Annotated in this window: 51 protein-coding genes and 7 pseudogenes (2 of these 58 cut by a window edge); 24 read left to right on the top strand and 34 right to left on the bottom strand. The window is 60.0% G+C overall.

Annotated features, from left to right (window positions below; genetic code table 11):
* Nucleotides 1-478 carry the 3' portion of an RES family NAD+ phosphorylase gene (locus NKI58_RS12570; RefSeq protein WP_352592907.1) on the top strand. It extends 41 nt beyond the left edge of the window, so 478 of the gene's 519 nt are visible here — the last part of the coding sequence; the start codon falls outside the window, past its left edge; it ends in the stop codon at nt 476-478.
* 36 nt (nt 479-514) lie between these two features.
* Here the strand turns inward: NKI58_RS12570 and NKI58_RS12565 are convergent.
* From NKI58_RS12565 to NKI58_RS12555, 3 genes and pseudogenes are all read right to left on the bottom strand, one after another.
* Nucleotides 515-1,608 (bottom strand): annotated as a pseudogene (locus NKI58_RS12565) (tyrosine-type recombinase/integrase).
* The gene (locus tag NKI58_RS12560) at nt 1,598-2,017 is read right to left on the bottom strand and encodes a type II toxin-antitoxin system VapC family toxin (RefSeq protein WP_502896993.1); all 420 of its coding nucleotides are present in this window, start codon (nt 2,015-2,017) and stop codon (nt 1,598-1,600) included. The pseudogene NKI58_RS12565 and the gene NKI58_RS12560 overlap by 11 nt, the downstream one beginning before the upstream one ends.
* Nucleotides 2,014-2,256 carry a type II toxin-antitoxin system Phd/YefM family antitoxin gene (locus NKI58_RS12555; RefSeq protein ID WP_352846441.1) on the bottom strand — a complete coding sequence of 81 codons (243 nt, stop codon included), beginning with the start codon at nt 2,254-2,256 and terminating at the stop codon, nt 2,014-2,016. Before NKI58_RS12555 ends, NKI58_RS12560 begins: the two co-directional genes overlap by 4 nt.
* A gap of 478 nt (nt 2,257-2,734) precedes the next feature.
* Between NKI58_RS12555 and NKI58_RS12550 the strand changes: the two genes are divergently transcribed.
* From NKI58_RS12550 to NKI58_RS12540, 3 genes are all read left to right on the top strand, one after another.
* On the top strand, nt 2,735-2,968 hold the full coding sequence (locus NKI58_RS12550) for an AbrB/MazE/SpoVT family DNA-binding domain-containing protein (protein WP_352786557.1): 234 nt from the start codon (nt 2,735-2,737) through the stop codon (nt 2,966-2,968).
* Nucleotides 2,965-3,366, top strand: a complete 402-nt coding sequence (locus NKI58_RS12545) for a type II toxin-antitoxin system VapC family toxin (RefSeq protein ID WP_352624043.1) — start codon at nt 2,965-2,967, stop codon at nt 3,364-3,366. Before NKI58_RS12550 ends, NKI58_RS12545 begins: the two co-directional genes overlap by 4 nt.
* A 733-nt stretch (nt 3,367-4,099) precedes the next feature.
* Nucleotides 4,100-4,369: a nucleotidyl transferase AbiEii/AbiGii toxin family protein gene (locus tag NKI58_RS12540; RefSeq protein ID WP_352592972.1), complete on the top strand. Its 270-nt coding sequence runs from the start codon at nt 4,100-4,102 to the stop codon at nt 4,367-4,369.
* Between the two features lie 3 nt (nt 4,370-4,372).
* Here the strand turns inward: NKI58_RS12540 and NKI58_RS12535 are convergent, their stop codons facing one another.
* The 8 genes from NKI58_RS12535 to NKI58_RS12500 form a co-directional block, all read right to left on the bottom strand.
* On the bottom strand, nt 4,373-4,525 hold the full coding sequence (locus NKI58_RS12535; RefSeq protein ID WP_352786555.1) for an XRE family transcriptional regulator: 153 nt from the start codon (nt 4,523-4,525) through the stop codon (nt 4,373-4,375).
* An 838-nt stretch (nt 4,526-5,363) separates the two neighbouring features.
* Nucleotides 5,364-5,792: a type II toxin-antitoxin system VapC family toxin gene (locus NKI58_RS12530; protein ID WP_352592890.1), complete on the bottom strand. Its 429-nt coding sequence runs from the start codon at nt 5,790-5,792 to the stop codon at nt 5,364-5,366.
* Nucleotides 5,792-6,037: a type II toxin-antitoxin system VapB family antitoxin gene (locus tag NKI58_RS12525; protein ID WP_352592888.1), complete on the bottom strand. Its 246-nt coding sequence runs from the start codon at nt 6,035-6,037 to the stop codon at nt 5,792-5,794. Before NKI58_RS12525 ends, NKI58_RS12530 begins: the two co-directional genes overlap by 1 nt.
* A 468-nt stretch (nt 6,038-6,505) precedes the next feature.
* Complete coding sequence (locus NKI58_RS12520) at nt 6,506-6,694, bottom strand: ATP-binding protein (protein ID WP_352853313.1); 189 nt, start codon at nt 6,692-6,694, stop codon at nt 6,506-6,508.
* A 107-nt stretch (nt 6,695-6,801) separates the two neighbouring features.
* A complete protein-coding gene (locus NKI58_RS12515) occupies nt 6,802-7,008 on the bottom strand; it encodes an SDR family oxidoreductase (RefSeq protein ID WP_352786611.1) in 207 nt (68 codons plus the stop codon).
* 175 nt (nt 7,009-7,183) lie between these two features.
* A complete protein-coding gene (locus NKI58_RS12510) occupies nt 7,184-7,354 on the bottom strand; it encodes a porin family protein (RefSeq protein ID WP_352592882.1) in 171 nt (56 codons plus the stop codon).
* A gap of 365 nt (nt 7,355-7,719) precedes the next feature.
* Complete coding sequence (locus tag NKI58_RS12505) at nt 7,720-8,118, bottom strand: type II toxin-antitoxin system VapC family toxin (protein WP_352786554.1); 399 nt, start codon at nt 8,116-8,118, stop codon at nt 7,720-7,722.
* Nucleotides 8,115-8,381, bottom strand: a complete 267-nt coding sequence (locus NKI58_RS12500) for an AbrB/MazE/SpoVT family DNA-binding domain-containing protein (protein ID WP_059186960.1) — start codon at nt 8,379-8,381, stop codon at nt 8,115-8,117. The genes NKI58_RS12505 and NKI58_RS12500 overlap by 4 nt, the downstream gene beginning before the upstream one ends.
* A gap of 296 nt (nt 8,382-8,677) precedes the next feature.
* Here NKI58_RS12500 and NKI58_RS12495 point away from each other — a divergent pair, with 296 nt between their 5' ends.
* From NKI58_RS12495 to NKI58_RS12480, 4 genes are all read left to right on the top strand, one after another.
* Nucleotides 8,678-9,913 carry a pilus assembly protein TadG-related protein gene (locus tag NKI58_RS12495; protein WP_352853244.1) on the top strand — a complete coding sequence of 412 codons (1,236 nt, stop codon included), beginning with the start codon at nt 8,678-8,680 and terminating at the stop codon, nt 9,911-9,913.
* Between the two features lie 26 nt (nt 9,914-9,939).
* On the top strand, nt 9,940-10,359 hold the full coding sequence (locus NKI58_RS12490) for a TadE/TadG family type IV pilus assembly protein (RefSeq protein ID WP_352592874.1): 420 nt from the start codon (nt 9,940-9,942) through the stop codon (nt 10,357-10,359).
* A complete protein-coding gene (locus NKI58_RS12485; protein WP_352592871.1) occupies nt 10,349-10,753 on the top strand; it encodes a TadE/TadG family type IV pilus assembly protein in 405 nt (134 codons plus the stop codon). Before NKI58_RS12490 ends, NKI58_RS12485 begins: the two co-directional genes overlap by 11 nt.
* A gap of 1,112 nt (nt 10,754-11,865) precedes the next feature.
* On the top strand, nt 11,866-12,018 hold the full coding sequence (locus NKI58_RS12480) for a hypothetical protein (protein ID WP_352784490.1): 153 nt from the start codon (nt 11,866-11,868) through the stop codon (nt 12,016-12,018).
* 147 nt (nt 12,019-12,165) lie between these two features.
* Here the strand turns inward: NKI58_RS12480 and NKI58_RS12475 are convergent, their stop codons facing one another.
* The 3 genes and pseudogenes from NKI58_RS12475 to NKI58_RS12465 form a co-directional block, all read right to left on the bottom strand.
* A complete protein-coding gene (locus NKI58_RS12475) occupies nt 12,166-12,408 on the bottom strand; it encodes a hypothetical protein (protein ID WP_352784501.1) in 243 nt (80 codons plus the stop codon).
* 143 nt (nt 12,409-12,551) lie between these two features.
* Nucleotides 12,552-12,847, bottom strand: a pseudogene (locus tag NKI58_RS12470) (ISNCY family transposase); the annotation flags it as partial.
* 72 nt (nt 12,848-12,919) lie between these two features.
* A complete protein-coding gene (locus tag NKI58_RS12465; RefSeq protein ID WP_352592865.1) occupies nt 12,920-13,024 on the bottom strand; it encodes a DUF982 domain-containing protein in 105 nt (34 codons plus the stop codon).
* Between the two features lie 296 nt (nt 13,025-13,320).
* Here NKI58_RS12465 and ligD point away from each other — a divergent pair, with 296 nt between their 5' ends.
* Nucleotides 13,321-15,099: a DNA ligase D gene (gene ligD, locus NKI58_RS12460; RefSeq protein WP_352784491.1), complete on the top strand. Its 1,779-nt coding sequence runs from the start codon at nt 13,321-13,323 to the stop codon at nt 15,097-15,099.
* 35 nt (nt 15,100-15,134) lie between these two features.
* Here ligD and xth read toward each other — a convergent pair whose 3' ends face one another.
* Nucleotides 15,135-15,926: an exodeoxyribonuclease III gene (xth, locus tag NKI58_RS12455; RefSeq protein ID WP_352624050.1), complete on the bottom strand. Its 792-nt coding sequence runs from the start codon at nt 15,924-15,926 to the stop codon at nt 15,135-15,137.
* 459 nt (nt 15,927-16,385) lie between these two features.
* On the opposite strand from xth, the pseudogene NKI58_RS35535 reads away from it, so the two are divergent.
* Both NKI58_RS35535 and NKI58_RS12450 read left to right on the top strand, forming a co-directional pair.
* Nucleotides 16,386-17,251 (top strand): annotated as a pseudogene (locus tag NKI58_RS35535) (hypothetical protein).
* A 262-nt stretch (nt 17,252-17,513) separates the two neighbouring features.
* A pseudogene (locus NKI58_RS12450) lies at nt 17,514-18,013 on the top strand (exodeoxyribonuclease III); the annotation flags it as partial.
* Between the two features lie 152 nt (nt 18,014-18,165).
* Here NKI58_RS12450 and NKI58_RS12445 read toward each other — a convergent pair.
* The gene (locus tag NKI58_RS12445) at nt 18,166-18,348 is read right to left on the bottom strand and encodes a hypothetical protein (protein WP_352625720.1); all 183 of its coding nucleotides are present in this window, start codon (nt 18,346-18,348) and stop codon (nt 18,166-18,168) included.
* A 373-nt stretch (nt 18,349-18,721) separates the two neighbouring features.
* Nucleotides 18,722-19,024: pseudogene (locus NKI58_RS12440) on the bottom strand (PilZ domain-containing protein).
* Between the two features lie 1,072 nt (nt 19,025-20,096).
* On the opposite strand from NKI58_RS12440, the gene NKI58_RS12435 reads away from it, so the two are divergent.
* The 3 genes and pseudogenes from NKI58_RS12435 to NKI58_RS12425 all read left to right on the top strand — a co-directional run bounded on the left by NKI58_RS12435 (nt 20,097) and on the right by NKI58_RS12425 (nt 22,400).
* Entirely contained in the window at nt 20,097-20,450 is a 354-nt protein-coding gene (locus NKI58_RS12435) for a hypothetical protein (RefSeq protein WP_352813081.1), read from the top strand.
* A 129-nt stretch (nt 20,451-20,579) separates the two neighbouring features.
* Nucleotides 20,580-20,763, top strand: a pseudogene (locus tag NKI58_RS12430) (IS256 family transposase); the annotation flags it as partial.
* Nucleotides 20,764-21,974: 1,211 nt separating this feature from the next.
* On the top strand, nt 21,975-22,400 hold the full coding sequence (locus NKI58_RS12425) for a YidB family protein (RefSeq protein WP_352592850.1): 426 nt from the start codon (nt 21,975-21,977) through the stop codon (nt 22,398-22,400).
* A gap of 751 nt (nt 22,401-23,151) precedes the next feature.
* Here NKI58_RS12425 and NKI58_RS12415 read toward each other — a convergent pair.
* The 3 genes from NKI58_RS12415 to eglC all read right to left on the bottom strand — a co-directional run bounded on the left by NKI58_RS12415 (nt 23,152) and on the right by eglC (nt 27,702).
* Nucleotides 23,152-24,462 (bottom strand): HlyD family type I secretion periplasmic adaptor subunit, encoded by a 1,311-nt coding sequence (locus tag NKI58_RS12415; RefSeq protein WP_352625385.1) that lies wholly within the window; start codon nt 24,460-24,462, stop codon nt 23,152-23,154.
* Nucleotides 24,462-26,207, bottom strand: coding sequence for a type I secretion system permease/ATPase (locus NKI58_RS12410; RefSeq protein ID WP_352592844.1), 1,746 nt, complete (start codon nt 26,205-26,207; stop codon nt 24,462-24,464). Before NKI58_RS12410 ends, NKI58_RS12415 begins: the two co-directional genes overlap by 1 nt.
* Before the next feature lie 103 nt (nt 26,208-26,310).
* Nucleotides 26,311-27,702: an endo-1,3-1,4-beta-glycanase EglC gene (eglC, locus tag NKI58_RS12405; RefSeq protein WP_352592841.1), complete on the bottom strand. Its 1,392-nt coding sequence runs from the start codon at nt 27,700-27,702 to the stop codon at nt 26,311-26,313.
* A 337-nt stretch (nt 27,703-28,039) separates the two neighbouring features.
* Here eglC and NKI58_RS12400 point away from each other — a divergent pair, with 337 nt between their 5' ends.
* The 3 genes from NKI58_RS12400 (at nt 28,040) to NKI58_RS12390 (ending at nt 31,945) form a co-directional block, all read left to right on the top strand.
* Nucleotides 28,040-29,122, top strand: coding sequence for a histidine kinase dimerization/phosphoacceptor domain -containing protein (locus NKI58_RS12400; RefSeq protein ID WP_352592838.1), 1,083 nt, complete (start codon nt 28,040-28,042; stop codon nt 29,120-29,122).
* A 449-nt stretch (nt 29,123-29,571) separates the two neighbouring features.
* Nucleotides 29,572-30,681: an OmpA family protein gene (locus NKI58_RS12395; RefSeq protein ID WP_352592835.1), complete on the top strand. Its 1,110-nt coding sequence runs from the start codon at nt 29,572-29,574 to the stop codon at nt 30,679-30,681.
* 10 nt (nt 30,682-30,691) lie between these two features.
* Nucleotides 30,692-31,945, top strand: coding sequence for a caspase family protein (locus NKI58_RS12390; RefSeq protein WP_352592832.1), 1,254 nt, complete (start codon nt 30,692-30,694; stop codon nt 31,943-31,945).
* A gap of 73 nt (nt 31,946-32,018) precedes the next feature.
* On the opposite strand, the gene NKI58_RS12385 is transcribed toward NKI58_RS12390, so the two are convergent.
* Entirely contained in the window at nt 32,019-32,543 is a 525-nt protein-coding gene (locus NKI58_RS12385) for a DUF6931 family protein (RefSeq protein WP_023678616.1), read from the bottom strand.
* 255 nt (nt 32,544-32,798) lie between these two features.
* Here NKI58_RS12385 and NKI58_RS12380 point away from each other — a divergent pair, with 255 nt between their 5' ends.
* Nucleotides 32,799-33,335 (top strand): OmpA family protein, encoded by a 537-nt coding sequence (locus NKI58_RS12380; RefSeq protein WP_352592829.1) that lies wholly within the window; start codon nt 32,799-32,801, stop codon nt 33,333-33,335.
* Between the two features lie 94 nt (nt 33,336-33,429).
* Here NKI58_RS12380 and NKI58_RS35530 read toward each other — a convergent pair whose 3' ends face one another.
* The gene (locus tag NKI58_RS35530) at nt 33,430-33,837 is read right to left on the bottom strand and encodes a hypothetical protein (protein ID WP_352904511.1); all 408 of its coding nucleotides are present in this window, start codon (nt 33,835-33,837) and stop codon (nt 33,430-33,432) included.
* Here NKI58_RS35530 and NKI58_RS35525 point away from each other — a divergent pair.
* The 3 genes from NKI58_RS35525 to NKI58_RS12355 are packed head-to-tail and all read left to right on the top strand — an operon-like array spanning nt 33,721 to nt 35,039.
* Nucleotides 33,721-34,317, top strand: a complete 597-nt coding sequence (locus NKI58_RS35525) for a cytochrome c biogenesis CcdA family protein (protein WP_502898058.1) — start codon at nt 33,721-33,723, stop codon at nt 34,315-34,317. The genes NKI58_RS35530 and NKI58_RS35525 overlap by 117 nt on opposite strands.
* Nucleotides 34,318-34,377: 60 nt before the next feature.
* A complete protein-coding gene (locus NKI58_RS12360; RefSeq protein WP_352458399.1) occupies nt 34,378-34,605 on the top strand; it encodes a CopG family transcriptional regulator in 228 nt (75 codons plus the stop codon).
* Nucleotides 34,602-35,039, top strand: coding sequence for a TA system VapC family ribonuclease toxin (locus NKI58_RS12355; protein ID WP_352592825.1), 438 nt, complete (start codon nt 34,602-34,604; stop codon nt 35,037-35,039). The genes NKI58_RS12360 and NKI58_RS12355 overlap by 4 nt, the downstream gene beginning before the upstream one ends.
* Nucleotides 35,040-35,080: 41 nt before the next feature.
* Here the strand turns inward: NKI58_RS12355 and NKI58_RS12350 are convergent.
* The 8 genes and pseudogenes from NKI58_RS12350 to tagH form a co-directional block, all read right to left on the bottom strand.
* Nucleotides 35,081-35,251: pseudogene (locus tag NKI58_RS12350) on the bottom strand (HU family DNA-binding protein); the annotation flags it as partial.
* Between the two features lie 221 nt (nt 35,252-35,472).
* Nucleotides 35,473-37,806, bottom strand: coding sequence for a M23 family metallopeptidase (locus tag NKI58_RS12345; RefSeq protein WP_352826999.1), 2,334 nt, complete (start codon nt 37,804-37,806; stop codon nt 35,473-35,475).
* The gene (locus NKI58_RS12340) at nt 37,803-38,213 is read right to left on the bottom strand and encodes a DUF1036 domain-containing protein (RefSeq protein ID WP_352786548.1); all 411 of its coding nucleotides are present in this window, start codon (nt 38,211-38,213) and stop codon (nt 37,803-37,805) included. The genes NKI58_RS12345 and NKI58_RS12340 overlap by 4 nt, the downstream gene beginning before the upstream one ends.
* A gap of 107 nt (nt 38,214-38,320) precedes the next feature.
* On the bottom strand, nt 38,321-41,008 hold the full coding sequence (locus NKI58_RS12335; RefSeq protein ID WP_352853242.1) for a serine/threonine-protein kinase: 2,688 nt from the start codon (nt 41,006-41,008) through the stop codon (nt 38,321-38,323).
* Nucleotides 41,009-41,013: 5 nt separating this feature from the next.
* Complete coding sequence (locus NKI58_RS12330; protein WP_352452799.1) at nt 41,014-41,787, bottom strand: PP2C family protein-serine/threonine phosphatase; 774 nt, start codon at nt 41,785-41,787, stop codon at nt 41,014-41,016.
* Nucleotides 41,788-41,959: 172 nt separating this feature from the next.
* Nucleotides 41,960-45,523 (bottom strand): type VI secretion system membrane subunit TssM, encoded by a 3,564-nt coding sequence (tssM, locus tag NKI58_RS12325; RefSeq protein WP_352827002.1) that lies wholly within the window; start codon nt 45,521-45,523, stop codon nt 41,960-41,962.
* A 22-nt stretch (nt 45,524-45,545) separates the two neighbouring features.
* Nucleotides 45,546-46,886 carry a type VI secretion system protein TssL, long form gene (gene tssL, locus NKI58_RS12320; protein ID WP_352786609.1) on the bottom strand — a complete coding sequence of 447 codons (1,341 nt, stop codon included), beginning with the start codon at nt 46,884-46,886 and terminating at the stop codon, nt 45,546-45,548.
* Nucleotides 46,887-47,341: 455 nt separating this feature from the next.
* The gene (gene tagH / locus NKI58_RS12315) at nt 47,342-48,385 is read right to left on the bottom strand and encodes a type VI secretion system-associated FHA domain protein TagH (protein WP_352592806.1); all 1,044 of its coding nucleotides are present in this window, start codon (nt 48,383-48,385) and stop codon (nt 47,342-47,344) included.
* A 272-nt stretch (nt 48,386-48,657) separates the two neighbouring features.
* On the opposite strand from tagH, the gene NKI58_RS12310 reads away from it, so the two are divergent.
* Genes NKI58_RS12310 through NKI58_RS12300 form a run of 3 tightly spaced genes read left to right on the top strand, consistent with a single transcriptional unit; the run spans nt 48,658 to nt 52,519 of the window.
* Nucleotides 48,658-50,988, top strand: coding sequence for a type VI secretion system Vgr family protein (locus NKI58_RS12310; RefSeq protein WP_352592803.1), 2,331 nt, complete (start codon nt 48,658-48,660; stop codon nt 50,986-50,988).
* An 8-nt stretch (nt 50,989-50,996) separates the two neighbouring features.
* Complete coding sequence (locus NKI58_RS12305) at nt 50,997-51,425, top strand: DUF6484 domain-containing protein (protein WP_352592800.1); 429 nt, start codon at nt 50,997-50,999, stop codon at nt 51,423-51,425.
* A complete protein-coding gene (locus NKI58_RS12300; RefSeq protein WP_352592797.1) occupies nt 51,425-52,519 on the top strand; it encodes a HEAT repeat domain-containing protein in 1,095 nt (364 codons plus the stop codon). The genes NKI58_RS12305 and NKI58_RS12300 overlap by 1 nt, the downstream gene beginning before the upstream one ends.
* Nucleotides 52,520-52,527: 8 nt before the next feature.
* Here NKI58_RS12300 and NKI58_RS12295 read toward each other — a convergent pair whose 3' ends face one another.
* The 4 genes in view from NKI58_RS12295 to NKI58_RS12280 are tightly spaced (at most 11 nt apart) and all read right to left on the bottom strand, a layout consistent with a single transcriptional unit that may run on beyond the window.
* Nucleotides 52,528-53,268: a hypothetical protein gene (locus NKI58_RS12295; protein ID WP_352592794.1), complete on the bottom strand. Its 741-nt coding sequence runs from the start codon at nt 53,266-53,268 to the stop codon at nt 52,528-52,530.
* An 11-nt stretch (nt 53,269-53,279) separates the two neighbouring features.
* A complete protein-coding gene (locus NKI58_RS12290; protein WP_352592791.1) occupies nt 53,280-54,200 on the bottom strand; it encodes a type VI immunity family protein in 921 nt (306 codons plus the stop codon).
* 9 nt (nt 54,201-54,209) lie between these two features.
* A complete protein-coding gene (locus NKI58_RS12285; RefSeq protein ID WP_352827006.1) occupies nt 54,210-55,199 on the bottom strand; it encodes a DUF4150 domain-containing protein in 990 nt (329 codons plus the stop codon).
* A protein-coding gene (locus NKI58_RS12280) for a beta-ketoacyl synthase N-terminal-like domain-containing protein (protein WP_352783750.1) crosses the window boundary here: on the bottom strand, nt 55,199-56,117 show its 3' portion. Its footprint extends 137 nt past the window's final position; 919 of the gene's 1,056 nt are visible here — the last part of the coding sequence; its start codon lies beyond the right edge, outside the window; it ends in the stop codon at nt 55,199-55,201. Before NKI58_RS12280 ends, NKI58_RS12285 begins: the two co-directional genes overlap by 1 nt.

Below are 56,117 nucleotides of genomic sequence, written 5' to 3'. Positions count from 1 at the left end.
TTGGTCGTTCCAGCCGATCTCAGGCGACGGAGCGGCTATTCGGGGTGCCAGATTCAACCCGAAAGGTGTGCGTACGCTTTATCTGGCGCTCGACGTCATGACGGCCGTGAAGGAGGCCAATCAGGGTTTTGCACATCGCATTGATCCCTGCGTGCTCTGCTCATACGAGATCGATTGCGATGACATTGTCGATCTGAGGACGGCGCAAGGCCAGGCCGACGCCGGGATCCGGTTCGAAGATATGGCTTGTGCATGGATGGATTTTCTTGCCGATGGCAAACGGCCGCCGTCATGGAGCATCCATGACCGCTTCGTTGCTGAAGGCAAGTTCGGCATTCTCGTGCCCAGCTTCGCGCCAGGTGCCGGCACATCCGATCAGAACCTCGTGCTATGGAGCTGGGGCGAGGTGCTCCCGCACCAGGTCAGGGTGATCGATCCGGGAGGCCGGCTGCCTCGGAACCAATTGTCCTGGAGCTAACGCCGCAAGGGTCGGATCGAATTGCGACTCAGGCGATTATCCGCCCGCCCGCCCGAGTGTGCGTTCCGCGTCATTGTAGTAGTTCGAGGCGCTGCACGGAGCGATGCTGCGACTGCTGGATGGCTTCGGGCAGCGGAATGGCGCGGCGTGCGGTTTCGGTGAGATAGCCGGAGCGCAAGCCATGGGCGGAGAAGGCTTGCGGATCGAGCCCGGCCTCGGCGGTGCGCCGCTTCAGGATCAGATTGACGGCCTGCGGCGTCAGGGCGCGCTTCGAGATTGCCCCAGCGGTCGAGGCCGCCAAACACGGCGCCGTCGCTGATCCCGGCGCGCGCCAGCCAGTCCTTCAAAACCAGCACAGGCCGGCCGACGAGCAGCACGAAAGCGTCGCTGTCGGCTTGCGTCGTCTCTTTGCGGCCGAGCCGTATCGACAGGCATGGCAATTTATCGCCGTCGGAAGCGTTGGGATCGGCCGGAACCGGGTCTTCGTCGACCAGCTGTTCGACGCGAAGAGCAGAAATTTCGCTGCGACGCCGGCCGCCGGAGGCGAAGGCGCTGATGAGAATCGCGCGATCCCTGACGTCGACGAGACGGTTGCCGGCGCATGTTTTCAGGGGGGCGGCCAGAATATCGGCGGTCTTGATCGCGCTCTGCAGCCCGGCGCATTGAATTTTCCGACAAGTTCCGCCCCATTTGGTCAAGATTGACCAGCTCGACAGCCGCCGGCGCACGGTGGACGACGCGTGCGGTTTTTTGTCATCCGTAACAGGCCCTGGGCTACCCACCGACGCCGCTACGTCAGCCGGCATGCCCTGCGCCGGGTCGGCCTCGCGTTTCGAAAAATCCCAAACGTAGTGAGCGACGAATTTGAGGAGCAGGGATTCCGGCGCCGGCCAAGGCAGAGGCTGTCCGGTGGCGGCCAGCGACTAGGCGTCGAGATAGCCGAGGTCGGGCGAGCGCGCGGAGGGAGTTTTTGCCGATGCCTTCCTGGGCCAGATGGCGCAGCATCGCGACGTCGTCGTCGGTCAAAAGTTCGCGGCGGTCGAAGGGCAACACCGAATCCAATGCGAGTCGAGCGCCTCGGCGCGTCGAACACCATTGCCCGATGGCCGACCGACGCGGTCAGTTGCCATTCGCGAGCGGTCCGAGAATTCGGATTCCCTGGCCGCGCGCGGCAACTGCGAGCTTGCGATCGAGGGTGGCCAGCGGCAACGCGGTTTCGATTGCCAGCGCAAGGTAGGCGGCGTCATAGGCGCTAAGACCGTGCGCGATGGCAAGCTCGATGATGGCGCCGTCACGCCCTGCGCCCGCATCCTCAAGCGGCAGCCGGCGAAGTCGCGCCATTGCGGAGATCGATTCGCCGGGAACGATCCGCCCGCGCCGTTCGGCCGTCAGGACAATGCTGCGCGCCTCGTGCCAGAACAAGGAAGGGACTGGAGATTGGCCTCTCAGTCCCGCGATTGTTGTTTCGGCCGCCTCACTGTGCTGCTCCGGCAAGAGCCAGGCAGCGGCAAAGGAGGCGTCGAGGACCAAGATCATCAGTAGCGATGCCCTTCGTGACGCCAGGCCAGGATCTCTTCAGTGGCCACGGGCTTCGCCTTGGCGCGCGCGGCGCGAACCTCGTCGATCAAGGCGTCCAGCCGGTTATCCTTGTGGATTCGGGAGAGTTTTGCGATCGGATCGTTGCCACGCGAAATAATCACCTCCTCGCCGGCCTCGACTTTCGCCAGCAGTTCGGAGAGATGGGTCTTGGCCTCGCCGACCTTCACTGTGATGGTCATTTTTCCGTCCTCGTGTGGCGTTGTACGCTGTGGCCTCCTTGTTCCGCCACGGCCACTCTCGTCGCGCTGAGCGCAGCCTTGCACGACAAAGTTTGCGCGACCATAGCGTCGATTCCGTCGGTTGGTCAAGGCTTGGTCAAGTCACCGATAAGAGGTCATTATCAATAGTGTTCTTTGGCCTCACATCATCCTCGGTGACTGTGGCTTTCACTTCCCGATTTCAATTAAAGCCCTAAGCTGAAAAGTCAGACGATGGTTTTTGCCTTCTCGCTTCAATCGAAGGCGAGCGACGGGCCTTTTCGGAGGCTGTTGGCCCCAGTCCAGATGAACTCAAGAGGGTCGCGGCGGTGCCGAGTTCCGAAGGTCAGCGGCAAAGGATCTGCGGACATCGCGGCTAACGGCTCAGGGCAACTCCCGATACTTGAATCCATCGCGCGGAGGTAATACCATATTTCAAGGTGTCCTTACCGAGGCTGCAATGACAACGACCGTAACCGCAAAAGGTCAAGTGACCATTCCCAAGCCCGTGCGCGATCTCTTGGGCATCGCACCGGGCAGCCACGTGGATTTTCGCCGCGCCGCCGACGGCAGCGTGGTGTTGGTTCGTGCGGACGAAAAACGGCCGGCAAGCCGCTTTGCCAAGCTGCGCGGCCATGCCGGCAAGGGGCTGAGCACCGAGGCGATCATGACCTTGACGCGCGACGAAGCGTGACGCTGGTCGACACCAACGTTCTGCTCGACCTCGTCACCGACGATCAGGACTGGGCGGAGTGGTCGATCGAACAGTTGGAGGCCGCCTCGCTGCGCGGACCGTTGCTGATCAACGACGTCGTCTATGCAGAGCTCTCGGTCCGCTACAGCCGGATCGAGGATCTCGACGCCTTTCTTGACGCGGCCGGCCTCGAGATCGTGACGATGCCGCGGCCGGTGCTATTCCTGGCCGGAAAGGTGTTCACCCAGTATCGCAAATCGGGCGGATCGCGCACCGGGGTGCTGCCGGATTTCTTCATCGGCGCCCACGCGGCGGTCGGTAAGCTGCCGCTGCTCACCCGCGACGTCGGCCGTTATCGCACCTATTTTCCATCGCTGATGTTGATCACCCCAGCCTGAGCGCGCCTGGCGAGGCCTCGAACCGCGCCGGCAGGGGAGGGTGCTTTTTAGAGCCCGACGCTTTGGTCAGGTTGACTCGGTAACGATCGCGGCCGCGTTGGTATTTGCGGGTGTCGGTTTTATTTCCCGATTTCAATTGAAGTCGTAAGCTGAAATGCGGAACCGCCGTTTACACCTTACGGCTAGCGCGAGGAGGGGACCGTCAGAGCCTTTGGTGAGGTCGACGCGGAACCGTCGCGCGCGGCAGCTCGTAAGGGCGGGACGTGCCGGAGTCATGCTCCGAAGTCAGTTCGCAGCCGGCCGAATGCTGCTCGACCCGCGCGCTTCTGTAGCTCGTCCGTCTACGCGCGCACGACCGCTCAGGCGTCACTGTGGTCGACGGAAGGACGATTGTGAGCCTCGCGAGCCATTTGCAGTGCCCGAGTCTCGCAGCTTGTGCCCATCCACGAATTGACTATTTTGCATGACTATGAGCGAGCATCTGGCCTTGGTTCTGACGACAGTTAACGGCCCTACAGCGAACAGCTCGACGGGGTGGCGCTGGCTCATTGTCTTTCGGATCTAGATCTGGCGAAGCAGTTTATCCTGGGCAGGTCAGTGCCTTCCTTGCAGAAGTGCCGGTCGAGCAGCAGATGGAGTTCGCCGCCGCGCACCAGATAGCGGTCGATAATCCGAAGGCTTTCGCGGCCCATTTCTCTGCCTGGTCCGGCGAGACCTATTAACTCGCTGCTTGATGATCGAGGTCCATAGCCGTCGTCCGTCCAAATGGCGGCGGCTTTTCGCCATTGCTGCCGATCTGATCGACCAGCTCCGGAAGAAGGCCGGAGGTTTTGAATTCGAATGGTCGTTTGGCGGCGGCACGGCGATGATGATCCAGATCAACCATCGCGAAAGCCACGACGTCGATATCTTCCTCGACGACCCTCAGCTACTCGGCTTCATTGACCAAGAGCCAACAGGGAGGGCATTGCCGGTCGCCGGCAGAGCAACTTGGCCATATTAGGCGTTAGGCGGCGACAGTTCCATGTCTCGCCTTCTCGACCGTGACGGTCACCTTTCGGTCACGCCGGTTCAGCACCCGCACAAGCCGATCGATGGTAAACTTGCCAAGACGGGCGTTGCGGATGTTCGAAATATCCGACGGCCTAACGCCGGTCACCTCCGCCGCAGCTCTGACCGTGAGGTGCCGCCGATTCAGCGCAGCGATGATCTCGGAAGGCCTTCATCTGCTTGGTATCGGCGTCGGGATCCCCCATGTCCGCGTAGACATTGCCGCTGCCTCTGACGATCTCGATTTTTTCTCTGTCATGACTCGATCTTCCGTATTTGCTTCAGCCGCGCCTTGATGAGGTCGATCGCCTCCTTAGGCTTGGCGATGCCCGTGGTCGACTTCTTCTGGAATGCACGCACGACCCAGATCAATCGCCGAGCTGGACGGCATAGATGACCCTGTAGGCGTCGGAGGGGTAGGGCAAGGCGATTTCCATCACGCCTGACCCCGGTGCTTCATCGGCTTTGCCAGATCGGCCTTCTGCCCGAAGCTTGCGACCGCCAGCGCGTCCAACATTCTATCCTGCACGGCTTTTGGCTTGCCGGCCGCAAGGCGGTGAAGCGGCGCTGAGGGCGGCGATGGTGCGGCTGCTCGACAGCCGCCTGAGTGCACCGACGGGGCGCTGACCGTCGCCAACCTGGCGCGCGAGGCCGGCGTCAGCCGGGCTACAGCGAACGCGCCGTCGCACTTCTCGCGGAGTTCCGTGCGGCCGAGGCCCGCCAGCGGTGGTCGTCTCCAAGGCCCTCAAGGAACGCGTCCCTGCACGCCCGGCAGCTCCAGCCCGCCGAGGGCCCCGTCGTGACGGGGTTGATCCGGCCGAAGAAAACCAGTGCTGCAGCGAACGTTCCTCGTAATATTGCGTTTAGCCATGAAAGACGACGATTCGCCCAAAGCATGCAAAAGGGGCCCATCGGCTCTCGCGCCGCGATGCAAGGCCTGGAAAGCCTTACGCCAGATCAGTTTGTGAAAAGTCATTGCCCTTGTAAAGCAGGGCAAGCCGGTGAGCCTTCGCGCAAGCATAGGCAAAACAATCGCCGAAATTGAGATCGGCTTTGTGCCCGACTGCTTTGCCGTATTTCATGCTGGCTTCGATCGCCCGGTCGCCGATGTCGCCGGATATCATGATTTCTTTGCCGGCGATCTCGATCAAAAAGGCGTCGACGGTATCACGGGCTTGCGCCAGCATGTCGGCCGTGGGCTTGGCGTTCTTTTTGATGGCTTCGGCCGATGCTCGCGCGAGACCCTGGGCTGCCTCGAACCGGACGAGCGGGGAGATATACAGCGGCTTGGTCGCGGCCGCGAGCCGCTTTTCCAGTTCTTCCGCGCCAGGTTCCTCGTTCAGGATGGCAACGATCACCGAGGCATCGACGAACATCAGTCGTCGCCCCACATTTCGTCGGTGAATTTCTTCATATCGAAATCAGGGTTGGCCGGCCCGATCCGCCGCGCCATTTCCTTGACTTTGGCAAGTCTCTCGCGCAGCGGGACGCTGCCGCGGTTGCGCTCGATCTCATGGCGCAAGGCGGTTCTGACGGCCTCGGTCTTGCTGCGCGCGTTGGTAATCTGCTGCAGCTCGACGGCCATGGCATCGACGTCGGGATCGCGAATGAAGAGCGGCATTTGTATATCTTCCGAGTGATATATGTATATCACATCCGAGATATACTCGCCAGCGAATTCGCGAGCGGCGGTTTTGGTAAGGAGGGGAGGGAGGAATGCAGCTCGCGAAAATCCGTCGGGAGGGTCGGTTCTGGTGCTCAGTCGGGCGGATTGCCAGGACGCCTGACGCAGCCGAACCTTCTTTCGATCTCGTCCGGCCGGTCAGCATGAGCTTTTTGCTGCAGCCTGATATGCAGCTTCGATACACGATCGTGTGCCGAAACATCCCAGACAGCGTGCTGCGGGGAAGGGGCCATTTATGAAAACCTGGATGGTTGATTTTGGGGTCGTACCAAAGGAGTTAGCATTCGCACAAATGCCAAGCCCGCTGCCCCGGGAAGGTGCAGCGGGCCCTTCAAAATAATGGTCCTGCGATGGCTTCAGCCGATCGTCACGGCCACGTCGATCGAGCTCCTCGCTAGACTGAGACTAGGTGTTCTGAATGCGGAGATGGCGACCATTCCGGATCTCGGCGGGCACACCGGGGCCATTGTTGGCGATCACGATCTGGAGGTCATTGCCTTCAAGCGCCGTTTCGATCTCGATCCGCCGCGGTCCCGGTATCTCCTGCAGGGCGTGTTGCGCGTTGACGATCAGGTTGTAGAACACCTGATGCATCTGGTCAGGGTCAAGTTCCAGAGGCGGGAGGCCCTCGGCGAGCCGGCATTGCACCTCGATGCCTGCCGTGCGCAAAGCGTAGCCGGCGATATCGAGAACCGCGCGGATCAGATCGTTGACGTCGATACTGCGGCGCTCCGGCTGGCGTTGTCGCGGGACGCCAGAAACACCACCGCATTGGCAATTTCCTCGGCCGTCCCAAAGCGGCCTGCCGGGACCATCCCGACGACAGCTTTCGCCCGAGCCTTCGTTTCCACCGGACCCAGACCAAGCTTGTCGTTGAGCGGCGTGTCTATCGGGCCCGGGCTGATCACATTGGCGCGGATGCCGCGCCCTATCAGCTCACCGGAGAGCGTTCGCGCGATAGCAGAATGACGGCGAAGACGCCGAACCGCCGACACGTGAAGCAATCAGCACTTCCGTGGCAGAAGGATCAATCCACGACCAGGAAAAGCACACCGTCAGTATGGAACCTCAGACATGGGCGGCTCAGAAGCGGTATGTTATGCCGAGAACCGGACCGGACAGGGTTGCATCAAACACATAGCCTTCGTCATCGTAGTCGATCGGCAAGTGCTTATAGCCGGCGGAAACCGAGAAGTGGTCGGTAAGCAGGTAATTCACGGTTCCCAGCACCTGCCAGGTGAAATCGGCGCCCACCCCGGGGCCCGCCTATATCCGCCTGCGCCATCACGGAAAGCCTGTCGGTGATGTTGTAGAAGGCGCGCGCCCCGATCACCGGATCGACCCAGCCGAAATCCTCCTCGCGCGACAAGGAGAACCCAGCATATTGCACTGTCACATCATTCGAGATGTACCAGACGCGGGCGCCGGCAAGCGCGTCGAACGTGAACTGCGGAGTGTCCAGGACACGATCTGTAAGGAGAACGCAAAGTTCACCGAACCTGCTCATTCTACAGATCAGCAGTTGCTCTCGTTGTGGCTAGCTGTTTAGTCCCGGCATTTAATGGGTTGGATTCCGCCAGGCGCGTCAGGCAATACCATGTCGACACGCCTGAGGACAGCTAGGAAAGAAGCTGAACAGGATGTCCTTGCGCTGACAGCAGTTTAACCGCCTTGCGGTCGAAGGAGAGGAATGTCTCCCCGCCCAGCCAGTCGCCGTCGAAGGCAATCACGCCGTCCGCAAAATCACCGCCGGCCTCAAGCACTGCAAGCCCTGCCTCGACAGCTGGCCGGTTGACGACGACATTTGCGGTATTCGCCAAGGCTCGGATTGCCGCCACGATATCTGCGCGTGCGGTTTGATACTGTCGGCCCAAAACCCATGCGAACTCGCACAAGGCCTGAAGGCTAACGGCCACGATGTCTGCCTTCGCCAAGAGATCGACGGCCGCTTCCGCCTGTCGTTCATCGTCGGCGACATAGGCACGCAGCAGAACGTTGGTATCGGCCGTGACTTTCATTCCTTGCTCGATCCCGCTGCAGTACCCGCTTCCGCGATTGCCTCGTTGATCTCTTCAATGCTCAACACCCGGCCATTCGTCTTGCCCTTGAGAAAACCGTAGAGCTCCCGGAATGATCCCTTTGCCCGCGCCGCCTTCAATTCCGCCCGGCCGTCGGGGAGCAGATCAAGTTCGATCTTCTCGCCCGGCCTGATGCCCAGATGCTGCAGAACGTCCTTGCGGAAGGTCACCTGTCCCCGTGCCGTCACCGTCAATGTAGTCATTTTCGCAGCTCCAACTCATCCACACGATTAGATAATGCAAATCTGCATTATCATCAATAGCAAAGGCGCGTTGTCGAGCAGTTGCGCTCTGGCGGGTCCACAATCACAACGGCCGGAGGCATCCTGTACGCGTAACGAATCGCGACATCGGCATCGCCGGCGCGCAGGTACAGCTATTAGCAGCGTGCTCGCCGAGTGCGGCCGCCGGAGCTCGTGCCGGCCGCCCAAGGAGCGCACCTGTCAAATGGAGTGAAATCCTTAGTCGTTCCTTCATTCATCCTGGCTTAAATATTTCCATGGAATGGGGTGCCCGTATCTTGAGGCGGTTTGTTAGCCGTCTGCGACAAACAGGCGAGAGCGGCAACGTTGCTACTATTTTTGCCCTGTCTTTGCCGATTGTCGTCGGCGCAGCGGGTCTCGGTATCGAGACCTCCTACTGGTATTTTAGCAGCCTGAAATTACAGGCGGTGGCGGATGCGGCGGCCTATGCTGGCGCTTTGGAAAAGATTTCGGGATCTGACAAGCCAACGATTGTCTCCGCCGCGACACTGTCAGCGACGACGAACGGCTGGGACCCGTCAACAGGCACAATCGAAATCTTCACGCCTCCGTCTTCCGGCCCGAATGTCGCCCAAAAGGCCGTCGAGGTCATCGTTCATCAGACCCTCGATCGGTTTTTCACATCGATATTCACGCAAAACCCGGTCGGCGCACGGGCAAGAGCGGTGGCTCTTATCACGGATTCTTCAAAGGCCTGCCTTATGGCGCGCAATCCTTCCGCTCCGAAAGCGGCGCTGTTTTCCGGCAGTTCGAACCTCAAACTGACCGGCTGCGTCGTGATGTCGAATTCGATAGCCGCGGACGCCATCAAGCTTCAGGGATCGGCAAACCTTCAGGTCGATTGCCTAATATCGGCAGGCGGTGTTTCGTTGAGCAACCCCGTGACGACCGTCTGCGCCAGTCCGATAACCCAGGCGTTGCCCGCTGCCGATCCTTTTGCCGACTTGCCGGCGCCACCGGCCACGAACCCCTGTCAAAACAGCAATCAGTCGACGTTGCAACCTGGAACATACTGCAGGGGGCTCAGCTTGAGCGGCAATGTGACGCTCTCGCCCGGGGTATACGTCATTCAGGGAGGAGATTTCAAAGCGAACTCGAATGCAAATATTTCAGGCGATGAAGTCATTATCTATCTGGCCGGCAGCTCGGGCGTCAGCATGAACGGCACGGCCATTGTCAAGCTCAGCGCACCGACGTTAGGCACCTATTCGGGGGTGCTGTTTTACGGAGACAAAGCTAACCAGACGGGATCGAACACGTTTAATGGCACGGCAGATTCGCTTTTGACCGGCGCTTTGTATTTTCCAACACAGGATGTCAATTACCTCGGCAATTTCTCGGGCAAAGGTGGTTGCACTCAGGTCGTCGCCAGTACCGTGCAGTGGTCCGGCAATGCGAACGTCAATCAGGATTGCACGAGCCTTGGGATGCGAGACATTCCGGCCACGCAATCGATAAAGCTTGTCGAGTAATCTTCGTGGCACGGTTACCAGCCCGGATGTTCGGGAGCGATTCGGGTATTGCCGCGGTGGAGTTTGCGCTGGTTGTGCCGATCCTTTGCCTGGTACTTCTTGGCATCATTGACGGCTGGTCTTTTGTATCAAGCGCGTTGTCGATGCGTGCGGGCGTGAAAACGGCGGCCAATCTCGTGATGCAAGGCGCAGCCGACGACGCGGCTACCCAGACCGTCGCCCTTTCGAGCTGGGAAAATCATCCCGATGACGCGCAGGTGACGCTGAGCCGGAAACATATGTGCGGGATCATCGTGGTCGATCCATCTGTGCTGTGCGACAGTTTGAAAGCTTCCGCGGTTTTCGTTGAAATACAGGCGACGGCCACCTGGTCCCCGCCCTTCAGTTTCGGCGAGTTTTCCCTCTCGCGCGAGCTCAGCCACAAACAGGTGATACGTGTTCGCTAGAGGGAGAGCCTTCATACGTGAGGCATCAGGCGGAGCCGCACTGGAGTTCGCGCTGATCGCGCCTATTCTGATAATGCTTTTGATCGGCATCTTCGCATTCGGCTGGGCTCTGAATGCCATGTCAAGTGTTCGCTATACTCTGGAAACGTCCTCACGAGCGCTGCAAATGAAGAATTCGCTGACCGAAGCCGAGATAAAAGCGATGGCCACGGCAAAATTGCTGAGTTTGGGATTAACCGATGTCGACATAACAATAGCAATCGACGCCCCCAGCGGCGGCTTTCGAATGGCCCATCTGACCGCCAAATATGCGTTCGCGATCGAGTTTCCGTACTTCGACCGATACTCGATAAATTATGCGACAACTGTCACAGTTCCGTTGGTTGCGTCATGAGCGCACCCAATAGTCTCTTTACCCAACATGCGCAGTGATCGGCTTGTTCTTCTTTGCTTGCGTTCAGGTCTGCTTCACCGCCACCGGCGCAGAACGTAGACTTCGGGCGCGGGCCTTCATCCTGGCTATAGATCGGGGACGGCATGTATGATCACGGCCTTTGCCCCGGCAATGCGCGGCTTGCCGTCCCTCACCTCGGCCGCTATTCCCTGCCTAACGCCATCGCCCGCGCGCTGCACAGCGCGGACCGACGGCAGAGACTCCCTGACGGACATAATGCCGGCCGCCGGCTCCGCGCTCGCTCACGATCTCGCCAGTGCGGAAGTCCATGCACAGCGGGCGCTATCGCTTAACGGCGATCGGCGCCGGCCTGGCGACGAAGAGCACATATTCCGGCAGTTATTCCCTCGCACAGCGCACCTGCGGGTGCCGCGGACAAATTCGCCGATATCATTCAGGCGCCTGTCGAACATCGGGAGGAGCCGCTTGGTCCGGGCACAAGCCTGGACGATCATCTCTCCGAAAAAAACTGGCGACGCCACGCGAGGACAATTTCGAGCATGCCGTTGGCGAGACGCTTCTGGTCGCGATTGCGCGGCGTCTTGAGAAAGCAATCAGACGTGGTGGCTTGGTTGCGAGATTGGTGGAGATGAATTCGCACTGCTGATGTCCGGCCCTGCGATGGGACCGGCGACCTTAGCCTCCCGACGCGGCTCATGAAGAACTTGGCGCAACGGCTGAAGGCGGACGTTGGCACCCCCTCCGGGCGGACCCATCGGCTACCCGGAAGGGTAGTTCAAGAATCCTGACAGGGCGCTGTATCAGGCCGAGGCAAGGGGCCGAGGCATATGGAAACACCCTTTTGACCCGACTGGACAGCGATCGCAGCTCGACGCGGGTAACAACGCTCCGCGATTCAATCCGGCTCGCGCGTGGGCGGTTCTGATATACAAGTGGGGCGCCTAACGGAGGTCACAATGGTTGAAGAAGGCGACAACCGCCGCGAACGGAGACAGCGCGTCCTGAAGGGTGCCGCGATCATTAACGGCATCAACAACTCCGAAATCAGCTGCACCATTTGAAACCAGAACGTCGGCGGAGCCGAACTCAAGGTGCCGGTCGAAGCCCTGGTGCCGGAGCATTTCCTTCTCTACGTGCCGACCGATGGCGTTGCCTATCGGTCTGTGTTGCGCTGGCGCAGGAACGACCGTGTCGGTGTGCAGTTCACCGAAACAGTGCCCAAACCGCGCCTTCACTATGGCTGAAGTTCTCGTCGCACCAGCCGAGCACCACCGGTAGCAACAGTTGGCACTGACCTTCAACACAGCAAGGGAAGCCGCCGCACGGCCATGGGCAAAGGCTCAACTCACACAAGCCGTCGATTGTCTCGTCGACCTTCAGGTTCTGACCGCTCAGCGCGGCATCGCGCCAAAATGTCGCTGCATCACGTTGATCAGGAAACGGACGATGATTAGAACCGAACTCGCCAGCGCGGCCTCGCGGGTAGACGACCGAGAGGCTCTGCCGCCCAGGATTTCCCCGGTCAACCGCCGCAACCCCGGCTCGCTATCTCCGATGATGCGGGGCAGCACCGCGAGGCCGAGCCCCGCCACGGCCGCCGCGGCCATGTCGGCCATCTCGCGATTGACCAGCACAACGCTGGCCTGCTAGAGGCCGCTTCTCCAGGTGGTTGCGGTTTCCGGTTGATTGGGAAACTCGTCCAACATTGCGAGCATATCTCCGCGGGTATCGCTCTCGGCGTCCGCCATATCAACTTTGACATTTGGGCTCTCGCCCTGGCGGCAGCCATTCCGGCAAGGACCTGTTCACGGCGCGCGATGATCGTAGGGTCTTTCGTGAAATCCGTCTTCTTGCCGGGCTTGCGGCCACGCTTCACATAGCCGTTGCTCTGACTTCCATCGGGAATGCCGAACATGTGGTTCGTCTGACCAGTGTGCGTCGCGGCCCACGCCGGCTCCGCTGAAGGTCGCGGCCAATCTGCAATCTGGGGACCAGTTCCAGGGCGGCATCGAGCCGCTTGTTCTCGATAACCTCCGATCTGTGGACTGAACGCAGCTTGTCGAATGTTCTGTAGGCAGGGTGATGCCGACGATGCTTTTTGTCAGGTTCGTGCCCAACCAAGAGCAGGGCTTTCGGTCGCAAATGCTACGGAGGCAGTAGGTTTCCCTCTTCCTTGGCCGCTTCGAGAAACGCCCTGCGGACCACTTCGGGTTTCACCTGATCGATCATGGCATCCATGCAGAGCTGCACTGCGCTATGCCACTTGGGGCCACGCTTGGTCCACTGCAACAGCTGCTCGGCGGCCCCTTCTCGACGTTGTTGCACTGATAGGCAATGCCAGCGCGGCTGGTCCTTACGGACACTGGCGGGGAGAACCAATGGAGCGACATTCGTACATAAGTGACGGCTTAACTAAGAGTTCCCTCAACCAAGCCCGGTTCGAGCAAGGATCGGGTAAACCGGCTCGGGACCCTACTCCTCCGGCCAGCTCTGTTGCGGAACCTATTCAGCGGCACCAAAGTTGGGGTGGAGGTCAGGAGTGTGCGATGAGTTCCAAAACCGGGGATGGTCGGCTCTCTTTCATTGAGTTTCAGTCGCCCACGCTGGTCGAGAACGCGCCTGAGGGCAGCGACTGGCTTCATGAGATCAAGTACGATGGCTACCGCACCGAACTGATCATTGAGGGCGGCAAAGCGCGAGCCTTCACGCGCCGTGGCTACGACTGGTCGCACCGATACCGACGAATGGTTCAAGCGGCGGCGGGCTTGCCGGTGAAGGCGGCGATCATCGACGGGGAGGCTGTCGTTCTCGGCGACAGCGGCCTGCCGGATTACCAAGCCCTGGAACGGGAGTTGGTCAATCCAAACTCGGCAAGGCTCATCTTCTACGCGTTCGACCTGCTGCACCTCAACGGGCGCGATCTACGACAGCAGCCGCTGGTAAAGCGCAAGGCAGCCCTGGAGAAACTGTTGAAGAATACGGCGCCGACACTGACCTATGCCGAGCATCTGGAGGTGAGCGGCACGGACGTGTTTGAACATGCCTGCCGAATGGGCTTGGAGGGGATTGTGTCTAAGCGCACCGATGCCACGTACCGCTCGGGTATCCAGACGAGTTGGCTCAAGGTGAAGTGCATTAAGAGCGACACTTTCCCCATCGTGGCATTTGTCGAGAAGCTCGGCGCTTACTCGCGCCGCATCGCATCGCTTTACATCGGCCGACGCGAGGGCGACCGACTGCTCTATGCCGGGAAGGCTCGCAGCGGCTATACATTGAGCGCTGCGCAACGGGTTCGAGAGCGGCTTGACCCGCTGATCATCAGCAAGTCACCTTTGTCAGAGCCCATCGTGAAACCGAAGGCGACCTGGGTCAGACCAGAGGTGCTGGCCGAGGTACAGTTCAGCGGCGTCACTGATCGCGGCGTGTTGCGCGAGGCAGTATTCAAGGGTCTGCGAGAAGACCTCGTGGCGATCCCGGCCAAGCCTCCGGCGCCATCAAAGCGACGTGGGCCAGCCCAGGAACATGGCGTTCCCAGCGAGAACATCCTGCAACTGCTGCCCGACGCGGTCTCGCCCTCCAAGGAAGAGCTTGCGCGTTATTGGCAGAGGGTTGCCGATCACGCACTCGTCCATCTCGGCCACCGACCGCTGAAGCTGGTCCGCCATGCTCTCGGGGCAACCTTCTACCACAAAGGCGCGCTGCCGAAGATCCCAGCAGCAGTGCATCAGTTGCGCGTTCAGAAGCGCGGGGGTGGCGAAGGTGTGCGCGTGTGGGTGGACGACCTTGCCGGCTTGCTGGGGCTGGTCGAGATGGATGCGGTAGAGCTGCATCCTTGGAATGCCACCGTTGACGACATCGAGCATGCCGACCGCATCGTTCTGGACCTTGATCCGGGCGAGGGGGTCGAGTGGGATAAAGTGATCGAGACCGCGCTAACGCTCCGCGACATCATGGAAGCGGAAGGTCTGGAGAGCTGGCCGAAGGTGACGGGCGGCAAGGGAATTCACCTGATGGCCCCACTTGAGACGAAGATCACGCACGACAATGCCCGGCTCCTTGCCCGATCGTTCGCCAAGCGCCTCGCTGAAGCTCATCCTGATCGCTATCTGCTCTCCGCCGCGCCGGCAGCCCGAAAGGGCCGCATCTTCATCGACTACCTTCGCAATGGGCGCGGTAACACGGCGGTCGGCGCCTTCTCCCCACGGGCGCGACCTGGCTTCCCAATCGCCCGTCCCGTGACCTGGAGCCAGGTTGAGGCAGCCATCCGTCCAGATGCCTTTACCATTGACCGTCCGTTCAGGGCGGCCGCCAGAAAGGCAGCGTGAGCATCAAGGACAGGGGACGAACTTCCCATGATGACTCAACTCGTTGCCGAGAGGTCGAGCTCTATCCAGGCAGGCACATGATCGCTCGGCTTTTCCCAACTTCGCAGGTCAGCGTCCACGCCCGCGTCACGTAACCTGTTCGAAAGTGATGGGCTGACGAGGAGATGATCCATCCGCAGGCCGGAGCTCCGATCATAGCCGCCCCGGTAGGAGAAGTTCCAATACGTGTAGATGCCTTTTTCCGGATGGATGGTACGGACGGCATCCATCCAGCCATTGTCTAGCATTTCGGCGTAGGCCTGCCTGCTCTCCGGAAAGTAGACTGCGTCGCCCGTCCAACGTCTCGGCACCACGGCATCGAGCGGCGTTGGCACGACGTTGTAGTCGCCGCACAGAACGCTTGTGATCCCCTCCTTGAGCAGTAGCTGGCCGTAGCTGATCAGACGGTCGAACCAGCGGAGCTTATAGTCGAATTTCGGGCCGGGCGCTGGATTGCCGTTGGGCAGGTAGATGCACCCCACCACGATCCCATCCACCTCTGCCTCGATATACCGGCTGTGAGTATCGTCAGGGTCACCCGGCAGGCCGCGTCGACGCTCCAGGGGCTCCTTTCCCCGTGCGAGTATAGCTACACCGTTGTAGGACTTTTGCCCGTGCCAGATCGCGCCATAACCGGCGTTCCTGACGGCTTCCGCGGGAAATTTCTCATCCGAAGTCTTCAATTCTTGAAGGCACACGATGTCATAGTCGGTCTGACCCAGCCACTTGATGAGCAAGGGCAGGCGACCGTTCACGCCGTTCAAGTTGAAGGTCGCGATGCGGGTCACTCGGAGTTCTCAACAAACATTTGCCCATTGGCAATGGAAGGCTCAGGTGCTGATCCTCGCATCATGCCGGCAATGGGGGAGTTGTCAGTCGTCTTTGTAGGACTTGGCTGCCTCGCCAATCTTTCGCCAGTCGTTTCCGTACCGACGCACCAATTCCCGCGCCTGAGTTGGCGACAGATCCTGTGTCTCGAGGGCATGTTTCACCTCTGCGTCCGCCCCTTTTATGGGACGCGAACGAGCCTTTTTCGGCCGCACGGCCGCAGCCGCTCTCATCTGATTTAGACATCATTCGTCCTCTCGGCACTCCTTAACCGACGAGTGTGGGGAAAGTTTCACTGCGCGCGTCCTGAGCATTGGGCATCAGGGTTCAGGCGCAATATTCCCGCGGGGCTTGTCCGGCTGGTGAACCTTTAGGGCCGGCGCTGCGTTCAGTGCAGCGAACTCGACTGATGCACTACGATGGAATCCGACGCTCGTCCCCCGCCGCAGAAACGCGAGGCACCTGGTGCCGAAGCCCGCTTTTCGTTCGATCGAATGGCGGTGGAGCGGTTTCAGCAAGCTTTTCCGCGTGCCAGATGGAGCGACGAGCGCAGGAGCTGGTTTGTCCCCGGCAACACAGCAGCCCGGCGGATCGACCGCTGGCTGGCGAAAGAGGCAGCGTTACGGGCGCCCCATGACGATAGCAAGGGACGCGATGCCTTCGCCTTCGACCCAATTTCGAGCCGGTATCTGGAAATTGCGGACGACCTCCGTATTCGCACGCCGTATTCGAAAACGGTGCTTGAAGAATTGCGTGCGGTTCCGTGGGCGAGTTGGGACGATGAGTTGCGGGCCTGGAGAGTTCCATGCCGCTCATATGAAGAGCTCCGGCGCCGATGGCCAAACATCGAAAGGCTGCGCAGCTTGCCGAACCGGAGGAAAGGAAACTGCGACGTGCGGCTGCCAGGAACACCGAAGCATATAAGGCCGCACAAAAGCGGGCTGCTGAACGCCGGCGCCATCGCTACCCGTTGCCAGTTCAAGATCTACCTACCCTGGGCCGCGCAGTCGCAACGGAACAGTACGGGATTGTCGTCTTCGATGAAATTTCCGGTTGAGCTATCCGACGCAGCCATCTTCTATCCCCACGCAATGCCTCCGAACGGCGACTTCATTTGGGGCAGGTGGCGTTGGGCTACGCTGGCGGAGCTTGTGAGCACATGGCCCGCTCGGGACGGGCCAACCGAACGCTTCAGGGGCTGGTGGAGGCAACGCTTGCCGAACTTAGAGCTGCCCGTCGAAAAGCCCGCAGTCGGGAGCGTAGTAGGCGAGGTCGCGAGCGATAGATGCGGCGCTAGCCTGTGTGGCAACGCGTTGCTTGGTAAAGTGATTCCCGATCAGCGAGGGGAGTCGGGTGTCGCTTAGAAAACGACTGCATTCTTGCGGTGAACTGCCAAGGTCGAACACAAGCTGGGCAAAAAGTGAGCCTCGGCCGCACAGGATGCCGGCGAAGTTGACGATAGCAAGAGCTGAGGGTTCAGCGCAGGGGGAAACGCCACCCCGCGCTGCGCGCCGACTGCCGCGAATATCTCACGAGGGGGCATGCACATGACTCGCATCGCTACCTTCAATGTGAACGGCGTCAACGGCCGACTGCCTGTGCTCCTGAAGTGGTTAGGCGAAAGCGACTACGACATCGTTTGCCTGCAGGAATTGAAGACGTCGGACGTCAAGTTTCCTATCGATGCGATCAGAGAGGCGGGTTACGGCGCAATCTGGTACGGCCAGAAATCCTACAACGGTGTGGCGATCCTGGCCCGAGGAATGGAACCTGTGGAAGGCCGACGCGGCCCTGCCTGGCGATCCTGACGACACTCAGCCGCTATATCGAGGCCGAGGTGGATGGGGTCGTTGTGGGCTGTCTCTATCTGCCCACCGGCAATCCAGCGCCTGGCCCAAAGTTCGACTACAAGCTGCGCTGGTTCGATCGTCTCATCAACTACGGCCAGCACTTGCTCGAAATTGGGGCACCCAGTGTTCTCTGCGGCGACTATAACGTCGTTCCAACCCAAATCGACGCCGTGGTGCCAAGGCGATGGCTGGGCGATACTAATGATTAAACCGGATTCTCTCGAAATGACAGGCTTGGCGCGCCGTTCCAGACCGGGAAGCTGTTGTCCAGCCGGGCGATGTCGCCTGCACGAGCGAACTCGAAGCGGCGTTTGACGAGTATATTGTACCGGGTCGCGTCGGCGCGCAGCTAGGCTGCCTTCTTAAGCTCCGCCACCTGAACGCCCAGCCGGAACGCCTGACCATCTGCAAACGAGCGCGCGTAGCTCTCGGATGCAAAAGGGACGGTGGTGGTGGTGCCATTGACCGTCACGCGGACCGACCAGTCTTTGTCTCTGACGATTTCAACGGCATGTCGCTCATGCGGAGCCATGCATTCCTCCCAGAATTTGAGGAGGGAGGATAGCGTCGCAACACTCGTTTGCATGCAAATAATCCGACACCGCGATGTCAAAATGTCAAAACAGCGCACAGCTAGGCGAACTTAAGTCGATGTCGTCGCCTTGAGGTATTCAGGTGGTCTCTTGGCGAAGTTAAAAAGTGCGGTGGCAGTCTCTTCAGCCGTCCAGCCTTGCTCGATGCAAGAGGACACCAGAGCCGTGAAAGCGGTTTCAAGGACGGCTGCGCAATTCACGTCCTGTCCAGGCTGTCCTCGGCAAGAGTGGGCGGTGCAACTTGTGCTGTTTGGGACATGAAAAATAACTGGCAGTGCCAGAAAAAAATTCTGACTTTCATCTTGCCGTCGGTCAGCCGTAGTGAAGTTTCGGTTTTGGCTCGGTGCCGGTGAATTTGACGCCGATGCGGTCGTTGCGACGCCAGCGAACCTCCCATCGATAGGCAACTCCATCGACCGACACGTAGAGCAAGAAGCGATCGGGAACCCTTGGCATCGGGCGCGACCTTCAGCTCAGCGCCCCCCTCATGCTGATTGCGCAAGGTGCAGCTGATCTGGATCCGGTGATGATCGTCCCGCCCTTTAGCACACGTTGGCGGCGCTCGCGCCGATGCTCGTCGGAATTCTCATCAACTGGGTTCGCGGTGTTTGCCATCGATAAAATGTCAGATCAGCTGAATTCGCCCGCTAGGTATACCGAACACAGGCGCGCAGCAATGGATCGGTCATGTTGCCCTATTACGTGACATTACAGGGCATGCTCAGGTGAATCTGTCGGGTCGCGCAGAAAAAAGGCAATCATCTAGCAAAGGTCCCGCGTTTGCCGACATGCCGATCAACACGGTTTCCAAGCTTCTGGTCGACGCCGACCTAAATGCTGACCTTCCGGCAGACAGGCCCAGTAGCCGTCGAACTCCACCTCGTGTATCCAGGCGTCGCCCTCGGGCGGCTTCTCGACCAAGGTCGGCATCAAGGCTCAATGAACTCCAGCCGGCTGGAGCCTGCGCCTGCCCACCTACGCAAGGAACCGAGCCTGGATCGTGAGATCCGGCGGCTAGGGCAACGGAACATAATCAGATTACCAAAATTAGCAATGATGCATGAGATGGCCTATAACTTGCGCAACCGGCGAACGACCCAATTGCCGCCAGTTAGCGCCAGCGGCCGCTGGTCACCCCCCGATTGGCTGCCGGGCCGTTCCTATCAAACCGCTACGCTCGATTGATCGGCTACTCGCGACTATCGAAAGCCACCAACAGGTCAAGGGCCGCAGCGACTTCGAGGATAGCCTCGGTTATATGGTCGTCGCATACTGTCAAATCAGGCGCAGACTGCCGAACCTGGTATAATGCGGCTTTGACCGAGACGGTGTCCCCCCGGTCCGCCCTGTTGAGGATTGCGGCAATCGCCTGTTCTAGAACTGGACCGACCCTTTGGACGATGCTCATCCACCTTCCCCCCCCGGGAACGCTAGCGTCAAAACTAACGTGTTCGAGGCCGGAATGCAACCCATGGGCGAAATCGCGACTATTTTTCGGTCTAATCGTTGCGCATCCGCAAAGGAGACCGAAGGCAAACATGCCGCAGCGGAGCCAAGGGCGATGAATCGTCTCAGAAGGCTCATCGTTGTCAGAGTTACAAAAGTTGAACTGCATCGGGGAACACTCTTTCTGTCTGCCTGTTCAATTTGCCAGGCGCATCCCGCGCATTCAGACAGGAGAAAGAAGATGAAACGCATCCTTTTGGCTTCGGCCGTGCTGGCGCTGTCGGCCGGGCTTTCCTTTGCCCAGACGACCAGCGGAACTTCGAGCGGAACCTCAACGAGCGGAACCTCGACCACGACGACCATGCCCAGCACGACGGATCAGGGCACCGGCACGACGAGCAGCGGGACCAACATGTCCGGCGATCAGGGCACCGACACGACCACCACCAGCGGCACCACAAATCCGAACTCGGCCAGAGACTGCGCGCCCGGCCAGCAGACTGGCAGCGCTCAGCAGGCGGCGCCTGGTCAGCAGGACACGACAGCCAACACCGCCGCGCCAGGCCAGGTGAAAAAGACCGACGAAGGTTGCTGATTGGTACATCGGCGTGGGATCACCAGTGTGGCTGGCCAGTCTCCCCCGACCACCGCCTGAACTCAACTCGGCTGGCGAGCAAGTTGCCGCCAGCCGAGCATCAGTCCAGGAACTCTGCGCGTGATTGGGCTCAATGGCGAGATCAAGCGGCGCACCGAGGTCGTCGGCATCTTGCCCGACGCTATCGTCCCTCGTAGGCGCGCTCCTGCTCGAGCAGAACGACGAATGGGCCGTCCAGCGCGCCAGATACATGACATTGGAAACCATCAGCCAAATGAGCGATGATCCGCTCATCAGCCTGCCAGCGGTGGCACGCTACTCGTCCCGGCCCCCATGCCGGAGAGCGCGGCGACCAAGCCGTCAGCTACACCACCACATCCTGGGACACGATCTGAGAATGGGTTTAGCCAAAGACTTGTCTCATGTTGCGCTCACATTCAATTGTCCGGATTGCTCCTATCCGGCAGTAAGGAAAGGTTCTACACTAAGAACGATCGCGCACTTCAGATGCCACGGGTGCAACGCCAAGGTGCGGATCACTTATCAGCAGAAGCTAGCAATCTTCGAAAAACACAGGCTATCGGCCGCCCAGGGGGCGTTGCGACAACTCAACTCTGCTTTGCGCTAAGCCTAGGCGGCTTCGCCTAAGGGTCAAGCGCGGCATTAAGCGGTGGCGGATGCGGCGGCCTATGCTGGCGCTTTGGAAAAGGTTTCGGGATCCGACACGCCAAAGATTGTCTCCGCAGCGACAGCGTCAGCGACCACGAACGGCTGGGGACCGTCGGGCGCTGGCAGCTCAAGGAACAAGTCGCTTTGCCAATCATTGGGTTCCAACGGGCCGAACGTAAACAGGTTTTCAACATGGGAGAAGACAAGTTGCGAGCGACTGAAGGAGGGCAGGTCCAAGTTTTAGCCGATGAACCGGCATTGCGCAGGCACAGGCGCGCGAGCTGACCGAAATGATCGCACCGACTATGCATCAAGATCGAGAGCACATACACGACCAGAGCAACGGAACCACGGCTGGTTGGCTGTCGAGGGCGGTGTCAGCTTCTTCCTGTTCCTCCCACATTGTGATGCCCACCCGGCTTTCGTGACCGCTATCGTCTAACCCATTTGCCGTCGGTCTCTCTCTCGAAATCCTTGTCGCCCTGTCTGCTCGGATCACCGGACCCCCGAGCAGGCGGCTCGGAAGCCAGCCAGGACGATTGTGTCGCCATCCTTCTTGTCCATGGCGCCAGCAGTGTTTTCCGCTGCACTCATCTTCCAAGTTTCTAATGCAAGATTTTGAATGAGCGTGTCGCTCACAATCGGTGACGGAATGTAGAAAGCCCGCGCCTCCGGAGAGACGACGCGAGCTGCGAGCTGACTCTGCGGAGGCACGGAAGCTGAAGTCTAGTCAGAACGAGCCGAGAAGCCGCAATCGTCCGGCTAAAAACCGAATCGAATATCGGCCCAGCAGCATAACCATGGAACCTTTCGAAGCCGCATGCCTTGTCCCTTCCTTATAGAAGGAGATGCGAAATGAGCCTTGATATAGGAAAGGTCGCCATAGCGTTGCTTGGCCTGCTTGCCTACAAGAATAGGGACAAGATCGGCGAGTTGATCGCTGGTAGGAAATCGACAGATCCCAACGCTAGCGCTGGCTCCCCTGGCGGCCTCGGCGACATCCTGGACCGTCTCAGAAATGCGGGTGCGGGCGATCAGGTTGATTCGTGGGTAAGTAAAGGATCAAACCGGCCCGTTCAGCGCGATCAGGTTGAGAAAGCAATCGACCCGCAAACATTGAGCGATCTGGCTGAGCAAACCGGATTGTCCCATGACGAACTTCTCGACCGGCTCACAAGAGAATTGCCCGACGCGGTGGACAAGCTTACGCCCGACGGCCAAATGCCCGCGGGCAACGGTCCAGATCTCTTGGACGAGGTACCAGGAGCTGGCCGTACTTAGCGCCATCTGCGACAAAGCAGGCTGAAACTAGGAGACGCCGGCTTCGGGGCCACGACCTGGCAGCAATGTGTGAGGGAGAAGTTGCTGGCCTTCACCGCGGGTTCCAAGGCCTATCGCAAAAAGTCCCGCCGTACATGCCAGGACGGCGGGACCGATCGGAGCGCCTTTGCACCGGGCATGGGGGATACGGGGGCGGAATTGCCCGGTGCGCGCGTACCGTCCAGGAACGTTAGGCTCTCACCGGCAGTGCGTCCACCAACCGACGGTTGGAGCGACAACGAAGAAGATGTCGATAGCCGTTCGTCATCATCTCATCATCCAGCGGGGGCGCGCAAGATCGGCCCGACTTGGCGGGTCGGCGGGCGCAGTGGACCGGGCCGCCGCCCGATGCTCACAGACGGGCCGATCAATGGCTTCCGGCTCTATGGAAGGTGCTCTTGCCGACCCTCAAGCCGGGCGACATCGTCGTCATGGCCGTCCGGCACGCCGTCAGCAACGCCGGCGCCAAGCTCTTCTTCCTGCCGAAATACTCGCCAGACCTGATCCGATCGAGATGCTCCTCGCCAAACCAAACACGTGCTGAGAACGGCCGCCAGACGCAACACCGACGCCGTCTGCGAGCATCGGGAAAATCCACGACACTCTCACATCAAAGGAATGCGCCAACTCCTTCACCGAGGCCGAGTATGCCGCAACCTAATCATCACGCTCTAAGCACGGCATGGGTTATGGCCGAGTCCGTCACGCGAACTCAATCCTCCCTGAATGCCCGTTGGATTTGATCTGCCAGAGGTTTTACGAGGTAAGACAGCATTGTGCGGCTGCCGGTCGAGAAGAACACCTCGACAGGCATACCGGGCGACAAGGTCAGGCCCTTCAGCCTTGTAAGCTCTGTGCGCGGCAGGCTGACACGCACAGTATAGAAGCTCGCGCCGTTTCGCTCATCGATGCTGAGATCGGGGGAGATCTCACTGACGACACCATTCAGCTCAGGCGTTATCCGCTGGTTGAAGGCCGAAAGTCGCAACGTTGCGCTCTGCCTTGGCATCAGCTGATCGATGTCTTGCGGTGCCACACGCGCCTCGACCGTCAGATCGTCTGTCACAGGGACAATCTGCATGATGAGCTCTCCCGCGGATATGACGCCGCCGACCGTATGCACGCCAAGCTGATGGACCACGCCAGTTTGCGGGCTGCGTATATCGATACGCTTGAGCTGATCTTCGGCCGAGACCTTTTGCTCGACCAACTCGGCGAGCTTTGCCTGGACGTCACGGAGCTCGGTTGCCACCTCGCTGCGCAAATCCTGGCCGATCTGAATGATCTGCAAGCGGATTTCGGATGTATGGCCCTTCGATTGCGCGATTGCGGCAGTCAGCTTCCCATGTTCGCCTTCAAGCCGGACTGCGTCACGCTCAAGTGTCGTTATGCGATCGATTGAAACCAGCTTGCGTTCCCAGAGCTTGCGCATGCCGTCGAGCTCAAGCCCGATCAATTTGATTTCCTGGCTTTTAGCATCCCTTTGCTCGCTCAAGCCGGCGACTTCTTCGGCGAGCTGAGCAATGCGCTCTCTCAACTGAGCCTTCTGGCCAGCGCGTGCCTGGCGACGAAATTCGAACAAGGACTGCTCGCCGGCCATCGCACGCCGGATCTCAGGATCGTCCTGCCGCGACGTCAGCGAAGATGGGAAGGCGATGGTGTCCGTGCCATCGCGCTCGGCTTCGAGGCGGGCCAGACGGGCCTCGAATTCGTCCAAGCTCTTGGTGACCATGGCTAAATCGGCCCGGGTCACGGTTTCATCGAGACGGATCAAAACCTGGCCCGCCTTCACGGCGTCGCCTTCTCGCACGAGGATCTGACCGACCACTCCACCCGTTGGATGCTGCACCTTTTTAACGCTGGAATCGACGACCAGCCTTCCCGAAGCAATGACGGCTCCAGAAAGCTCCGTGACCGCGGCCAGGCTTCCGGCCCCGCCAACCAGGAGCATGCAGACCGCGAGGCCGCCGAACAGATAGCGTCGAATGGTCCGGTCGATCGCCGATGCCGCGTGTTGCGTCATCAGTGTGTCGCCTCCTCAGGGCCGGAGACGACCTTCAGGGGAACGCCGCCCGAACGGGTTACCTTGCTCAAGACCTCATTCTTGGGGCCAAACGCCTGGACACGGCCGTTAGCCATGACGAGTACCTGATCCAGGCTTGCAAGCGCGCTCGGCCGATGGGCGACCACGACAGCAATGCCGCCTCGCGCCCGCACGCCCTCAATTGCCGCCGCCAGCGCGGCCTCCCCTTCGGAATCGAGGTTGGAATTGGGCTCGTCCAAGATAACGAGGAACGGATCGCCATAGAGTGCCCGTGCGAGCGCAACCCGCTGTCGCTGGCCCGCCGAAAGCGCCGACCCGGCCTCGCCGATCCGCGTTTCGTAGCCTTCCGGCAGATGGACGACAAGGTCATGAACGCCGGCCGCGCGCGCAGCCGCCAGTATCTTGTCCGAAGAGGCTTGAGGTTCGAAACGTGCGATGTTCTCGGCAATGGTGCCATCGAACAGTTGCACATCCTGCGGCAGATAGCCGACATGGTTGCCCAGCTCTTGCGGCAACCACTGGTCGAGCGTTGCTCCATCCAGCCTGACGGTCCCGCGGGCTGGAAGCCATATCCCGGCTATTGCTCGGACAAGCGATGATTTTCCGGACGCACTCGGTCCGACAATGCCAAGGCCGGCACCCCTTTCTAGCGCGAACCCGACATCCTGCACAACCACACGACGCTCGCCGGGTGGCGTGACACAGATGCTTTCTACCGCAAGAGCAGATACAGGTGCCGACAGCGAGACACTCGTGGCAATTTCAGGAAGCAGGGCCAAAAGCTGGCTCAGCCGGGTCCATGCCTGGCGAGCACTGACGAAACCCTTCCAATGGGCGATAGCCAGTTCGACCGGTGCGAGCGCCCGGCTCATCATAATCGAACTGGCGATCATAATACCGGCTGTCGCTTCTTGATGAATGACCAGATAGGCGCCGATCGCCAGTATACCCGACTGCAGCATCATGCGCAGGATCTTCGAGATCGTGCCGAGCGTCCCAGCCAGATCGCTGGCTCTTGCGTTCGTGTTGAGAAAGTCGGCGTTGACGCTTGACCAGCGCTCGGCGATGCGCGCGCCAAAGCCCATCGCCTGCAGAGCCTCTGCATTGCGACGCGTCGCCTCCGCAAGCGTATTGCGCGCTGCCGCCTGGCTGTTTGCCCTCTTCGCAGGCTCCCTGGTGCGAACTTCGGCAAGCACAGTCAGGCTAGAGAGAATGATAGCGCCTGCCAGCGCCGTCATGCCGATCCAGAGATGGAACAGGAAGCATATTGCCAGATACAGCGGCATCCAGGGCAGGTCGAAAAGCGCAGTCGGACCAGTGCTCGACAGAAACGAACGCACCTGGTCAAGATCCCGCAACGACTGAAGGCCGTCGCCTGGGAGCTTGGTGCGCAGGGGCAAATGCATAAGGGCGGCATAGACTTGCCCGCTCAATCGCGCATCCAAAGCCATCCCGATGCGCACAAGCAACCGCGACCGGATAAGCTCAAGAACGCCTTGGAAAATGAACAGCATGCCGGCAAATACGGCAAGCCCGACAAGCGTCGGCACACTGCGGCCGGGTACGACCCGATCATAGACCTGCAGCATGAAGAACGAGCCGGTCAGCGCCAGAACATTGACGACGCCGCTCATCAGGGCAATTCCAGCGAACGCGCGCCGGAAAGAAGCCAAAACCGCAGCGAGGGTTGTTCGTGGCGGCTCGGACGAATGGGAATGCGACATCGCCTTCACATCGGTTCAAGTTCAGTCCCGGGCGCAAAGATCGTGCCCGCAATCAGGCTTGGTTACGACATCTCCATACCGCAGCCAGCGTCAGGTTTTGCGCCTAGATATGCCAATCGTTCAGCGCGTATGCGTGGATGTAGTCGATCTGCATTTCCGCAGGTGTCGCAAGCCCGTCGGCGGGCGCTCCCGCGAGGCCACCAACCGCCAGATCGACCAGCATATACATGGGGTCGTGCATATCGGAAGGCGTTGCGGCACGAGCAACTTCGACGTCATCGAAATACCAGACGAGTTCGTCTTCTGTCCACAGCACTCCGTAAGTGTGGAACCCTTCGGTATCTGCGGCATAGGCCGTCGAGGACACTGTCGTATGAGTTCCCGTCTCGTTGGAGTGGCTTGTCAGAATGAGCTTGTTTGGATCCTGACCGAGCATTTCCACGACGTCCAGTTCCGGTGGCCAGGAGCCGTCAGCCGGGAGAAGCCAGAAGGCCGGCCATACACCTTGCTTTTCGGGCATGTCAGCCCGAATTTCGAAATAGCCGTAGGTTTGTGCGAAGGACTCATAGGTCGTCAGCAAACCTGACGTGTATTTGTAATCGTTTATGTAGGGCTGGATTGCCGCGGGAGCCCGGGCGGCGGTAATCGAGAGAACACCGTCCTCAACGCTGAACGGGCTGACGGAACGCGTCGGGGCATAGTTGGTATCGATATACCATTGAAGCTCCTTGTTGCTCGTGAGCGAGCTGCCGTTCGCGGCGCCCCACCAGAAGTTCGAGTCCCAGGTGCCGCTCGAGCCATTCCACAGGTCGAGCGTGTTGAACTCGTCCGAGAAGGTGAGTTCCAGATGCGACCTGTCTAGGGCCAGATCGAACTGGCCTGGGTTGAACTGGTCGATGGTCTTATTGGCGAAAACGAGAAACTCGTCATCGGACAGGTTAAGTCTGACGTTCGCCCCCGACTGGACCATGTTGGCGTGCACATCCTCGAAGGAGGTGAAGCCGAAGCTCCCGACGCGCGCGGTATCATCGGCGCCAAAGTCGAGGATCAGGTCACTGCCGTTGCCGGGGGTCACGACGAAAATGTCCGCACCGGATCCGCCCTTGAGAACGTCATCGCCCTGCAATCCGTCGAGCGTCTGTTGGCCGGAGCCGCCGGTAATGATGTTGTTTAGCTCGTTTCCGAAAGCATAGTGTTTGTCGCCGGTGACCGTCAGGTTCTCGAAATTCGCTGGGAGCTTGTAACTCATCCAGGTCGAGATGGTGTCGACACCCTCGTTGGGCAGCTCGACCGCCTTGTTTTTGGAGGAATACAGATAATAGATGTCATCGCCCTTGCCGCCGTACATCGTCACGGTGACGCTACCGTCGGCGTACATTGAGTCGTTGTAGATGCTGCCATAAAGTGTCGGGCCGGAATTCGTCGCCGAATACCACTTTACGGAGGATCCGCTGTAGGGGAGTGGAACACCCTTGGCGTTCAGTACGTTGGCCATTTTGGTCCTTTCTCCTCTTTCTCGCCTCGATATCGGGCCTAACACCTATTGAGAGCAAAAGGAGCCATTACCATTTAGCCTTCGAGTTTGGAGGGTTACCAAAAGCTTAATATTCAGCGGAGCCACTTGCCGCGGGGGCCGGCTCACCCCTTCAAGGGCACAAGGCGTGGCACCCGGCGCCTGCCGCTCTCCTTCGGCCGGTCGCAATCTTAGACGTATGGCCGTTGCGCACGACGCAAGCTTGTTGTCAGGTGCATGACGCGGTGCGTCAAATGCAGCTTTGGCGATGGCGGGCGCGCTGCATTGTTGATATTGTCCGCACGGAACAGGCGCGCAAATGACACCGGATTCAGAAAAGGCCGAGGCGGTCGAGCAGTTGCTTGATACACCTGACCTTGCAACCGCACTGGAAAGCGAACAGTTCAAAAAATTCCTTGACCAGGTGCCGATCGCCATTGCCGTTGCGAACCTGGCCGCTGAGGAGCGCGTAGTCTACGCCAACCCGGAATTCGAGAAACTGTCAGGCCTGACGGCCGCCAGGCTCACACGAGCAAACTGGGCAGCCCTTTTGGGCAAAGGCCTCCACGAGCAGAAGAACCGGCCACTTGCCGAGGCCGTGGTCGAGGAAACCGATTTTGTCGGCACCTACAGGCTGGAACGCAACGAGGATAAGCCGACGATCGTCGACGTTTATTCCAATGTGATCGAGGACGACAACGGCAAGATGTGCTTCCGGCTGGTGGCGCTGGTCGACGTATCGGCCCATGGCGAGGCGGGAGATGAGCGCTCGGTTGAGGAGCTTGTCAGCGAGAAAGACACACTGCTGCGCGAACTGCAGCACCGGGTAAAGAACAACCTGCAGATGATCACCGCACTGATCCGGCTGGAAAGCCGCAACGCGACCGAGGCCGACCGGAGACGGTTTGAGCGGCTTGCCGGTCGCGTCGACGCTCTGGCGATCCTCTACCAGACGCTAACGGCCGACGAGCCGAAAGAGGAGGTCGATCTTGGCGTCTATCTCAGCCAGATCGCGTCCGCGGTGATGAGCTCGCATGCAGTCGAGGGGATCCGCCTGGATATGAAGGTGGATACATATCCCGTGTCAATAAACGTCGCCATGCCGGCGGGACTGGTCGTCAACGAATTGCTGACCAATTCACTAAAGCATGCGTTCCGGGGGCGCGACGGCGGCACGATAACACTGCACAGCGTCGTCGATGGCGACGGCTGCCGGGTTATAGTGGCGGACGACGGAATCGGCCTGCCGGAAGGCGAGACGTGGCCCAAGCCAGGCAAGCTCGGAGCGCTGATCGCGCGCTCGCTGACCGAGAACGCCAAGGCGCAGTTCGCAGTCGACTCTAGCGCCAGCAAAGGGACGAAGGTGACCATCATCTTCAAACGATCGGCGGCAGCAAGCTAAACGATTGCCGTCGAACATGGCAGGCTGGCGGCTGGCTTCATGTCGCGGCTTTGGGCAGGTGCCTGCAAATAGGCCCGGACGCGCCTCGCGGCCTGCTTCACATGGTCGAAATCTTCAATCGAAGAGCCGCCAGCTGCATTCCGCGGGAGAAGCAGGATGGAGTAAGCCGGGCGTTTCCCTCGCTTGGCTGGTCCAGCGTGACCGGCTTCAAGACAGCGGCAGGTAGCGCAGCGGATATTCTCCAATCAGCTCCATTGTTCGCCAACAAGACTGCTTGGTTCGCGCAACACCATTTTTCCGGACTTACGCAGCCCGGGACCTGAGCGGAATTTACACCATTGCGGTCGATTGGCCGATGCTCGCCAAGCCTTGACAATTGTTCTATGCTCTCCTTGGCACGGCATGGTGGTGATTGCGACACGGAAGGCTGTTGTCCTGTGGGGGGTTCGATGTTCGAAGTCGTCGGAGACTGGCGGAAAACGGGCTCGAGAAGCTGGTTAGCCCTAAACACCCTTGGCTTGATCATCGCGCTGTCGGTGCTGTTTTTACCCGGACTGGAAAGCGCGAATGCACAGACGAACTGGACACTTGATCCAACCGCTTCGGTGCTCACCTACCAGTCGGTCAAGAAGAACACGATCGTTGAAACCAACAAGATCAGGAACATCGCCGGCACCCTTTCTTCGACGGGTGAGGCCAAAATCACATTCGACCTCAATTCAGTCGATACCGGCGTCGACCTTCGAAACGTCCGCATGCGGTTCCTTTTCTTCGAGACATTCAAGTATCCGGCCGCCGAACTGACCGCAAAAGTGGACCCTGCGGCGTTTGCCGATCTTGCGACGAAGCGAAGGATGAAGGCAGTGCTTCCATTCCGACTCAACCTGCACGGGGTCGACAAGGATCTCGAGGCCAATGTCGTCGTGACCTTGATCAGCGACAGCATGGTTTCCGTCGCTTCGGAAGCCCCCGTCGCCGTGCATGTCGAGGACTTCGGACTGCTGCCGAATGTCGACAAGCTGCAGCAGGCCGCCAATGTGGCCAACATTGTTCCGACCGCTTCGGTATCGTTCGATTTCGTGTTCAACGCCGATGGTAGCAAGCCCGCGGCCGTCCAGACCGTCGCGGCAAGCACCGCCGACGTCGGGCCTGTTGCCACTGATGCTGCGAAGGCGAACTTCAGCGACGAGGAGTGCCTCAACCGGTTCGAGGTGCTCTCTCGCACCGGAGCCATCTATTTTCGGCCGGCGAGCGCACGGCTCGACACCCAAAGCCGTCCGCTACTGGAGGAGGTCGTTGGCGTCGTCGGCAAGTGCCCGGGCCTGAAGGTGGAGGTTTCCGGCCACACCGACTCCGATGGGTCGTCCGCCGCCAACAAGCTCCTGTCGGAGCGGAGGGCCCAGGCCGTAGCTGACGCCATTGTTGCCGCAGGTATTGCTCGCACGCAGATCATGGCGATCGGTTATGGCGAGGAGCGGCCGGTTACTGGCAACGACACGCCGAAGAACAAGGCGCTCAATCGGCGGATAGAGTTTTCCGCCACCAAGCTCGTCAACTGAGGAAGGGCCTTTGTTCCGGCGGGGCTTCGATCTGATTGCTTGGTTTATTGGTGTCCTAGGCGCGATCGGGCTGGTGATGCTCTCGCTGTTGTTGACCTTGACGGCGGCCAACGCCGAACGTCGTGCTGCTCTGGTCCTTGGCAACTCCCAGTATCAGCATGCGCCGGCGCTGACCAACCCGGTACACGACGCGCAGGCTGTTGCCGAACGTCTCAAAAGCCTGGATTTTGAAGTCGTCTCCGGGTTCGATCTGACCAAATTGCAGACCCAGACGACCATTGCGCAGTTCGCAAAGCAGGTTCGCGGCGCCGACATTGCCCTTTTCTTTTACGCCGGCCACGGCTTGCAGGTTTCAGGCAGCAACTACCTGCTTCCGGTCGATGCCGCACTGGAAGACGAGACCTCGCTCGACTTCGAAGCGGTGCCGGTGGATTTCGTTTTGCGGCAAATGTCGCGCGAGACCAGCATAAGGCTGATTTTTCTCGACGCCTGTCGCGACAATCCCTTGGCCGAGGTGTTGGCAAAGACCGCAGGCGTCAAGGGAGCGAGAAGTGGCCTTGCCGAAATCCCGATCGAGAATGGCGGCACTGGCACGCTGGTCGCCTTTTCCACCAGTCCCAATCAGGTCGCCTATGACGGATCGAGCGAACACTCGCCGTTCACGTCGGCGCTGCTTGCCCATATCGGGGCCTCGAACGTCTCCATCACCGACGCAATGAACAGGGTTACCGCCGACGTGTTCAAAGCAACGGCCGGCAAACAGCGCCCGTGGATCAATGTCTCGCTCACCACCGAGGTCGTGCTGCACAAGGTGGATCTGAACGCGCCACTGATCGTCGGTGAGGCGACCGCTCCGCAACAACCGCAAGGCGCCTCGGGCGGGCGCAACGCCGCCGCAAATCCGTCTGGGGCTGACGATGCCCAGCTTGCGCTCAATGTGCTGCGTCAGAAAATCCCGAGACTGGCTTCGGACGAGCCGATCTTTTTCGACCAACCTGTCGATTTCGGAGATCCAGCAATCGACGGCAAGAGTATCGCCGAGCTGATCACAGGCAAACCACTCTTCACTCCCGTGGAAGGGCTCGACAAGGCGGTGTGGGAGGGCAAGCACTGCAACGGCTGTCATGAGTGGAATGAGGATCGGCTATGCGAACAGGCGAAAAATTTCGCCGCCAACGATGTCTCCGTTCTACGCCTGCAACATCCGCTTGGGACACGCTTCAAGGTGGCGCTGGCCAAATGGGCGCAAGGCGGCTGCAAGTGAGATCTGGGCCCTTCGGTTCGAAAACCCTGGTCAAACAAGACCATGGAGCTGCGTCTATTGGAATGGTTCGGGTCTAATACGCATCAGCCGATTGGCGCTGCGCCTCGATCTCGGCCAACTGCAGGCCCATTTCGACAAAGGCGGAGAGAACGGCAAAGCGGTCCGCCAGTGCGACGCGCGCCAGCCCTGCTAGAACACCGGCATTGACTGCATGGGCGGCAGGATGTCGCTGCAAGGCCGTTGGCGCGGCTGCGCCGACGACAGATCCGGCAACGCCAAAACCATTGTCACGCCATTCCGCAGCCAAGGCAATCCAGGCGCCCGGCGTAGCCGGCGGGGTTGCCGCAGCCTCGCTTACTGCGGCGCGGTGGCGGGGACTGTCCGGTTCGCTGACCCAGTCGCGAACAAGCGCGAGCAGCTCTTGATCTGTCTTATCGAGCAGCTCGCTCAGATGCCCCAGGCATTCATGGGCCCACCAGACCGCAGCCCGATCAGGAAGCAGGTAGGCACAAAACGTGATCGCCTCTTCGGGAATGGGCCCGGCGAGGAGATCGCGGCAAAACTCGATCGAACGCTGCTCGGTTGGAAGGGCTCTCATGTCTCTGGCGACAGCGGGACAAGCCACAAAAAGATCCCGTGCCGTTTTGAATCGGAGCCCATTGGCCATGACGCCACGCCTTCATCGAGGACCAGTCGGTACTCAAGCCCCCGGCGTGGCGCCGGTCAAGTCTCAACTCGTGGGGACGGGAGATCGGCCGACACAGCCAGGCTCGGCGTTTATTGACAGACAAACGCGTGGGAATGTGGTATATTCACGGTTGGTAATATCGGATGCTCAACAGGAGTAACCGCTATGCGGTGGGCCAGTTCACCCTTGGTGTTGGCGGTCGTGGCTTTCTCGACCCATGTTTCCGCCGACCCTGTCCAGAAATCAGAAGACATCGTCAAGTTTTTTGCTGGCGCGGCCGACCTCGGCAAGTCTCGGGGGATTTGTGTCGGCACGGAGGAGCAGTGTAAGAGCAAGACCAAGGCAAAAGAGGGGCCGGCCGACAAATCCAGTCTCGACATGCTGATCAATTTCGGGCTGGATTCGGCCGAACTCGACTCGACCGCACGCGCTGAACTCGAGGAGTATGCCAAGGCCCTGAAGGACAGCCGGATCAGTACTTTCCACTTCGTCGTCGAAGGCTACACCGACGCTTCCGGTCCGGCGCACTACAATGAGCGGCTGTCGCAGCGACGAGCGCAATCGGTGACGTCCTTCCTCACATCCAGTGGCATCGAGGCTGACCGCATCAACGCGATCGGGTTGGGCGAAGCGCATCCGCGTAGCCCGAATCCATACGACGCCGTCAACCGCCGCGTGGAAATGCGTATAAAGGCCGAGTAGCGTACGGATGCCGCCTGAAACTGTGCAGCAGTGCGTCAGGAACTGAGTGGCAAGCGCAGCGGCAGTCAGGCGAATAGGCTTGGAACGACCCCGGTCAGTTCTTGAGCACGCCGCCCACCACCACACCGGAGCCGAAGAGCAACGCCTTGGTCAGGAAGTCGTTATCCTTGGGCGGCGGAGGATCGTCCCGCCGCCCCACGGTCTTGCGGAAGCGCCGTTTCTGAACGACCTGCTGTTGTTTGCGGGGTTTCTGCGCCACCGGCCGCTGGGTGCGGACCTTCTGCGCAACCTGCTTTTTCGGCTGAGTCGTACGGGCTTCATCGGCAATATATCCGGCACGCACGGCTTCCATCGTCGGATCTGTCCGAACCACGAGGAATGCAAGTTGCTCGCGCGGCAGATAGGTGGTCGGCGGAAGACCATTCTTGGCTTGCCAGATGCCGATCGCCGGGCGGGTCTGCGGACCTATGTTTCCGTCGATGCGGCCAAGTTCGTTGCCCAACCCCTCGATGCGCAGTTGCAGGTCGATGCGGCTTTGGCGGTCAAGACCGTGTCAATTCGGTGCCCGCTGTTTGCTTACCTGGTCCGAAACGCCGACCGATGTGCGCACCGCAGAATCCGAGCTGGCATTCGCCTGGTCCTCATCGCGCGCCGCGATCTGTTAGTTTTGGGCTTTGGGCGTGTTCAACTTATCGATGCTCAGCCGCGCCACAGTGGCGAAGCGACCGTTCGGAAACTGGTCGATAATGAGCATGAACCCAACGATGGGGTGGTGCTGACCAATGCCCGAAATTCGAATATCGGCGGGCTGGCCGCCTTCGCGACGGGCATCGTGTCGTTTCTTTCGCCCTGCATGCTGCCGCTGGTGCCGGGCTATGTTTCGTATGTCGCCGGTCGACGCAAGGGATGCGGCGCCGGTTGGAAGGCCCGCTTATCGGCGGCGGGATCGAGCCTCTATTTCGTGCGCGATTGTACCGCTTGAGTATCCGTCGTCGCTACTCTATATGATGCGTGATGATTGATGCGCACCAAGGAGGGCGATATGAGAACGACACTGGCGATCGATGACGACGTCCTGGTCGCGGCCAAGGCCATGGCCCGGCAGCAGGATCGCAGCCTCGGCGAGGTCATCACCGATCTCGCCCGGCGCTCGCTGCGCCGCCCGCAAGCCGGCGGCGAGCGCAACGGGATACCTCTGCTGTCGCCTCGGCCGGATGCACCTCCTGTCACGCTTGAGACGGTCAATGCCTTGCGTGACGAGTTGCTGTGACCTTCCTGCTCGACGTCAATGTGCTGATCGCGCTGATCGATCCTGGCCATGTCGCCCATGACGACGCCCATGGCTGGTTCGAAGTGACCGGTCATGCCGCATGGGCTACCTGCCCCATTACCGAAAACGGCGTCTTGCGCATCGTCGGAAACCAAAAATATCCTAATTGTCCCGGTTCGCCCGCCGTCGTTGCGCAAATCGTCACCAAGTTGCGAGCCCTGCACGGGCACAGCTTCTGGTCCGACGATGTGAGCCTGGTTGGCTCCGGCGACATCGATGCGGCGAAAATCCTGACCTCGGCACAGGTCACCGATACCTATCTTCTTGCGCTCGCCAAGGCGCATGGCGGCCAACTTGCGAGCTTTGACCGCAAGCTGTCGGGGGCGGCGGTGAAGGCCGGGAAGACTACACTGCACTTGATCCCCACAAGGTAGACCGCGGGGCTCTTTCTGTCAGGGTACATACCGGCAAAGGATCAGCCGTTGGTGGCCTTAGCCGGCGTGAAGGACAGCTTCTTCGAGGCGGAGATCTTGGTGGTCGCGCCCGTCGAGGGGTTGCGGCCCTCGCGTTCAGGTGTTTCCTTCACCTTGAACTTGTCGAAACTGGGCAGGCTCGGCTCAGCACCGCCATCGGCCGCATCAGCGATGAATTCTCTCGGTGCCGGACGCTTCTACTCGAAAATAGCCGGCCATTCTTGCAGAACGTGACGAATACAACCGCCGTGGCGTAAGTGATCTTGGCCACGGTTCGATAGTGCGCAGACCAGAAAAACATCTGCTAACAAGGTCGAAGTATAGCACTCGTTGGACGGAAAACCGTCGTCTGCGTGCACCGAAGCGGTCACGATTTGCCGCGCCATGCACAGGTTCAAAGCGCATTCTGAACAGAACTCAGCATCGCCGTGATCGCCTGTTTGTACTTTGCGAACTCGGGCGACGTCTGCCGGACCTCCGTGGTGGTCGTCGTCTGCTGGCCCGCCGTGGTTGTGGCTGGGCTCAGCTTGCGACCCATCTTTCTTTCGGCCCAGTCCGCGACATAGCTGGCGGTCTTGCCCGTCAGAAAGGGATTGGCCTGAATGACGGCTGACCCGAGCACGGCGCTCAATTGCGCGGAACCCGATGCCGACAGCACCTGATGCGCGCCCTCCATGCCGAGAAAGTGGCAGAGATAGAGCCGGCCGGCTGTGATCTGGTGGCCGCGCGCCCGAAGATAGGCTTCGCCTTCTCGCGCCAGATTGCGAACCATCTCGCGCGAGATCGTGGCGTCATATCGCAGGGCGAGCAGGTCGGCAGTCGAGAGTGTGCGTGCAAGTTCGGGGCGGTAAGTGTTCATCATCCGGATCCAGGTCTTTGTGATGAATTGGCCGGCGCCGGTCGCTGAAGAATTTGGGTTCTTGGCACGGGCGCTGCCGCCACTTTCGACATGAACGATACGGTCGGTGAGCGTTTCCACGGCGGAAAGATCCGAAGCGACCGCGGTAACCGTGCCCAGTGGGTCGATCGCCGCGCCATTCTGATAGAGTTCGAAATGCAAATGCGGTCCGGTCGAAAGGCCGGTGGTGCCGATATAGCCAATGATGTCGCCAGCCTTCACCTTGCTGCCGACGCCGCCCTCGATTGCGAATTTCTGCATATGCGCATAGCGCGTCTCGCGCCCGCTTCCGTGCGAAATCTTGACTAGATTGCCGTAGCCGCCCCCATCGCCCTGGAAGCTGATTTCGCCATCGAAGGCGGCTGCGATCGGCGTGCCGACCGGCGCCGCCCAGTCGACGCCCTTGTGGATGCGAACGGTGCCTAGAATTGGATGCTTGCGCGGCCCGAAGGTCGAGGTCAAGACCCCGTTGACCGGTGTGACCATGCCATTGGTGACCGTCAGCGAACGGACCTGATCGTCGCCTGTCACGCATGCAAATTGGCCATCACCCTGCTGGAAGACGAAACAGTCGAGACTTTTTGTCGTGCCCTGGACACCAACATACAGCACGCGGCCGGCGCCTTCGTCCTTGCCGCGCGGCGTCTGAGAATAGATCAGCACAAGACGCTGGTCCTCGCTTGCAAAGGCATCCAGATCCTGTCCTCTCGACAGATACATGATGGCTTCGCCGATCACGCCGGTTGGAACGCTGTTGCGTGCCGCAGTCGAGTAGATCGCGTCGAGCAGACGATACTGCCTTTTGTGGCCGCCTTCTGCCGGCGCGCCCGAGTAGTTGAACAGGTCTTCGCGTACCCAAGGGTCAACGCCCGATACCAACACGCCCGCGGCATTACGCGTCAGCGTACCGACAAAGACGTTCTTGGCGTAGATCGACACCTGCATGAGGGACATCGTTGTCGTCTCGCGGTTGGGCCGGTATCCACGCATGGCCACGACATAGCCCGGTTCCAGGCCGTCCCGGCCGAAGAGGGCCTTCAGCGCCTCGCCTGCCTGCTTGGCGTCGTCGGCGGAGAAATGTGCATCGAGCGCAACGCTATCCAGACTGCGATCGTTGAGGATCTTCACGAACGTGTCTTCCGTCGCCTCAAACCGCTGATATTCGTTCGTCACAGTTGCGACGCTGGTGTTGTTTTCGATCTGGGTCTTCTGGAATGCGGGAAGGGCTGCGTCGCCTGCATCGATTGTTTCACCCCAGCCGGCTTCGGGATCGTCGGTGTCGGCCTGTTGATCCGAAGCCGGCGCGGGCTCACCCGCGCCAGGAGATGGCTCAAGATCGTTCTGCAGATCGCTGGAGGGCGCGGGGGCGGTCTTTCGTTGCGCCTGGAAGAATGCAAAATCCTCCTGCGTCGACGGTATCGTCGTCATGAATTTTTCGCTGGCGCTAAGCATGACGTCGGACAGGATCTCGATCTGTGGCGAAACCCCTGCCGGGTCGAGTTCTGCCGGACGCGGAATCACGCGGCCTTTCGTTGCTGCGCCGTTATCGGGTGCGAGCGTGATCCACATAGGGTCCCCCGCCAGGCCGATAATCGCAGGCACATAGACAGATGCATCGGCCGGCACATCGTCGGCTCCTTCTACCGCGCGCAACTCCTCGTCTTCGTCGCCAAATGACCAATAGTCCGCGGTGAGGTAGAAGCCGACGGCGATCGAACACAGGAAAATCAAGGCCAAGCCTGCAATAAGCCTGCGCCAAAGCGTGCGCCGGCGAAGGGCGGCGCGCGCCTGCTTTTTCGCCTTGAAGCTGGTGTCGATCGCGTGCGTCACGGAGTGCTTCCGGTCAGGAAAAACGTCCACCGCACCTGTTCAAGTGTGTCGACTTCAACAAATCGCGCCGCCATATGGCCGCGCTGCCAGCACTCGTCGATGCCGCGTATCGAGAACCGTCGACGCTCGATGCACATTTCGGTCGACCCGGTCAGGATCGCGTGGCCAAAAACGTCCGTGGCGTAGATGTAGATGTAGCGGTTCGTCAGTTCCTCGCGAATGACGTTCACGCACTGATTTGCGCCGATGGTCCACCAGCCATCGGTCTGGTCGGCATTGTCGATTGTCTGGCCGATAGCGAGGTTGACGAGGTCGAGTGTCTGATTGCAGACCGTGAATTCGGCGCGCGCTTCATTGCATGAGAGCACGGCCAGGAGTGCCGCGCCCGAAACGACCGCAAGCCTCATGCGGCCTGTCAAGATAAGCAAGGCTCGAAACCGATCGCGCTGCTTTACGGGCAGGCCGTCAGACGAGCGGGGCAAACGCGAGCGGCAGAGTTCCATTGCACGCCATACTACCCGCCGAGCCGGAAATATTTGGCACTGGCCGAGAACTGAGATCCGTTGGTCTCGATTTCCTCGAGAATTTTGGGCAACAGCTGCGAGGCTGGCATTGGCGTGGAGAACGCAGCCGCCTGGATATCCTGGGGTCCGGTGATCACCATGATGATCTGCGGCACGGCCTTGCCTGCAGCCCTGTCGGCGGCGCCGAGACCGATCGGGATGCTGAAGGTGGCCTTGTCCGATTGAACGACCATGCGGTCATCGAGGTTGAACATCATGCCTTTGTGGTCGATCAGCAGCACGCTGGAAATGAGCCCGCCACGCGTCACCAGCGTACCGCTGATCGGCGTACCATTTGGCACCGATGTTCGATCGAGAACAAGCTGCGGCTTGTCGCCAGCAGCCTGCCCCAGAAAGCGCAGGAAGTTGGTGACTTCGCACTGGCTCGGCTCAATGAGGCGCACGTTGATGTCCGGCTCAACGTGGAACTTTGCCTGGAAATCAGCCAGCATCTGCTCGAATGGCTGGACCGCGGTTCCAAATCCTTCGATGGCAGCGGTCTTATCGGTTATCGACGTCACGGCGGCGTAGAAACAGTCGCCACCGCTGAAGTCGCGAACCCACGAGACACGCTGCGCTATATCGTCGATCACCGGAGGAACTTCCGGCTTGGGCACGTTCAAGGCGACCGTGGCCTGGTCTGGCTGTCTGGCGGCCGGCTGGTCGGCCTGCTGGTCCTTTGCGCTCATCGCATCTGCCTGGCCTGCAGCCGGCTCGGGAAAGGGCGCGGCCGATTTCGCCTCCGCCGGCTGGTTTGCCTGTCGTTCAGGCTTTTGGCTCACCGCGACATCGGGCTGGGGGGCTGGCGGCGTTAAAGCTTTTTCGGCTGGTGGAGCGATTGGAGCGATCTTGCCAAGCGGGGGAGGCGTTTTCGGGCTGTCGCCGGCCGCGATGTCGGGCTGAACTGCCGGCGACATTTTTTCGGCCGGCGGCTGTGCCGCGCTTGCTGACGATTTCGGTGTTTCCCTGGCTTGCAGGGGGATCTTGGCGGGCTCTGCCGGCTGCGGCTTTTGGCTGTCGGCGACGTCGGGCTGCGGCGCTGGCGGGGTTGACGTTTTTTCGGCTGGCGTTGGAGCTGGAACGAGCTTGTCAGGCGGCGGAAGTGTTGTCGGGCTGGCGTTGGCAGCGGTATCGGGCTGAATTGCCGGCGCTACGTTTTCGGCCGGCGGCAGCGCTGTGCTAGCTGATGGCTTCGGGGCTTCCCCGGTTTGTGGGAGTATCTTGGGCGACTCTGGCGGTTGCGGCTTTTGAGGCGCAGCCGCCTCTGCCTGATTTTTAGTTGGCGATGCGGTGGTCTGCGTTCGCGGCTGCGCGGGTGGAGCTAGCTCTGGCGGCTTAGGAGCGTTCGCAACATTATCCGTCGCGACCGGCTTTGATGCCTCTGGTGCGGGCTCAGATGGTTCTGAGGCGGACAGCGATGTGGTGCCGGCGCTCGGCGTGGTAGGCGTCATAAAACCGCTAATATAGAGGCCGGCACCCGCGGCGAGAGACAGCGTCGCGAAGGCAGAAATCGCGATGGTTCGGGTCTTTGTGGATTTTCCAGGCCCGCCACGTGCGACTGCGCGTGGCGGGCTGGCGACTGCTGAAGGCCGCGGTTCCGACAGCAGCGCAGGACGGACATGTGGGACGAAGCGCTGCCCACCGGAAGCTGCCGTCACAGGCGCGTTGCGCCCCAAATCATAGGAAGGCTGGGCCTTGGGCTCAGGCGCAAGGGTTTGCCCCGCTCGTGGCAAACCCGGCCGATTGCGGGTCGGGATGAACGTTGGTGGCGTTGTGCCTTCGTCCTCGTCACGCGTCATTCTGGCGATTTCCGCCATGCTCGCCGGGCGGTCTCGCGGATCCGGCTGTAGCATGGCTTCAACAATGCCACGAAAATCGTCGTCGATGTCGGACAGGTCGGGCACAGTCCGGCGCTTTTCGATGATCTCGAATTGGGACCCGCTCATGTCGATCGGCTTGCCGCGCAGAACGGCAACCAGCACCAGCCCCAGGCTGTAGATGTCGGATTGCTCGCTGACATCGCCGCTGTACAGCCCAAGCTGTTCGGGCGAAACGTAGTTGTACTTTCCCGCGAATTTTCCGCCGATCAGGGTCTCCCCGCCGACGGTCGCCGATCGCGCAATACCGAAATCGATGATCTTGGCCTGGTCGACCCTACCCCCTGGCAAGATGATGTTATCGGGCGAGAGGTCGCGGTGAATTGCTCCCGCTTGATGCACGGCGCTCAGACCCGACGTGAGGCGATGGCAGAGCTTGCGTACCTCTTCAGTCGGCATCGGGCCACGTCGCATGATGTCGTACAGCGACTCGCCGTCGACAAATTCCATGGCAAGGTAGGGACGGCCGATGCCTGGATCGATGGTGAAGACGTGATATCGCACGACCGCATCATGCGACAGGTGATTGAGGATTGACGCTTCCTTGCGGAACAGGGACAAGATCGTCGGGTCGCGGGCAAATTCGGGCAGGACGATCTTGATCGCGACGTGGTCGCCAGTCTGGATGTTGTGGCCACGGTAGACCTCGCCCATGCCACCGAATGCGATCCTCTCGTCAAGTTCGTAGATGCCGCTGAGCTGCGTGCCGACGGCTGTGTTGGCCAGCTGCGGCGATATTCGCGTCTTGTCGTCGGCGCTCATCAGCCTCAACCCTCCGCTCTGGACAGATCAGGGTAGGGGGGGTGTCCGTTGTGCCCGTTTGCGAACTTCACCAGCACAATGGTGACATTGTCTGTTCCGCCCCGCGCCAGCACCATTTGCAGCAGATTTTCGCAAGCCGCCTGAGGCGTCGCAGACACCACCACGGCCCCGATCTCGGCGTCGGTCAAATGCGCCGTCAGCCCATCGGTGCACAACACGAAGATGTCTCCCGGCATAATTTCGCCTTGCTGGAAATCGATGACGATTTCGTCGCTGACGCCGACCGCATGCGTGATGACATTGCGGCGCGGCCAGGTGAGCGCCTCGGCTGCGCTGATCATGCCGCGATCGAGAAGTTCCTGAACTTCGGTGTGGTCCCTCGAGATCTGCGAGATCGAGGCATTACGGACCAGATAAACCCGGCTGTCGCCCGCCCACAGGCAGGCAAATCGCCCATCCATCGCCAACAGGGCGGCAACGGTGGAGCCGATGGTTATGCCGCGAGATTCGGAGATCCTGCGGATCTCGGCGTTGGCGCGGCTCAGCCTGTCTTCGAAGCGCGCACGAAGATCCGGGGCGGAACTGGCAATGCCGATCGTGGCCAGATGATCGACAATGCTGGCTGAAGCGACCTCTCCGGCTTCATGTCCACCCATTCCGTCGGCCACCACCCACAGGCCGGTTCGTGGCTCGACTAGATAGTTGTCTTCATTGTGCTCACGGACACAGCCATTGTGGCTCACGCCGAAGCTTTCAAAGGAAAGGGCGACATCGCTCACCTTGCCACCAAGCGCTTCTTAAAGCGTCCTCTGCGGCGCACCTTCAGGCGCTCGCTGCTGCCACTTTGCCACAGGCTGGAATATTAAAGTATCGAAATTTAGCTTTGAGCCCGTGACGCGGGATCGCAGCAGCTTTGGCGCCCTAGTTGCACCAGGTGAGGCTCAAATCCTCTCAAAACGCCTTCGGGCAGCTGAATGCGGAAAGTGCGGGAAGGAGGAAGGGGCTGGGTCCGGAACCGGTCTGGATCGTATAGCTGACGTCGCGTCCGCCGATTACGAAGCGCGCCTCAACAGAGCCGTCTTTGCTGGTGATCGTCGCCTTGTCCAGCAACCGCTTGAGCGACCACGGCCCTTCGAACCTGATTGCGGATTCACGGCCCGGCATTTCCGGCATCAGCCTCAGACTGACGGATGTCGAGGCCGCACCGGTCGGCCAGGACACAGTGCTTGGCGTGTTACCCGCCTGGTTGCTCTGGACGATCTGGCCGTCGACGTCGAGCACCGCAGTATCTGCATCACCGTTCAGCGAGAACGGGGTAAAGGTCAGGTTGACCGACGGCATTGACCCGCCCGAAGGGAAAAATGCGCCGCGGATTTCCGCAGCCAGCTGAAAGTTTTTCAGCGTCGACTTCGACAGGTCGCGTCCAAAGCGCGCATTCTGTTTCCAGCTCCAGTCCTGGCCGCTCATGTCGATCAAGGAAGCAAGGTTATGTGCGAAGAACCGATCCATCAGGCCGCCCGGAGAGAACAACTTGGCGAAGTCCGCCATCGCAATATCCTTGGCACCATCGCCGGCGAAGGGGTAGCGGCCGTTGACCGCCTCCTCGCAGGGCTGCGTGACGGCCTGGTCGAGCATCTCGTTCAAATTCGTCAACGAAATTTCAGCCGCGTTGCCGTCAAATTCGTCTGCGGTTGCGTTGACTATTCTGCCGAGTTGCTTGGGCAGACGCGATGCATTGGCGCGAAGGGTGGCTATCTGCAGCTGCAGGTTGGCGTTGACATTTTCCGTCTGCGAAGGGACCTCGGTTGCCAGTTGCAGGCTCTGGTGGATATCGCGAAAATTCTGGGTCAGCGCATCGATCGGTCGGTGTCCAAAAGGCCCGCTTACCAGAGCCTGGAAGGACCTGAACTGCGCTTCGATGTTTGCCCCAGGGCTCTGGGTTTGAAATTTCGCGGACCCGGTACCAGCACGGCTTTGCGATTTTGCGGAGCTAATTTGAATGCCGATGCGAGCCAGGCCCTTGGCCATGTCTGCGTCGTCCTGGGACTGGCGCATAACGGTCCCAGCTTGCATCCCAGTGCCCGAGTCTTCGCCGGAGACAGAGTCGCGCGCCAGGGCTGTTTCCTCGGCAATCGCAGTAAAAAGCTGTTCGATCGGCGAGCTTGGTGAGGCAACGGCGGAAAGCGCGACATAGTGCGGCTTGTCGTTCAGCATGGCTTTGAATTTCAAGCCATCGAGAACGCTGTTCCATGCGGCTGCGAACTCCTTGCCGTAGCGGTCGAGAAGTTCGGGGCCGAGTTTGAGCAACTCCTGATCGATGCCGCCTTGCTCGCCGCCACCGCCCAGAACCCACTGGTCGTCGTCGAGTGTCTGCGCAATGCGCGAAAGCTGTCCGAGATAAAAGTTGTTGAATCCGACATGGGTGTAGAGACCGGGAATACGAAGCTTCGACAGATCGCCGCCATCGACGCGCTCGAACACAAGCTGCGCTTCGGTTCCAGCTTTTTGAGAGACAGCAAAATCGTCCAGCGCAGCCGCATACACCGCCGACTTGATCAATGCTGACGCGCGATCCGCAAGGCTCATACGTCCGAGCGAACGCTGAGCGGCTTCGACAAGCGGCTGGTTGAGTTCGAAAACTGGATCATAGGCATCGTCCAACGCAAGCATGGCGCGTAAGTGCTTTTCGAGCTGCGCGCGTCCTTCGCGGTTGCTCTCGCCCGGATACCGGTGCTGTTCCCAATCCTGCTTCATCCAGGAGATGATCAATGGGTCATCGACCTTAGGTGCCTTACCGCCGAGCATCAGGTAAATCTTGAGCGGTTCGTAAAGCGCGGCGGGATCAGCCATCGTCGCCTGGACGGTCCGCTGCGCCTGAACAAGCAGACGCGACCGCAACATTCGTTCCAGTGCTTGCCGGTAGGCCGTTGTCGATGCCGAAAGAAGCCTTTCCCGCTGGCTAAGGCCGACCGTTTCCTCGATCGGTGTCGGTAAGTCACTGGTTTCGAAACCGGCCGGCAAGTTGCGCAACTGGTCGAGCGGTCCGATGACGTTTTCAAGGTCGACATCGGTGACCGTCGTGCTTTTGAGCAGGGCGTCCGCTGTCTCGTGATATTGGCTCATCGCCTGCGTCGTGGAGGCGATCAGCGAGCGGTTGGCCATGAAGCTCATTGCGAGCGCGCCAAGGGCCGCTGCAGTGATCAAGGCGATGATGCCAAAGCCGCCATATCTGAGGGCCGCTGCCCGCCTCTCGGTCGCTCGGTCATAGGAAACCCATCCGGATTCGGCGAAAATGACATCAGTCAGGAGGTCGTGCAAAAAGAAGCTCTTGCCGGTCCCGGACAGATGGGGGCGGGAATTGTTGCCGAAACTGCGGCCGATTGCGCCCAACACCTGATCGATCGGCGTTCCCTCTTGGGTCCCCGACGAGAAGTAGAGCCCACGCAAGCTGACATTCACCTGGCTGCGGACCGGATCGAACAGGCTGGTCACGAAACCGGCAATTCGGCCCTTGAGCGCGTAAAACTGGGCCGGAAAGCCAAAGATCGATATGCGCGAGACCGGATCAGGCTCTTCCTGCAGGCGGTCAGCTATCTCGTCCGCCAATCGGTTCGCCAGTGCATCGAATTCGGCCGAAGCCTCACCGGCCATGTTCTTGTTGCGGTCGGTGGTCTGGAATGTTGCGCCCCAGACCTTGCGCCTGCGGGGCTCCTCGAAACTGCCGAAATACTCCATGAAGCCGGCGACGAGATCGGCCTTGGTGAAAAGCAGGTACACCGGAAACTGGATTTTCAGCGTCTCGTGGATCTCCCTCAGGCGACTGCGTATTTCAACGACATGGGCGTCCAGCTGCTGGTCATCGAGGCTGATGAGATCGGCAAGGCTGATGGCCAGGATAACCCCGTTGATCGGTTGTCTGGTGCGGTATTTCTTGAGCAGTGACAAAAACGCAAGCCAGCTCTTGCTGTCGCTTCCAGCATTGGAATCCTGCGTGGTGTAGCGTCCCGCCGTGTCGATCAGCACGGCCTCTTCGGTAAACCACCAGTCGCAGGAGCGGGTGCCGCCAACACCGGCCACCGGCTGGGCGTCTCCTGAACCGGCAAGCGGAAAATTCAGACCCGAATTGACCAGTGCCGTCGTCTTGCCGGCGCCCGGCGGGCCAATGACGATGTACCAGGGAATGTCATAGAGGAAACTGCGCTTGCCGCTCGACCGCTTGAGTGCTGCGATGGCCTCACTCATGCGCGCCTCGAGCACCGGTGAATCGTCATTGCCCCCGTCGTTGCGGGCAACGACCGTCTCGAGCGCTTTTTGTGCCTTTCTCACCTGCCAGACGCGCACTGCGTAAACGAGGGCCGCGGTCGCCACGATCGTGCCGATGATTGTCGCACGCAACCAGACAGGTCCCAGCGGCCGGATATCGGCGAAGCGGATCAAAGGTCCAGCAAACCAGATCGCCGCCGCGAAACCGGCCAACGCGGCCGTGCTGAATATCCGCGGCAGCCAACGCATCATGGGCGTTTCCGACCGGCGGTGTTCACAGCGTTTCCTCCTTGGGGATCATCACGTCGACACGGCGGTTCTTGGCGCGGCCCTCGGACGTCGCATTGTCGGCAATTGGCTCATCTTCGCCCTTGCCGTCGGCGGTTATTCGCGAGGGATCGCCAAGTTTCTCGGCGATCATTGTTTCAACAGCCTTCGCGCGGGCGACCGAAAGATCAAAGTTGGATTTCAACGTGCTTGATTTCCGTGGCTTCACATTGTCCGTGTGGCCAACGATCCTGATTGGACCTGGCTCGTGCTCAAGGGCTGCGGCAATCTGTGCGGCCAGTGGCAAAAACTCGGGCTTCACTTCGGTCTTGCCTGGCTGAAACAACAATTGATTGTTGATCTCCACTACGATGAAGTCGCCTTTTGTGCCGATGGTCATCCCGCCGCGCTCGACTTGCGTGGACAGTGCTGAGCGGATGCGGTCGATCTGCTCGGTTGCAGCAGGCGAGGCGGCTGTCACCGGTTTGGCAAGTGGGGGTACCACACTGGCGCGCTCGATCGTCACAGGCGTCGAGGGATTGAGCGCCAGCAATTGTCTGGCTGCAGCATCGCCTTCATCGGTCATGAACGCCCGCAACGTGAAGAACGCGGCCGTCACCAGGGCTGACGCCGCTGCAGCAACACCCCAGAGCGGCAGGCGGGTCGAAGACGGCACCATCATAGCGGCCATGCCTTGCCAGCGGGGGGAGATGTCCTCTCCGGCGCGGGCCCTGAAGTAGCGAAGCGTCTCGTAGACGTCGCGCCGCACACGTTCGAGACTGGTATCGTCGCGCGCCAGGCCACGATACTGGCCCTCAAATCCCAGGGATAGGCAGACATGCATCAGCTCGAGCAGGTCTAAGTGTGGCTCAGGATTGGCCAGCACCTTGTTCAGTGCTTCGTAAAAGCTGGCGCCGGTGGGCTCGATGTGAAAGAACCGCGACAGCATACTGTGCTGTGCCCAGGTATCCTCGCCGGGCCAAGGCAGGTTGCCCACAAGATCGTCGGCCGTTTCGCAAAGGGCAAACTTCGCGATCCGCGCATCCTCTTCGGGAACCCCTGACTTCTCCAGCGTCCAGTCGAACCTCTCGATCGCATCGGCGATATGTTCGGCCAATGGCGCCGCCTGTCTTTCGACCGGCACGAGCCTGAGATGCCCGAACAGGACGAGCAACGGTGCTGACGCAGCGAGGATCGGATTTGCCGTCGAATATTTTACCGTGTCTGCGGCGCCGAGCAGCACCTCCTGCTGAATGGTCGGCCTTGACCCGGCTGCCTCGGCTCCGGCGGCTGTACCGGACGATGCTCCCTGATAAAGAATGGTTCCGGATGTCCAGTCCGGCGGCATATGCCGACCTATGTCAGGATCGAAAACTGTCGGTTCCTTGACATCCGAGGGCGCGACGGTCTTCGCGATCAGTTCGTTTGCGGCTGGTTTCGCATTCTGCCCGCGTCGTGGATTGGTGCGGATGACGGTCTTGCCGACCGGGCCGAAAGGATCGTCCTTCGAGCTCATCGCCGATATGCCGCTGCCGTGCAGTGTCCGCGCTTGCGTGCGAGAGGCGCCAGATATTTCCTGGCTGGATAGGGCAGGCAATGGTCCTTCCGGCAAGGCGGTCCGGAGCTACAAGAAACTATGGCGCCGCAATATGACATTTGCCACAGACCCCAGGTCAATCAGGCTTACCCGCTTGGCGAACTGTCGTATGTGATCGTAGTCCCAGATGTTGTCGATTGGAACATGATGCGGGGCGCCGACGCTCTTTTCTTCGTCAGCTGCAGCGCCGCGGTCCCTTGGATTGTTTATTTTTGCTTGTCGGCTTTGGCATAGGCCTCGCTGAAATAAGCCAGGAATATATCAAGCATACCGTTTTCGTGGGCCTCCTCCATAGTCCGCCATGTCGTGACAAAGGCGTCCCATGCCTGACTTTTCTTGGAGGTAAACGATGATGGCGGGAGCTTTTTGCCGATTGCTTCCGGCGACAGGTCGTCAAGCAATCGCGACAGCGCAGCTTGCATGGCGGCATAAGTCGCAAATTCGTGCGTCTTGAGATCGCGGAACGCGTCTTCGATACTGTTCCTGGCATCGAGATAGCCGGCTCTGCGCCGTGCAAACATGATTTCGAGTATGTCGTCGATTCCCGGCACGAACTTCAGAGGGTTGTTGTCGGCCGAGCTTATCATTGTTCGGTGTGGGCTCTTGGCCAATGTCTTTGCAGCCGCACGTGCCTTCAGCAGCAAGGCCAGTTGCTCGACCACGACCCGAAGGACCGAGCCGATTTCGGCCGCAACTTCGTGCGGGTCCCGCGACTGCAGCAGTTCCGGGGAAATACCCGCTCCAATCGCGATTTCCCGCAGCACCTCGTCTCTCGTCGAAGGAACGGACGCGGGCAGCGACGGTGCTTGTTGCCCGAGCCATCGCTCTGCCGAACTGAAGAAAGGCTCGCCTCCAGAGTCAAGCTGCCGATCGACCACGGCGGGCATGTGTCGTTGCGTCGAACCTTGGTCGCCTTGCGGATGGGTTGGCGTGGCGCGCTCGTCAATCGATACAGAGATGACGTAGCGGCCGACCAGGAGCCTGTCGCCGTGCTCCAGCCGGTGCGGACCGGTGATGCGTTGGCTCGATCCGTTAATGAAAGTGCCATTGCGCGAGATATCGTAAAGCCAAAACGCGCCTGCCTCGTACCGAATCTGGCAATGCCGGCCGGAGATGAACTTGTCAGGGTCGGGTAAGATCCAGTCGCAATTTTCGCGCCCGATTTTGAAGGTGCGATCACGCGATTTGTAGCTGGGGGGTACGCCAGCGGGCAGGGCATCGACATTGCTGATCTGCAGACTGATTAACATGCGAAATCGCCTGTGTGATCGATGGCGGCCTTCTCGGCACGATACTCCATGTTTTTAGCGTCGCTAATCCCAAATTCGCATCGACGCAGCGAGCGAACCCTTGGTAACGCAAGCCCGGGCGGCGCTTCATGGTCCTCTTTGGCCAGCACAACAACATGTGGTACGCTCGAAGGGACTGGCACCCAGCGAGGTTTGGTGTCATTTCGAGTTCCTGGACAGCAGGAGCTTCGAATCCGCCGCGCTGGCGGCCGGGTCCAGGAGGGGCACGACCCATGCCGAGTGAACAACGCGCGACGGCAGTGCAAACGCCAGTTGGCGCCGAGCTGCTGACCTTCACGCATCTTGTCGGGCGCGATGAGATAAGCCGTTGTTATGCCTATACGGTTGGGTTCGTAAGCACCGACCACGACATCGATCCGCTGAAGATGCTGGGTGGGGCTGTCTCGATCGAAGGTGAATCCGATCCGAAACGTTGGTTCGGCGGCCTTGTGTCCGAGTTCAGACTTACCCGGATCGAGGACCGATTGGCATATTACGAAGCGGTCGCCAGACCATGGCTCTGGTTTCTCGGCAACACGACCGATTGCCGTATTTTTCAAAACATGAGCGTCGTCGAAATCGTCGAAGAGGTGTTTTCGAAATACAGCACGGCAAAATTCGAGAAACGCCTGCAAGGGTCCTATCCGCCGCGCGAATATTGCGTGCAATATGACGAGACGGATCTCGATTTCGTGCAGCGGCTGCTCGAGCACGAAGGCATTTTGTATTTCTTCGAGCATGGCGAGGGCAAGCACACCCTTGTGCTGGCCGATGCGATGAGCAAGCTGAAGCCAGCGCCGGGCTATGAAAAAGTGCCTTACCACTTTGAGGGGCAGGGCTCCCGGCGTGATGTCGAATATATCACCGAATGGATCCCGGGCAGTTCGGTGCGGCCGGGCTCCTATGTCCATACCGATTACGATTTCAGGAAACCGGGCGCCGACCTGATGGCCAAATCGGCCCAGCCGTTCAGTCACAAGTTGGCCGCGGGCGAGAATTACCGTCAGCCCGGCGCCCATTTCGAAGTCGGTCGCGGCGATAGCCTGGCGGCGATCCGGCGCGAGGAGATCCAGGCGGTGCACCAGCGCATCGCCGCGGTCGGAACCGTGCGCGGCCTGTATTCAGGCTGCACGTTCAATCTGGATGGCTTTCCGCGCCAGGACCAGAATCAGGAGTATCTGGTCGTAAGTGCCGAATACAGGCTGTTCGATCCTGGCTACAGGCCGCATGCCGACTTCGACAGCGAGAACTTCAAGGTGATCCTTGGTGTGGCACCCACGGCCTTGCCCTATCGTCCGCCGCGGGTCACGACACGGCCGATCATGCGCGGGCCGCAGACGGCGACCGTGGTCGGACCTTCGGGCGAGGAAATATTCACCGACAAATATGCACGGGTGAAGGTCCAGTTCCATTGGGACCGTCTGGGCAAGAAGGACCAGAACAGCTCCTGCTTCGTGCGCGTATCGCAGACCTGGGCCGGCAGCGGCTGGGGTTTCATCCAGATCCCGCGCATCGGCCAGGAGGTGATCGTCGACTTCATCGAAGGCGACCCGGATCTGCCGATCATCACCGGCCGGGTCTACAACGCCTCGCAGATGCCGCCCTACGGACTGCCGGGCAGCGCCACGCAATCCGGCTGGAAATCCGACTCGTCGAAAGGCGGCGGCGGCTACAACGAGCTGATGTTCGAAGACAAGGCCGGCTCCGAACTGGTCAATTTCCAGGCGCAGAAGGACCACAACCTTCTGATCAAGAACGACCGCACCAAGCTGGTGCAGCACGACCAGTCCGACCGCATCGACCACGACGCCAAGCACTCCGTCGGCCACAACCTCGACGAGGACGTCGGCAACAACAAGACAGTCAAGGTCGGTGTCGACCAGACCACAGACATCGGCTCGAACGACACCGAGACGGTGGGGATCAATCGCTCGCTGACGGTGGGCTCGAACGAGACGATAGGCATCGGCTCGAACTCCACCGAGACGATCGGTGCCAACCACACACAGACCGTCGCGCTCGTTCAGACGGTCACCGTTGGTGCGGCTCGTGTGGATTCCGTCGGGGCATCCGAGACCCGAACCGTCGGTGGCCCGCAAGCGAATACAATCGGTGCGACGCGGTCCGTCACTGTAGGCGCGGCGCAGAGCCACGACATTGGTGCCAGCGACAGCTGGAACATCGCGGCCGAGCAAAGCGTCAATGTTGGCGCTGATCAGGCCGTCATTGTTGGCAGTGCCCAGACTTTCAAAGTTGGCGCGGCGCGCAGCGCCAGCATTGCGGCCGACGATTCCACAAGCGTCGGAGGTGCCCATTCGCTGAGTGTCACAAAGGATAGTTCGATCAGCGTCGACAAGAATAGTTCGATAACAGTAAGCAAGAATCTGGTGATAGATGTAGGCGACGAGATTATGATAAAATGCGGCTCGGCCAAAATCATGATGAAGAAAGACGGCACGATCGGCATTGAGGGCAAGGATATTTCGGTCAATGGATCCGGCAAGATCAATATCAAAGCTTCCAGCGATATCACGATGAAGGGCTCGAAGATCAGCGAGAATTGAGGGCAGCGATGAGCGACGTTCGCGAACGCATTGACGGTGTGGTGATCGGCATCCTTCTCGGTTTCGACGACGCCGCGTCGCCGCTGGTGGTATTCCCCGGCAATCCGGAAGAGACAGCCTTGCCGGCGCGCAGCTTGACCGCATTGACGTCCGATATGGTCGGCTCGGAGGTGGCTTTGCTCTTTCAGGAGGGCGATGCCATGAAGCCGCTTATCGTCGGCCGCATCGTCGAGCCAGCGCGCAAGACCGCCGCGCCTCAGGTCGTGCGCGAAGGTGAGCGTATTCTTATTACCGGCGACGAGCGCATCGAACTGCGTTGCGGCAAGGCGACGATCCTCATGGAAAAAGACGGCCGCATCACCATTCGCGGCAGCTATGTCACCAGCCAGGCGAGCGCCGCCAATCGTATCCGTGGCGGATCGATCGACCTCAACTGATGTTGGCCGCAGACCAGAAACCGAATTCGGAAGGCGCGCCGGGGCGGCGAATAGTACCGGATGTCGTCAGACAGCACGCCGAGAAGGGCGCGTTCTTCTGGGCGCAGCGCGACACGCTGATGGAAGATGATCCGCCGGACCTGGATGTGGTCGCTGGCGTTGACCGGCGCCTGGAAGCCAACCTCGATGGCCTGCGTATCGCTGGACCGGCCGCCTGGCCGTTCGTCATCGCGGCGTATGAGGATTTCTCCGAGAAGGGCGAATTGTTCCTCTTCGGATGGATGGCGATCGAACAGAACGATGGTCGCCGCGTCGCCGAAGCGGTCGAGTTCGGCCGTCAAAGCCAGGACGACGCTCGCGGATTGGTCGGCGCGTTGGCGTGGCACCAGCCTGGAACGATCGCCCTGCTGGTGCGGGACTGGATCGGCGCGCCGGACGCGTTCAAGCGATTTCTCGGCGTATCGGCCTGCCTCGGACATGGCGTCGACCCGAAGCAGATGTTGGGGCGACTTGTCCGCGACCCGGATGCGCGCGTTCGCGCTGCCAGCCTGCGCCTCGCCGGAAAGCTGAAACGCGCAGACATCGTCAACGAATTGACAGGGGCCTTGAATGATGCCGACGAACGCGCACGATTTTGGGCTGCCTGGGCGCTGACTGAACTCGGCTCGGGGGACCTGGCCAGTCCTGAGCTACGGAAGGTGGCGGTCGGCGGTGGCGCCGACGCACTCACCGCGCTACGCGCGGCGGTCAAGGCCGCGCCCGACAAGGAGATCCGCGCCTGGATGGGCGGGTTGCTCAAATCGCCTAAAACCGTGCCCTTGGCCGTACGCGGCGCGGGCATGCTGGGCGACCGGACTCTCTTGCACTGGCTGGTTCACCAGATGCGCACGCCGGCTCTAGCGCCGGCGGCCGGCGCGGCATTTTTGGAACTCTTCCCCGAGGCACGCGAGGCGGATCTGTTTACCACCGAGCCAAGCCAGGCCGGCAGGGCCTTCGAGGATCACTTCGGCGACGATGTTGCGAAAGTGCCATTTGCGGACAAAGTGAAGGATTGGGGCGCGGCTCTAGAGTTGTTGTCTGGCGCAGCAGATTGATAGATGCGTTACGGCCCCAGGCTGACGGTTCGAATGGGCGCCACATTTTGATGGACCCATTCTAGCAGGTTTAACAGGCTGTCGAGCGCACTCTCGTCGGTGCGCATTATTTCGATGAACCAGGCTATGTAGTCGGCCTCGACGTTCATGACGTCCGGCCCAAGAAAGATAACGGATTCCTCGGGTTTGAACATCTCATTAGCGAATCCTCCTCGATGAGTCGCGAGCAGCCAGGCCGAAAGCGCATCCACAACTCGGTCCGTTACCGCTTTTGGCTGTGGTGCTGTCAGCTCAATCTCCAGATCGATATCGTCGATCAAATCGCCTATCTCAACGTCGTAGGAATATCGCGGCCATGGACCGGGAAATTGAGGCTCGTCAGTGCTGACCACCCTTTCATTGGCTGGCCACAGGACGCTCACACGCTGCAAGGGAATTTTCTTCTCATGGAGCCAATGCAGCATATTGGCTAGTATGAATAAGCTGGCTGGATCGACGACTATATCCCGAAAGGTTGCGCTTACCGTTTTCTCCCGGAGTTCAGTCGTGCTGACAAGTGCTCGTGCCATGCCTGGATTGTGGGTTTCCCCTGCCAATCCTCCACATTCCGCCAAACCCTGAAAGGCTTTCAACACATCGGCAATTCCAATCAACGCCTGATCGTCGGGTGAGCGTGCCAGTACCAAGTTGACCACCAACTCGCGTTGGTGTGCATTCGGTAGAACCGACAAGGCAAAGGGCCTGTTCATTGGCATTCCGATCAATTCACCGGCGGGTCAAAGCGGTTCGGCCAGCGCGTTGCCAAATCGAGCTCACTTGGCCCCAGCATCTCCAATTCGATCCGGACAGGTTTGGTGATTTCGGCTAACTTTCGCAGACCCTTCACGTCGGCGGCGCCGCGGTTGACATCGCCAACAATCGGCAGGTCTGCAGCACGGATAACCAGAGCCTCCCCTACGTCGAACATCGCAAGTTCACTTGTGCCCTGTTGCCGCAGCTTATCCTTTCCGCCCAACTCAGCCAGGATGCCTGGCCCGAGGACGGTCAGCCACGAAACATTGTAGACGCGACCTCGAGCCCAAATCCTTATTGCATCTTCCGGGACGTCGAAGCCAGTGTATCTCATTGCCTTGCGCGCGATGAATTCGAGCGCCTCGTTCGTAAATGTCATGAACAGGTGCTTGAATGCATAACCGCAATAGCCTGAATCGGGTGCTCGGATTCTGACAATCCGCGCAAAGAACTCGGCAAGCCGCTCGGCTGCTGGTAGCGCGGCAAACTCCATCGGAAATTCCAGATGGAGTATATTTGCCTCCTTGTCGAAGAACTCGTCATCCAGGGGGCCTGCCTTGAAGTGCGCGCCATAGTCGCCAACATTGCCTGCAGGCTCCTGGCCAAAATGAAACTCCGAATAGTTCCCTTCTCCAACGTCCAACAGATTTGCGAAAACCGAGTTGAAGGTCCGTTGGGTCGCCTTTTTCCAGCTGCCGCTATCAGACAGGTAAGTCTGCAATGCACCGTCGGGGATAAATTTAAGGTACTCCTCCAGGATTTTAGCCACATCCGGACCGATCGTATCAGCCGTATCAGCATAGATCAGGCAGATCGACAAGCCAGGACGCACAATCATATAGTCACCGTCTGTCGTATCTATGATAAACGTCAGGTCGCTATTCTTCATCTGGTTAACCTACTTCTTGCAGCGCTTGTTGGTCAAAAGCTCTGGAGGATTCTTTACCTTCGGGTTTTGCTTTGCCCCTAGCTTTATCGTCCGAGTTCTTTGGTCTTGTTTGGTGATCTTACCTTTCTTGTTCTTTTTAGCGGGAGTCCAGCTGGTGTCCGCTGTCCCCTGCGACGGCTTCTTCCTCTTTCCGCCTTTGGTCTTTCCCGTCGGCGTTCCCGCGGGGCATCGGAACTTGTATTCCACAAACCTGTTGATCGAACCGTCCGGGTTGAGCATGGCGGCATCAGGAAAGATCTTTCCGGAGATGCCTGCGAAATAATCTGTCGCTTCCATCCCGGAAGGCCACTCCCGAGATGCGCTAGGGTCGTGCTTCCCGGTCTTCTCGTCATAACCCTTCTCTGGATCAAACTTGGGCTCTCCGCCGACCTTCTTTACAGCGTCATCACAGCATTTATGTTTGGCATCTCCAAGCTCCTTGCAATTCATCATCTTTTGGTTTGACGCCTTGAGCTGCGCCTGCTTGGCGTCCACTTGGCGGTTGCATTCACAAAGGATGTCTTTCAGCTTTTCAATGCCACGCGCAGCGACAGCAGGGTCGAGGTCTCCCGCCAAATTAACGGTGTTCTTGTCATTGTGGAACTTCTTGTCAGTGTGGCGGCAGGCATTCTTGCCATCCATCTTCACGTCGAACGAATAGGTGATCCAGTCCGTTGCCTTCTTGAAGACGTTCGACTTGACGCCGCCGACCGTGCCGGGTTCGTCGCCGGTGCTCATGCCGTATTGCGAGCCCTTGATGGCGATCATCTTGCCGCCCTTGGCAAAGACGGTCGTCGTTCCGTCCTTCAGCGTTCCCTGGTTTGCGAAGTTGGGATAAGGCAATGGCACGGGGCCGCCAGGGGTCGGCGTCTTGCAGACGTCGGGTATCGTCGCGATCGACACGCCTATCGTTCCCTTGTAGGTCAAGCCGAGGCTGTTGACGACGATGTGTGTGGGCATCAGGCGGCTCTCCTCGGTCCGCCCAGCAGCACGGCAGCGCGGGAGCCATTTTCGGAACCTGCCCAGATCAGCGACAGCGGCGCGTTCTGGTAGTTGCGCGCTTCGGCCTCGGTGATCAAGCTCACGAACAGAGGGCCAGACGCCGCGCCGACATCACCCCAACAGTCGGCTGGCGTCTCGAAGTCCGCCGCATCCTTGAAGCGGCCCGGATTGCGGATCACGGCGAAGCCGTATTCGTTGCCGCGATAGCGTTCGCCATTCATGTCGCAAATGATTCGACCAACCGGATCGATCGGCGCATCCTCGAACAGAAAGCGGAAGGCCGCGCCCAGCCCTTCGCCGAGCACAACCGTCTCGGTCTTGATCCTGTTCTCTTCGCTCGCCGTGGAAGCGCTAACGACCTCAAGGAGAAGTTGCAGCCCATACGTCCGTGCCGTGGTCAACTTCGCCAGTAGACAGAAACCTGCCGCCTCCCCAGGACAGAAGCCGTAGATATTGCCTTCGGAATGGAGCTGTTCATTCTCGTCTAGCCACTCCAGGGTTTCCGGCTCAAGATAGGTATCGACCCCGCCTGCCAGGCAGAATTCGGCTTTGCCATCACGCAGTGTTTTGCAGGCATGGTAAATGGCGAGCAGTCCTCCGGCGTGACCGCCTGCGGTCGACCCACCACCTTCGAGGACGACGTGCTGGGCCAGTCGGCTGCGCAATTTGGCGTTAACCTGCGCGGCGAAACTCTCCGGCTGTCCCGGTCGGGCCTCACCAGTTGAGAGGATGAGCGAAACCCCGGTTGCCTGCCGCGCAGCTTGCAAGGGCCGCAACGCGTCCAGTGCCGGCGAGACTGCGATTTCCACCGCACGATCCGGGCCTGTAAGGGTCACGTCGACGCCGATGTCACGAGTGACCTTCATCCGCTCGCCG

Source organism: Mesorhizobium sp. M0522 (assembly GCF_040321085.1).
In the GTDB taxonomy this organism is placed as follows: Bacteria; Pseudomonadota; Alphaproteobacteria; order Rhizobiales; family Rhizobiaceae; genus Mesorhizobium.
Note: the sequence above shows the minus strand (reverse complement) of the source record. Positions and strands in the feature narration are given on the sequence as shown.

Excerpts from the sequence above, each read along its gene's own strand:
- NKI58_RS12555 (WP_352846441.1), bottom strand. The coding sequence starts at position 2,256 with ATGACCATCACAGTGAAGGTCGGCGAGGCCAAGACCCATCTCTCCGAA.
- NKI58_RS12550 (WP_352786557.1), top strand. The coding sequence starts at position 2,735 with ATGACAACGACCGTAACCGCAAAAGGTCAAGTGACCATTCCCAAGCCC.
- NKI58_RS12540 (WP_352592972.1), top strand. The coding sequence starts at position 4,100 with ATGATCGAGGTCCATAGCCGTCGTCCGTCCAAATGGCGGCGGCTTTTC.
- NKI58_RS12530 (WP_352592890.1), bottom strand. The coding sequence starts at position 5,792 with ATGTTCGTCGATGCCTCGGTGATCGTTGCCATCCTGAACGAGGAACCT.
- NKI58_RS12525 (WP_352592888.1), bottom strand. The coding sequence starts at position 6,037 with ATGCCGCTCTTCATTCGCGATCCCGACGTCGATGCCATGGCCGTCGAG.
- NKI58_RS12520 (WP_352853313.1), bottom strand. The coding sequence starts at position 6,694 with ATGCATCAGGTGTTCTACAACCTGATCGTCAACGCGCAACACGCCCTG.
- NKI58_RS12505 (WP_352786554.1), bottom strand. The coding sequence starts at position 8,118 with ATGAAAGTCACGGCCGATACCAACGTTCTGCTGCGTGCCTATGTCGCC.
- NKI58_RS12500 (WP_059186960.1), bottom strand. The coding sequence starts at position 8,381 with ATGACTACATTGACGGTGACGGCACGGGGACAGGTGACCTTCCGCAAG.
- NKI58_RS12495 (WP_352853244.1), top strand. The coding sequence starts at position 8,678 with ATGGAATGGGGTGCCCGTATCTTGAGGCGGTTTGTTAGCCGTCTGCGA.
- NKI58_RS12490 (WP_352592874.1), top strand. The coding sequence starts at position 9,940 with ATGTTCGGGAGCGATTCGGGTATTGCCGCGGTGGAGTTTGCGCTGGTT.
- ligD (WP_352784491.1), top strand. The coding sequence starts at position 13,321 with ATGAGTTCCAAAACCGGGGATGGTCGGCTCTCTTTCATTGAGTTTCAG.
- NKI58_RS12445 (WP_352625720.1), bottom strand. The coding sequence starts at position 18,348 with ATGGCTCCGCATGAGCGACATGCCGTTGAAATCGTCAGAGACAAAGAC.
- NKI58_RS12435 (WP_352813081.1), top strand. The coding sequence starts at position 20,097 with ATGAAACGCATCCTTTTGGCTTCGGCCGTGCTGGCGCTGTCGGCCGGG.
- NKI58_RS12425 (WP_352592850.1), top strand. The coding sequence starts at position 21,975 with ATGAGCCTTGATATAGGAAAGGTCGCCATAGCGTTGCTTGGCCTGCTT.
- NKI58_RS12415 (WP_352625385.1), bottom strand. The coding sequence starts at position 24,462 with ATGACGCAACACGCGGCATCGGCGATCGACCGGACCATTCGACGCTAT.
- NKI58_RS12410 (WP_352592844.1), bottom strand. The coding sequence starts at position 26,207 with ATGTCGCATTCCCATTCGTCCGAGCCGCCACGAACAACCCTCGCTGCG.
- eglC (WP_352592841.1), bottom strand. The coding sequence starts at position 27,702 with ATGGCCAACGTACTGAACGCCAAGGGTGTTCCACTCCCCTACAGCGGA.
- NKI58_RS12400 (WP_352592838.1), top strand. The coding sequence starts at position 28,040 with ATGACACCGGATTCAGAAAAGGCCGAGGCGGTCGAGCAGTTGCTTGAT.
- NKI58_RS12395 (WP_352592835.1), top strand. The coding sequence starts at position 29,572 with ATGTTCGAAGTCGTCGGAGACTGGCGGAAAACGGGCTCGAGAAGCTGG.
- NKI58_RS12385 (WP_023678616.1), bottom strand. The coding sequence starts at position 32,543 with ATGAGAGCCCTTCCAACCGAGCAGCGTTCGATCGAGTTTTGCCGCGAT.
- NKI58_RS12380 (WP_352592829.1), top strand. The coding sequence starts at position 32,799 with ATGCGGTGGGCCAGTTCACCCTTGGTGTTGGCGGTCGTGGCTTTCTCG.
- NKI58_RS12360 (WP_352458399.1), top strand. The coding sequence starts at position 34,378 with ATGAGAACGACACTGGCGATCGATGACGACGTCCTGGTCGCGGCCAAG.
- NKI58_RS12340 (WP_352786548.1), bottom strand. The coding sequence starts at position 38,213 with ATGAGGCTTGCGGTCGTTTCGGGCGCGGCACTCCTGGCCGTGCTCTCA.
- NKI58_RS12335 (WP_352853242.1), bottom strand. The coding sequence starts at position 41,008 with ATGAGCGCCGACGACAAGACGCGAATATCGCCGCAGCTGGCCAACACA.
- tssM (WP_352827002.1), bottom strand. The coding sequence starts at position 45,523 with ATGATGCGTTGGCTGCCGCGGATATTCAGCACGGCCGCGTTGGCCGGT.
- tssL (WP_352786609.1), bottom strand. The coding sequence starts at position 46,886 with ATGCCGCCGGACTGGACATCCGGAACCATTCTTTATCAGGGAGCATCG.
- tagH (WP_352592806.1), bottom strand. The coding sequence starts at position 48,385 with ATGTTAATCAGTCTGCAGATCAGCAATGTCGATGCCCTGCCCGCTGGC.
- NKI58_RS12310 (WP_352592803.1), top strand. The coding sequence starts at position 48,658 with ATGCCGAGTGAACAACGCGCGACGGCAGTGCAAACGCCAGTTGGCGCC.
- NKI58_RS12305 (WP_352592800.1), top strand. The coding sequence starts at position 50,997 with ATGAGCGACGTTCGCGAACGCATTGACGGTGTGGTGATCGGCATCCTT.
- NKI58_RS12300 (WP_352592797.1), top strand. The coding sequence starts at position 51,425 with ATGTTGGCCGCAGACCAGAAACCGAATTCGGAAGGCGCGCCGGGGCGG.
- NKI58_RS12295 (WP_352592794.1), bottom strand. The coding sequence starts at position 53,268 with ATGAACAGGCCCTTTGCCTTGTCGGTTCTACCGAATGCACACCAACGC.
- NKI58_RS12290 (WP_352592791.1), bottom strand. The coding sequence starts at position 54,200 with ATGAAGAATAGCGACCTGACGTTTATCATAGATACGACAGACGGTGAC.
- NKI58_RS12285 (WP_352827006.1), bottom strand. The coding sequence starts at position 55,199 with ATGCCCACACACATCGTCGTCAACAGCCTCGGCTTGACCTACAAGGGA.